59 protein-coding genes, 1 pseudogene and 1 riboswitch are annotated in these 54,593 nt (G+C 42.1%); of the genes and pseudogenes, 9 read left to right on the top strand and 51 right to left on the bottom strand.

The features are described 5' to 3' along the window. The 26 genes from E0485_RS21820 to E0485_RS25240 all read right to left on the bottom strand — a co-directional run. On the bottom strand, positions 1-221 hold a 221-nt coding region (locus tag E0485_RS21820), incomplete at its 3' end, for a hypothetical protein (protein WP_132418916.1). Continuing rightward, complete coding sequence (locus E0485_RS21815) at positions 221-1,654, bottom strand: tail fiber protein (RefSeq protein ID WP_132420191.1); 1,434 nt, start codon at positions 1,652-1,654, stop codon at positions 221-223. The genes E0485_RS21815 and E0485_RS21820, both read right to left, overlap by 1 nt. 2 nt (positions 1,655-1,656) lie before the next feature. Continuing rightward, the gene (locus E0485_RS21810) at positions 1,657-2,217 is read right to left on the bottom strand and encodes a phage tail protein I (protein ID WP_132420190.1); all 561 of its coding nucleotides are present in this window, start codon (positions 2,215-2,217) and stop codon (positions 1,657-1,659) included. Position 2,218: 1 nt separating this feature from the next. Next, on the bottom strand, positions 2,219-3,334 hold the full coding sequence (locus E0485_RS21805) for a baseplate assembly protein (RefSeq protein ID WP_132420189.1): 1,116 nt from the start codon (positions 3,332-3,334) through the stop codon (positions 2,219-2,221). Beyond that, positions 3,331-3,636: a hypothetical protein gene (locus E0485_RS21800; protein WP_132420188.1), complete on the bottom strand. Its 306-nt coding sequence runs from the start codon at positions 3,634-3,636 to the stop codon at positions 3,331-3,333. Before E0485_RS21800 ends, E0485_RS21805 begins: the two co-directional genes overlap by 4 nt. 14 nt (positions 3,637-3,650) lie before the next feature. Then, complete coding sequence (locus E0485_RS21795) at positions 3,651-4,229, bottom strand: phage tail protein (RefSeq protein WP_132420187.1); 579 nt, start codon at positions 4,227-4,229, stop codon at positions 3,651-3,653. A gap of 12 nt (positions 4,230-4,241) precedes the next feature. Continuing rightward, positions 4,242-4,436, bottom strand: a complete 195-nt coding sequence (locus E0485_RS21790) for a hypothetical protein (protein ID WP_132420186.1) — start codon at positions 4,434-4,436, stop codon at positions 4,242-4,244. Next, positions 4,436-5,365, bottom strand: coding sequence for a phage late control D family protein (locus E0485_RS21785; RefSeq protein ID WP_132420185.1), 930 nt, complete (start codon positions 5,363-5,365; stop codon positions 4,436-4,438). The genes E0485_RS21790 and E0485_RS21785 overlap by 1 nt, the downstream gene beginning before the upstream one ends. Positions 5,366-5,368: 3 nt before the next feature. Then, on the bottom strand, positions 5,369-5,581 hold the full coding sequence (locus E0485_RS21780; RefSeq protein WP_132420184.1) for a tail protein X: 213 nt from the start codon (positions 5,579-5,581) through the stop codon (positions 5,369-5,371). Further along, positions 5,574-7,271: a phage tail tape measure protein gene (locus E0485_RS21775; protein WP_132420183.1), complete on the bottom strand. Its 1,698-nt coding sequence runs from the start codon at positions 7,269-7,271 to the stop codon at positions 5,574-5,576. Before E0485_RS21775 ends, E0485_RS21780 begins: the two co-directional genes overlap by 8 nt. Before the next feature lie 159 nt (positions 7,272-7,430). Further along, positions 7,431-7,736, bottom strand: coding sequence for a hypothetical protein (locus tag E0485_RS21770; RefSeq protein ID WP_132420182.1), 306 nt, complete (start codon positions 7,734-7,736; stop codon positions 7,431-7,433). Positions 7,737-7,777: 41 nt separating this feature from the next. Continuing rightward, positions 7,778-8,308 (bottom strand): phage major tail tube protein, encoded by a 531-nt coding sequence (locus tag E0485_RS21765; protein ID WP_132420181.1) that lies wholly within the window; start codon positions 8,306-8,308, stop codon positions 7,778-7,780. After that, positions 8,308-9,747 carry a phage tail sheath protein gene (locus tag E0485_RS21760; RefSeq protein ID WP_207911036.1) on the bottom strand — a complete coding sequence of 480 codons (1,440 nt, stop codon included), beginning with the start codon at positions 9,745-9,747 and terminating at the stop codon, positions 8,308-8,310. The genes E0485_RS21765 and E0485_RS21760 overlap by 1 nt, the downstream gene beginning before the upstream one ends. Before the next feature lie 16 nt (positions 9,748-9,763). Beyond that, positions 9,764-10,312 (bottom strand): hypothetical protein, encoded by a 549-nt coding sequence (locus E0485_RS21755; RefSeq protein WP_132420180.1) that lies wholly within the window; start codon positions 10,310-10,312, stop codon positions 9,764-9,766. After that, positions 10,309-10,869: a phage tail protein gene (locus tag E0485_RS21750; RefSeq protein ID WP_132420179.1), complete on the bottom strand. Its 561-nt coding sequence runs from the start codon at positions 10,867-10,869 to the stop codon at positions 10,309-10,311. Before E0485_RS21750 ends, E0485_RS21755 begins: the two co-directional genes overlap by 4 nt. Position 10,870: 1 nt before the next feature. Next, positions 10,871-11,188: a hypothetical protein gene (locus E0485_RS21745; protein WP_132420178.1), complete on the bottom strand. Its 318-nt coding sequence runs from the start codon at positions 11,186-11,188 to the stop codon at positions 10,871-10,873. Next, positions 11,185-11,460, bottom strand: a complete 276-nt coding sequence (locus tag E0485_RS21740) for a hypothetical protein (protein ID WP_132420177.1) — start codon at positions 11,458-11,460, stop codon at positions 11,185-11,187. The genes E0485_RS21745 and E0485_RS21740 overlap by 4 nt, the downstream gene beginning before the upstream one ends. Position 11,461: 1 nt before the next feature. Beyond that, entirely contained in the window at positions 11,462-12,505 is a 1,044-nt protein-coding gene (locus E0485_RS21735; protein ID WP_132420176.1) for a major capsid protein, read from the bottom strand. Between the two features lie 17 nt (positions 12,506-12,522). Next, entirely contained in the window at positions 12,523-12,888 is a 366-nt protein-coding gene (locus E0485_RS21730; protein ID WP_132420175.1) for a head decoration protein, read from the bottom strand. A 1-nt stretch (position 12,889) separates the two neighbouring features. Further along, a complete protein-coding gene (locus tag E0485_RS21725) occupies positions 12,890-14,008 on the bottom strand; it encodes a head maturation protease, ClpP-related (protein ID WP_165921261.1) in 1,119 nt (372 codons plus the stop codon). Further along, entirely contained in the window at positions 13,980-15,539 is a 1,560-nt protein-coding gene (locus tag E0485_RS21720) for a phage portal protein (protein ID WP_207911035.1), read from the bottom strand. The genes E0485_RS21725 and E0485_RS21720 overlap by 29 nt, the downstream gene beginning before the upstream one ends. Positions 15,540-15,553: 14 nt before the next feature. Continuing rightward, positions 15,554-15,778, bottom strand: a complete 225-nt coding sequence (locus E0485_RS21715; RefSeq protein WP_132420172.1) for a DUF6148 family protein — start codon at positions 15,776-15,778, stop codon at positions 15,554-15,556. A 19-nt stretch (positions 15,779-15,797) separates the two neighbouring features. Beyond that, entirely contained in the window at positions 15,798-17,612 is a 1,815-nt protein-coding gene (locus E0485_RS21710; RefSeq protein ID WP_132420171.1) for a phage terminase large subunit family protein, read from the bottom strand. After that, positions 17,599-18,132 (bottom strand): hypothetical protein, encoded by a 534-nt coding sequence (locus E0485_RS21705; protein WP_132420170.1) that lies wholly within the window; start codon positions 18,130-18,132, stop codon positions 17,599-17,601. The genes E0485_RS21710 and E0485_RS21705 overlap by 14 nt, the downstream gene beginning before the upstream one ends. Before the next feature lie 318 nt (positions 18,133-18,450). Next, positions 18,451-18,741, bottom strand: a complete 291-nt coding sequence (locus tag E0485_RS21700) for a hypothetical protein (protein WP_132420169.1) — start codon at positions 18,739-18,741, stop codon at positions 18,451-18,453. A 619-nt stretch (positions 18,742-19,360) separates the two neighbouring features. Continuing rightward, positions 19,361-19,537, bottom strand: a complete 177-nt coding sequence (locus E0485_RS25240; protein ID WP_165921260.1) for a hypothetical protein — start codon at positions 19,535-19,537, stop codon at positions 19,361-19,363. A gap of 471 nt (positions 19,538-20,008) precedes the next feature. Here E0485_RS25240 and E0485_RS21695 point away from each other — a divergent pair, with 471 nt between their 5' ends. Further along, positions 20,009-21,619 carry a recombinase family protein gene (locus tag E0485_RS21695; RefSeq protein WP_132420168.1) on the top strand — a complete coding sequence of 537 codons (1,611 nt, stop codon included), beginning with the start codon at positions 20,009-20,011 and terminating at the stop codon, positions 21,617-21,619. Positions 21,620-21,625: 6 nt separating this feature from the next. On the opposite strand, the pseudogene E0485_RS21690 reads toward E0485_RS21695, so the two are convergent. Then, positions 21,626-22,498, bottom strand: a pseudogene (locus E0485_RS21690) (protein prkA); the annotation flags it as partial. Between the two features lie 331 nt (positions 22,499-22,829). Between E0485_RS21690 and E0485_RS21685 the strand changes: the two are divergent. Next, positions 22,830-23,585 carry a DUF2161 family putative PD-(D/E)XK-type phosphodiesterase gene (locus tag E0485_RS21685; protein WP_132420167.1) on the top strand — a complete coding sequence of 252 codons (756 nt, stop codon included), beginning with the start codon at positions 22,830-22,832 and terminating at the stop codon, positions 23,583-23,585. A gap of 7 nt (positions 23,586-23,592) precedes the next feature. Here E0485_RS21685 and E0485_RS25235 read toward each other — a convergent pair whose 3' ends face one another. Further along, entirely contained in the window at positions 23,593-23,751 is a 159-nt protein-coding gene (locus tag E0485_RS25235) for a hypothetical protein (RefSeq protein ID WP_165921259.1), read from the bottom strand. Between the two features lie 245 nt (positions 23,752-23,996). Here E0485_RS25235 and E0485_RS21680 point away from each other — a divergent pair, with 245 nt between their 5' ends. Further along, on the top strand, positions 23,997-24,437 hold the full coding sequence (locus tag E0485_RS21680; RefSeq protein WP_132420166.1) for a hypothetical protein: 441 nt from the start codon (positions 23,997-23,999) through the stop codon (positions 24,435-24,437). Continuing rightward, positions 24,437-25,498, top strand: a complete 1,062-nt coding sequence (locus tag E0485_RS21675; RefSeq protein WP_132420165.1) for a phosphodiester glycosidase family protein — start codon at positions 24,437-24,439, stop codon at positions 25,496-25,498. Before E0485_RS21680 ends, E0485_RS21675 begins: the two co-directional genes overlap by 1 nt. Positions 25,499-25,866: 368 nt before the next feature. Here E0485_RS21675 and E0485_RS21670 read toward each other — a convergent pair whose 3' ends face one another. The 13 genes from E0485_RS21670 to E0485_RS21615 form a co-directional block, all read right to left on the bottom strand. Continuing rightward, on the bottom strand, positions 25,867-26,121 hold the full coding sequence (locus E0485_RS21670) for an AbrB/MazE/SpoVT family DNA-binding domain-containing protein (RefSeq protein ID WP_132420193.1): 255 nt from the start codon (positions 26,119-26,121) through the stop codon (positions 25,867-25,869). Positions 26,122-26,368: 247 nt separating this feature from the next. Continuing rightward, positions 26,369-26,833, bottom strand: a complete 465-nt coding sequence (gene trmL, locus E0485_RS21665) for a tRNA (uridine(34)/cytosine(34)/5-carboxymethylaminomethyluridine(34)-2'-O)-methyltransferase TrmL (RefSeq protein WP_132420164.1) — start codon at positions 26,831-26,833, stop codon at positions 26,369-26,371. A 314-nt stretch (positions 26,834-27,147) separates the two neighbouring features. Further along, a complete protein-coding gene (gene serC / locus E0485_RS21660) occupies positions 27,148-28,239 on the bottom strand; it encodes a 3-phosphoserine/phosphohydroxythreonine transaminase (protein WP_132420163.1) in 1,092 nt (363 codons plus the stop codon). Positions 28,240-28,324: 85 nt separating this feature from the next. Continuing rightward, positions 28,325-29,368 carry a 3-deoxy-7-phosphoheptulonate synthase gene (gene aroF, locus E0485_RS21655; protein WP_132420162.1) on the bottom strand — a complete coding sequence of 348 codons (1,044 nt, stop codon included), beginning with the start codon at positions 29,366-29,368 and terminating at the stop codon, positions 28,325-28,327. Between the two features lie 186 nt (positions 29,369-29,554). Beyond that, the gene (locus E0485_RS21650; RefSeq protein WP_132420161.1) at positions 29,555-30,499 is read right to left on the bottom strand and encodes a 4-hydroxy-3-methylbut-2-enyl diphosphate reductase; all 945 of its coding nucleotides are present in this window, start codon (positions 30,497-30,499) and stop codon (positions 29,555-29,557) included. Positions 30,500-30,621: 122 nt separating this feature from the next. Then, the gene (locus tag E0485_RS21645; RefSeq protein WP_132420160.1) at positions 30,622-32,190 is read right to left on the bottom strand and encodes a sensor histidine kinase; all 1,569 of its coding nucleotides are present in this window, start codon (positions 32,188-32,190) and stop codon (positions 30,622-30,624) included. Positions 32,191-32,192: 2 nt separating this feature from the next. Further along, on the bottom strand, positions 32,193-32,882 hold the full coding sequence (locus tag E0485_RS21640) for a response regulator transcription factor (RefSeq protein ID WP_132420159.1): 690 nt from the start codon (positions 32,880-32,882) through the stop codon (positions 32,193-32,195). Between the two features lie 163 nt (positions 32,883-33,045). Next, on the bottom strand, positions 33,046-34,629 hold the full coding sequence (locus E0485_RS21635; RefSeq protein ID WP_132420158.1) for a S1C family serine protease: 1,584 nt from the start codon (positions 34,627-34,629) through the stop codon (positions 33,046-33,048). Positions 34,630-34,827: 198 nt separating this feature from the next. Further along, positions 34,828-34,971 (bottom strand): hypothetical protein, encoded by a 144-nt coding sequence (locus E0485_RS25230; RefSeq protein WP_165921258.1) that lies wholly within the window; start codon positions 34,969-34,971, stop codon positions 34,828-34,830. Positions 34,972-35,004: 33 nt separating this feature from the next. Further along, positions 35,005-35,724 (bottom strand): 3D domain-containing protein, encoded by a 720-nt coding sequence (locus E0485_RS25820; protein WP_328591331.1) that lies wholly within the window; start codon positions 35,722-35,724, stop codon positions 35,005-35,007. Positions 35,725-35,833: 109 nt separating this feature from the next. Then, a complete protein-coding gene (gene ytxC / locus E0485_RS21625; RefSeq protein ID WP_132420157.1) occupies positions 35,834-36,745 on the bottom strand; it encodes a putative sporulation protein YtxC in 912 nt (303 codons plus the stop codon). Between the two features lie 119 nt (positions 36,746-36,864). After that, positions 36,865-38,601 (bottom strand): sensor histidine kinase, encoded by a 1,737-nt coding sequence (locus E0485_RS21620; protein WP_132420156.1) that lies wholly within the window; start codon positions 38,599-38,601, stop codon positions 36,865-36,867. Continuing rightward, positions 38,598-39,308 carry a response regulator transcription factor gene (locus tag E0485_RS21615; protein WP_132420155.1) on the bottom strand — a complete coding sequence of 237 codons (711 nt, stop codon included), beginning with the start codon at positions 39,306-39,308 and terminating at the stop codon, positions 38,598-38,600. The genes E0485_RS21620 and E0485_RS21615 overlap by 4 nt, the downstream gene beginning before the upstream one ends. Positions 39,309-39,470: 162 nt before the next feature. On the opposite strand from E0485_RS21615, the gene E0485_RS21610 reads away from it, so the two are divergent. Then, positions 39,471-40,424, top strand: coding sequence for a M23 family metallopeptidase (locus tag E0485_RS21610; protein ID WP_165921257.1), 954 nt, complete (start codon positions 39,471-39,473; stop codon positions 40,422-40,424). 4 nt (positions 40,425-40,428) lie between these two features. On the opposite strand, the gene E0485_RS21605 is transcribed toward E0485_RS21610, so the two are convergent. Further along, positions 40,429-40,875, bottom strand: a complete 447-nt coding sequence (locus E0485_RS21605) for a DUF2663 family protein (protein ID WP_132420153.1) — start codon at positions 40,873-40,875, stop codon at positions 40,429-40,431. Between the two features lie 241 nt (positions 40,876-41,116). Here E0485_RS21605 and E0485_RS21600 point away from each other — a divergent pair, with 241 nt between their 5' ends. Beyond that, a complete protein-coding gene (locus E0485_RS21600; protein ID WP_132420152.1) occupies positions 41,117-41,413 on the top strand; it encodes a hypothetical protein in 297 nt (98 codons plus the stop codon). 118 nt (positions 41,414-41,531) lie between these two features. Here E0485_RS21600 and mqnC read toward each other — a convergent pair whose 3' ends face one another. The 4 genes from mqnC to metA all read right to left on the bottom strand — a co-directional run bounded on the left by mqnC (position 41,532) and on the right by metA (position 46,463). Further along, on the bottom strand, positions 41,532-42,677 hold the full coding sequence (mqnC, locus tag E0485_RS21595) for a cyclic dehypoxanthinyl futalosine synthase (RefSeq protein ID WP_132420151.1): 1,146 nt from the start codon (positions 42,675-42,677) through the stop codon (positions 41,532-41,534). Between the two features lie 484 nt (positions 42,678-43,161). Continuing rightward, entirely contained in the window at positions 43,162-44,337 is a 1,176-nt protein-coding gene (locus E0485_RS21590; protein WP_132420150.1) for a trans-sulfuration enzyme family protein, read from the bottom strand. After that, on the bottom strand, positions 44,337-45,506 hold the full coding sequence (locus E0485_RS21585) for a PLP-dependent transferase (protein ID WP_132420149.1): 1,170 nt from the start codon (positions 45,504-45,506) through the stop codon (positions 44,337-44,339). The genes E0485_RS21590 and E0485_RS21585 overlap by 1 nt, the downstream gene beginning before the upstream one ends. Before the next feature lie 6 nt (positions 45,507-45,512). Then, positions 45,513-46,463, bottom strand: coding sequence for a homoserine O-acetyltransferase MetA (gene metA / locus E0485_RS21580; RefSeq protein WP_132420148.1), 951 nt, complete (start codon positions 46,461-46,463; stop codon positions 45,513-45,515). Between the two features lie 100 nt (positions 46,464-46,563). Further along, positions 46,564-46,694: riboswitch (SAM riboswitch) on the bottom strand. A gap of 429 nt (positions 46,695-47,123) precedes the next feature. On the opposite strand from metA, the gene corA reads away from it, so the two are divergent. After that, on the top strand, positions 47,124-48,062 hold the full coding sequence (gene corA / locus E0485_RS21575) for a magnesium/cobalt transporter CorA (protein ID WP_132420147.1): 939 nt from the start codon (positions 47,124-47,126) through the stop codon (positions 48,060-48,062). Positions 48,063-48,218: 156 nt separating this feature from the next. Here the strand turns inward: corA and E0485_RS21570 are convergent, their stop codons facing one another. Continuing rightward, complete coding sequence (locus tag E0485_RS21570; RefSeq protein ID WP_165921256.1) at positions 48,219-49,259, bottom strand: HRDC domain-containing protein; 1,041 nt, start codon at positions 49,257-49,259, stop codon at positions 48,219-48,221. Between the two features lie 154 nt (positions 49,260-49,413). Between E0485_RS21570 and E0485_RS21565 the strand changes: the two genes are divergently transcribed. Next, positions 49,414-50,613, top strand: coding sequence for an MFS transporter (locus tag E0485_RS21565; RefSeq protein WP_165921255.1), 1,200 nt, complete (start codon positions 49,414-49,416; stop codon positions 50,611-50,613). Positions 50,614-50,678: 65 nt separating this feature from the next. Here the strand turns inward: E0485_RS21565 and tnpB are convergent, their stop codons facing one another. Next, complete coding sequence (gene tnpB / locus E0485_RS21560; RefSeq protein WP_132420144.1) at positions 50,679-51,800, bottom strand: IS200/IS605 family element RNA-guided endonuclease TnpB; 1,122 nt, start codon at positions 51,798-51,800, stop codon at positions 50,679-50,681. A 285-nt stretch (positions 51,801-52,085) separates the two neighbouring features. On the opposite strand from tnpB, the gene E0485_RS21555 reads away from it, so the two are divergent. Then, positions 52,086-52,379 (top strand): DUF3055 domain-containing protein, encoded by a 294-nt coding sequence (locus E0485_RS21555; protein ID WP_132420143.1) that lies wholly within the window; start codon positions 52,086-52,088, stop codon positions 52,377-52,379. A gap of 94 nt (positions 52,380-52,473) precedes the next feature. On the opposite strand, the gene E0485_RS21550 is transcribed toward E0485_RS21555, so the two are convergent. The 3 genes from E0485_RS21550 to E0485_RS21540 form a co-directional block, all read right to left on the bottom strand. After that, positions 52,474-53,010 carry a hypothetical protein gene (locus E0485_RS21550; RefSeq protein ID WP_132420142.1) on the bottom strand — a complete coding sequence of 179 codons (537 nt, stop codon included), beginning with the start codon at positions 53,008-53,010 and terminating at the stop codon, positions 52,474-52,476. 522 nt (positions 53,011-53,532) lie between these two features. Further along, positions 53,533-53,979, bottom strand: a complete 447-nt coding sequence (locus tag E0485_RS21545) for a GNAT family N-acetyltransferase (protein WP_132417142.1) — start codon at positions 53,977-53,979, stop codon at positions 53,533-53,535. A 275-nt stretch (positions 53,980-54,254) separates the two neighbouring features. Further along, a partial coding sequence (locus E0485_RS21540) for an IS1595 family transposase (RefSeq protein ID WP_132417143.1) occupies positions 54,255-54,593 on the bottom strand: 339 nt, incomplete at its 5' end.

The raw sequence follows: 54,593 nt of genomic DNA, 5'->3' as shown, positions 1-54,593 counted from the left end.
TATTCTAGTTCGCTATTCACTCTTGCGGTAATTGTAGTAATCATCTCATCCTCATCAACAAGAAAAGGAATTTCTTCTTTCTTAAATCTAAATAGTTTCTCATTACCATCAACACTAGCGTTGATTGTTCTTCCATTGTAGTGTTCTCCGACTGCTCGTGTTGGTTGCCCGACTTGTGGGTTTTTAAACTGGATTGTGCTCTTCCGAATAATAATTTCCATTAGACTGATTCCTCCATATTTGTTATTTCTTCTACTTCCATAATCTCGTCTACTTCAAACACATAAGTTTCACCACGCCAGCTCTCGCCGATCTCTCGCTCTACACCTTTGACGTGCCAATCTTGTACATTATCATCGTTACGAGTACCAATGACGAGGGCTTTGTACTTTCCTGCTTTTTCGCATGTTACTTTAAGTGTATCACCTTCAACAACCCCATAAGCTCTGCCAAAATGCAAATGACCATTTACCCACACGTCTACATTGGTGTTTAAGTGCTCAAAGTAATCTGGCAAATGTATCTCTACAGTTTGGCTATCTTTTGTTGCTTCAAGAGTATAGCGATAAAGTGTGTCGCCAGGCGTTGGGCTCTCAACAGCTCCATGTCGTATGACGTGCGTATTTTTCTTTACTGGATGAGGATGCGGTATTTCAAAATTTTTAGTACCTTGGACGGAAAATGATCCAGGAACTAACCAAGTATCTGTATTTCCATTACCAGAGCCCAAAATTCCCTGCGAATTATTCAATGCAGTTGCGTTACTTCCAAGTGCTACCGAGCCTGCTCCTTCTGCTGATGACAAAGGCCCAATTGCTATACCAAATGCTTTTGTGGTTTTTGCGTTACCACCTAGTGCAATTGACGCCAAGTATGCATTTGACTCTTGACCTATTGCGACAGCACCACTGTCTGAGCTTGATTTTTTCCCCATCGCAACTACGTCACTTACTAATTTATCATTAACTTGTTTAACTGCATTAGCGGTAGCAGCTAGCGTCTCACTTGTACTCGTTACACTGCTTGATAACTGCACATGTCCCTTTTTAGTCAAAGACGCATCTTCCGCCAAATGTTCAGCAAAATCACTTTGTTTTGCAGCTCCTATTTGTTCAGGCGTTACCTTAATATCAAGCTGAGAAATTTTCAAATCAGTGTAAGCTTTAGAATTAATAACTGCAGCTGATACATCATCCTGCGTTGCCCATACTAATGAGTTGTTGATTGTCGCCGACACATTCATCGTGTTTCCGATAAGCGTGATTATATCAATGCTTTTCTCCACGATATCAGGTCCACCAGTCGGCGGTATGTATTCCGCGCCTGTACCAGCGTTCCCGTAACAATAAAGGATTTCCCCGACATCAGGATCCTGAGCAAACACACCGATTTCGCGAAAATAAAAGCCGACAGTGATATCTTGATTCGATAGCACAGTTCCGACGATAGCTTTTCCTCCTGGTTGTGTCTTCAATTTTGCAATAGCTAATGACTTTTTCTCGCTAATTAGTGTGTTTAAATCCGGTATTTGTTGGCTACCCAGATTTCCGTCACCAATACCAATACGGTTAAAATGCAGCTCAACTCCAAGTTGCGCTTTCGCTTGTAGCGCTCTACCTTTTTTCGTTAAGATAAGTCCTCCGAATGCTCCCAATGTTACACCACCTGTTCTACCTTTAATTTGTCGCCCATATGGAGCGCAAAACCAAAGCGCATGTCCATATTTTCTGACGATTCGATGATTACTGTCTCTAACCTTGATCTCAGGTTCTTGACGGAATTTACAGCTCTGGCCAATAAAGCAGCCTTATCGTTCGTCGCCTCTGGATTATTAGTAATGACGCGAAAATAACTTGGTTTCCCTCCATATTCAAACCATTCCTCTACACGTCCATCACCAAAATAGATCTCGACTACACGCTGAACAGCTGCAGGTGTTCCTCGAATGCGGCTTAGCAGCAATGCATCGTTAATCGCTTGACGTTTGACATCGATATCACTTTCAGCCTCGTACCAATCCACGTTAAATTGCCAAGCAAGAATATCTAGTACTTCCTCTGGCTGTTCCTCAATTCGGCTATAAATCTCTGCTAATTTCACTTGGCAGGCGATTTCGCGAAATTGCGTATTTAATCCAGCCGAAAATCCTTGAACAGTCTCGTCACCCTTCATAAACTTTGTTTGCAGCTGAAGCAAGTCAACAGTATCTAGCTGCATCTTAAATCAGCCCCCCGTAGACAATGTTTTTCTTGCCTAGAAATGCGGCTTCATTCTTCCTTATCTCCGCATATGAGGGCAAGGTTGTAACCACACGGAACGCACCAGCTGCGTACATCATCGAACGGAGCATGTCAGGATTAATTGCTCTGCCAAGCTTTGCACGCTGCCAAGACTCATACTGATCAACCGCACCACTAGTGTTTTCTATTGCAGCCCGTATTGATGCTACTTCCGTTGATCGTTCTTTACTGATGTAATAGGTCAAGTTGATATCATAATTAACTTCAACTGCCGAGAAAGCCTGAACATGGTCAGTTAACGGTCGACGATCCTTTGGACTAACCGAATCATTCACTTTATCCAAAACATGTTGTGTGGGCAACTGGCCGTTTTTCATCAAGACGTAAATGTTTACCACACAATCAGACGGTGAAGTCACGGAAATATCCCCGATATTAACGTCTGCCGATTTAGCCCAATACACATAAGCATCCTCTGGACCAGCAACACTAAACGAAGCAGGAGCCAGACGTTGACGTTCGCGATAGGAATCATCGTCCTCTCTGCCTGATCCTCCTGAACTGGTATCAATGTTTGCAGCACTCGCTACGAATGGGATCGGGTCAACGATGATATTGATTTGACCAGCAACAAATCCGTTATATTGCTCGCCACCTTGTATCGATTCAGCAATTATGTCTCCTTTTGTTTCACCAGGCATGATGTTGAGGTCATTTTTAGTCGCAAAGTACATAACGCCATCCGGCGTAACTCGCGTACCTCTAGGAATAGTAACCGTGTTAAGTTGAATAGCCGATAGCATGAATCGTACTGTCGTTTTTGCTGATTGAGCCTGAAGTCTCTGGACACCAACACGTACTCCAAGTGCATCTAGTACATCTCCCGATGCAAACGGCAATAAGTTTTGATTACCTGTGTAGTTGATGTCGTTCAGCATCCCGATAATTACAGGCATGAGCTGCAAAAGAAAAACCCGACGTGGATCGCCGGGGTAAAGAACTTGCCCTGTTGTTTGCTCAAAGCCAGATATTAATTTTTGTTGAATACGCTGCGCATCCGTATCCACGAACTGAATAGGCTTGAATTCGCTCATATATCAATCACCACCTTGAATATCATATCTCCATCCTCCGACAGTCCAAGGAAAGAAACATCTTTTATCGTTGCCCTTGGCTCCCTCTCATCGATAACCGAATAGATTTGGGTCGTAGCAAGTGTTATTGCTTCAGGTTGAGGTAAATCTATAAAGTCAGGTGCTACTCCGAGTGTACGATCATAAGCAACCTCGTACTTAAACGTGTTGATTAACGTAAATACGTTCTGCACGATCTCAGTAACTCCTTTTGCCCCCCAATCAATAGTAAGGGCTTCAGAGGTGTTAATCGTTATCTGCATTTAATTCACCTCATTTACATATCACGTGCTATAGCAACTTTTTGAGTTGCTTCGTAATAGTTTGGGTTGTCTCTCTTGTTATCAGCTTTATTCGGTGGAGTAAAGATGTCTGCTGGCACAATGCTGTAACTCTGAAAACCAGCAGCACTAGACCCACCAGCACCACCAGAAGCCCCCTGAGAAGCTGATGCTTTTCCTTCACGAACATATTCCTCGAACTCAAGTTTAAGCGTGGCTGCGAGCATATTCCCTTTGCCATCAACTACTGTATCGCTTACACTAGTACTCTTTAGCAGCCACTTGTTTTTTCCAAGCGGCTTTGTTCCGAGTACGAATATATCAGGTACCATGTTGTCCCTAATCGCTTCCCACTGCTCGATCTCATTGCGGACATTAACACCGAAGTCAGCACGAAGTTGTACATCTATGCTCATGGATGTAAGACCAATTCCTTTGATGTAAGTGCTTGGCTTGTCCTTTAATTTTTCTTGAGCTTCTAAGCTAATGTCTCCACTCCATGTTAGGCCATCGAATGTATTCTTTTGATTAGAGCTAACTTGAAACACTTTATTCTTAAACGATGCAATCGGCATGATCAGCCCTCCTTAAAAGACTCCAAGAATGAGTCCATCAGCCATATTCTCGGAGAAAAACGAAACTGCAACGATATCATTTACACTTACCGTTACGTGCTTCGCGCAAGGTATCTCAGGCGTAACTGCATTATCAAGATCACGAAAAGTAACTCGTGCAGTACGATTATCCAAGTTAACGGAACTTATTTCCCCTTTGCGTATCATCAGTAACCCTCCAATGGCTTGCGAAGCATTATTTCCGTCCGATTATTAATAAAATCGTGAGTCAGGCGATCGATGAAATGTTTTCCATCGAACAAGCCGACATCAACCACTGAAACTGGTATGCCGGCTGCATAATTTGTATTAAGGTTAATAGGAAGTACACCAGTTACCATCCGCTTATTGAAACTTCGCAAGATTCCCTTAGCCCAGCGGTTTGCTTCTGCCTGATTGCTGGCATAAAGATTTCGTTTATGAGTAGGTCCACTAATGTTTGTATCCTTGAACTCACCTTCAAGATATCCTGATCTCGTTTTGCTGCGAACAACACATTTTTCGAAAATATCAGTGGATTTATCAACAAATTTAAACTCGCCGTTAATATCTCTCAGATGAATAACAGATAAATTAGGATCTACTGGCTTTTTTTCTTCCTCTGGCTCACCATAAATAACAAGTGATTGGTTATTTATCTTTAGTGCATAGCCTTCAAGCATGCAGCGGAATGAAAGAAACGAGAAATCTGATTCTTCAACTTGATCAACACGCTCGTATAGGTGATTTGTAACGTTATAAGTCTGAACAATAAACCCATACCTTGCTGCTATTTGTGTCACAATTTCGAGAAAGCGGACGTGTTCCCACGCTTGTGTTCTTGCTGACTTACACGGTTGTGGGATGGATAACGCCATGATTCCGAATTTTCCAGCGTTCTGTGATATTTGATCAACAAACATTACACCTGTATCAAACCCATTTTCTTTAATCTGTAACTTGTCATTCTTAGCTGGCTTCCACTTTGACCATAGACCTTCAGTGTCTGAAAATGTAAGAGATAAGCTGTCTGGTCGCTCACCTGAGTTGTCTGTTGTCTTAGCAGAAATGGGATGTATAGATGGCGTGATATCAACACCGTTATAAATGATGTTCATATGTCATGACCTCTTCCATGGTGGTAATGATGTTGGTGTTTCTTTCTCAATGATAGGGATTAACAACTTTTCCCCACCCTGAAAAATAAGCACATTTCGGTACTGTAAATTCATTTGAATGATGGTCGATGCGTGAGTCTCTTCGTTGTAGAAGTCGAGAGCTATACTGTCAAATGTATCACCAGCGAGTGTTGTGTAATTGTATCCTTTATGCATAGCTCTCCCTCCTTCTCGATTCCCACCAATCATCGCAACGGTCAAAGAAATCATCCGCAGCTTCCTTCAATTTTTGCATTGAGCTACTATCCCCACTGCTTATAACAGGAGCGAATACAAATTGTGGACTACCTCCGCCACCACCACCAACACCAAGAATTTGAGCCGTCTTATTAAGTAGCGACAGGCTTCGCGGTGTACGTTTTAACGGAATAGCCGCCTCTGGACCTGCTTCACCAAATATTGAAGGCTGATTAGCAAATCCACCTCGTGCAAACGTTGGAAGTTCTGAAATATTGAATCCAAATTCCTTACCGCCTATACCAGGTACCCAATCAGGAATCTTTACATGGATTTTGTTGGCTGCGCGGATAATGAAATTTATGCCCTTAATGAGAAAATTGAGGAATCCTTTGAATCCAGATACCACACCATCCCATATACCACTAAACCATGAGCCAACGTTATTAAAGAAAGGCATAACATAGTCCTGCCAAATGCCAATCATAAACGAGGAAACCTTGTCCCAGTTTTTCCACAGCAAATATATAGCCCCAACTACAACACCAATGGCTGCAGCTATTCCGATAACAATCCACGTCATTGGGTTTGCTAGCACGGCGGCATTAAGCCCCCATTGAGCAATTGCAGCGGCTACTGTTCCAGCTCTTATACCTGCCATTATTCCTTGATAGACCGTCATACCGACTGTAATGGCCTTCCACGCTACCATTGCAGCAACAATGCCAATTACCAATGGTTCAATGGTCGACCAGTTATCTTGGATAAATTTAAAAAGCTTGGTTCCAGCTCCGAATACACTTCCGATAACAGGACCTAGCGAAAAGATACGGTCAACTAGACCTGAGACTAAATTTTGAATGTAGGGCAAGTTGGCATTAATGAACTCAGCGAATTTCTGAACATATGGGAGAACCTTTAGCATTATCGAGTCTCCCGCAGCGTTAAGACCTCTTTTTAATATATCTAAGCTGTCTTTAACCTTGACCGATGTCTTTATCAGATCATCGTCCATTATCAATCCGTACTTTTCGGCATTGGCTGATAGTTCTTGTAGTCCATCAACTCCAGCATCAAAAAGAGGGATCATTTCATTGGCACCCTTGCCAAAAATCTTCATAGCAAGAGCATTTCGTTCGGTTTCATTCTTCACCTGCGCGAGCGCTGCTACAGTTTCGCTAAATACTTCTCCCTGCGATCTCAGCTGCCCGTCCGCTCCTTTAACGTTAATCCGCAATAGTTTGAAGGCTTGAGCAGCAGCTGCACCTTCCATGTCAGCACTCTTCATATTTTTGGTCATAATTGAGATAGAAGAACCAACAGCATCGAAATTAACACCAACCTGGCTAGACATAAATTCCAACTTCTGCAATTGTTCATATGTCAGACCAGTGCGGACCGACATCTTATCGATCTTGTCTGAAAACTCGATCGTATTCGAAGCAGCCTTTACTATTGCCGCACCAGCTATTGCTACCCCTGCACCAACTACGATACTTGCCTTTTTAACTAAGTTCATCGCACTGCTAGCCATCTTCCCGAGTGAGCTCATCGACCCTCCGGTTTTATTAGCCATTGATCCAGCATTCATCATTGCTTTCTGCAGGCTTGGATCTACTTTACCAGCAAGTACGATCAGTGCTTCGAGCTCTTTATTTTTTGCTGCCATAGTTTCGCTCAGCCTCCTTTCTCTGCCTCTCGGCTTCGTCGGCGAGTGATTCGTAAAACTCAAACAGCTCGATCATTGGCATCTCAAGGCACTCTGATCGAGCTGCAAATTTGTTATATACCAATTGCGTTATGCATTCTCGGAGGTATTCATCAGTGACTATTCCTCCGAAGTTAGAAAGAAAAAATCGCGAACAAGCGCCTCTGCCTTTATTGAGTCTTTGGCATTCATACGAAGCACGTCTTCTGTATCAATCGATGTGTTTTCCTTTTTCACGGCTGCAGCGAATAAATAAAGATGATAGTCGGAATCGAATTCCTGCATCATAACCACATTCGCGGACTTTTTGAACTCCTTTGTAGCCTCCACTTTATCCCGGGCTGTCATATCCTCGAAGTTATAGGTTAGCTTATCTACTTTCTCACCGTTGATATCAATCGGTTTGCTTAATTTCAACTCTGGCATTTACGTTTTCCCCTCTCAAATAAAGAATAAGAACAGCCCCATTATTGCAGGGCTGTTCTGAGTGCATCCATGTAGTCAACACCGTTGACCACGTATTTGTAATTAAATTTATCAATCAATAGAACTTCTTTACCGTCAACAATCTTGCGTAGGTAGTAAACCTCGAATTCACTGCTGCCGTCAGCTCCTGAATTAACTTCAAGCTTACCCATGTCATACTTCTTTGAAACGGCAGTGATAAACACCTTGTTCTGCTGAAGTCCGACTTTGACATCATTCGAATTGAATACGTCAACGACCCAGGCAATCTCAAATTTGATCTCCCCAGGACGTGAAAGCATCGAATACTGCGGATTGTCAGCTCTGTTATTGACTGTGAGTGTCATGCTGCCGAGTTGACCGAACGTAGGCATATCAATCTCGCCCATGATGCCAGCGCCTTTGATCGTGTCCGTGAGCTTTTCAATGCTCGGAAGCTGAAGGTCGGAAGAATCGTCAATGATCTGCAGAACTCCTTTTTCATCCGTAGCTTTGAGCCTGTACTGGACCGTTTTATTCGTAATTTTTGGCATCAGTTACCACCTCCAAACAGCGTATTAATGCCCTTTGTGGTGTACTGCAGACGGAATGACAACGATTTTCCGACAGGTGCTGTTGTGGTCTGAACATCAAAAACGAAATCACCCTCAACGATGCTGCTTGTCGGGTTGCTTGTTTCATTGAAGTCTATTTGCCCGTACAGCAGTTTTCCGTCAGCAATAAGGCTATTTAGCCATGTACTCGCATCGTTAAGAATCGTATCCTTTTTACTACGATTAAGTGGACCGTCAACGTCTGCCATAAACCGATCTTGGAACGTGTTTGTCATGTACATCATCATGCGGATTCCTGCATCAAACACGTTTTTAGGGTCGATCTCAGCACCGTAGGTGTAATTTGCATTATGAGGACCCCATAGAACCCAAATTCCACTTCGATAGTTGAATGTTGTGATACCATTCTTATTCAATTCATTTGCCTGGACTTCATCAAAAATAGCATTAGTTCCATTTTCCAGAACTGGAGAAGTGATGTCCACTTGCTTGTTAGACGGCGACACATACGGGACGTTGCCGTTTGTATAGTCGGTTTGCTGCATGCGAACGACCATGATTGTCGAAGCCCAGAAAACGCGACCAGCAGCATTAGCTTTAGGCCACCCGACCTTTACACCGATGTCTGTATAGCCGTTAGCTGTCTTCCAAGCAACAGCTTTAGTAATGGTATCGGAAGTAGACTCTGACGGAATGTCAGCCGCCACTAGTGCATCCCAGTGACCGTTTATCTTTTGGGAAGCTGTTACCAGTGCTTCTTTTACTTCCTTGATGTGAGACCATCCAGGTGCAGCGAGAATAGTTGGAATTTGCTTATGTGTGACATAGACCAAATCGACAACGGAGATACCTTTGCGCTCACCAGATGTGTTTCCACCGATGATATCAGAGCTCTTCACTTTTTTAATATCTACCTTGTCGAACGAAACATCAGTAGGATTAGCAAGAGCTTTCCCTGTAACATCAGTTAACTTAATTCGGCCATCAGCAGTATATTCCACCGTGTAGTCAGTATCACGTTCCTTTCCAGTGATAGCGACCGTGGAAATAATGGCAGGCTCATCGATATAACCAATTCCGTTCGTGATAGCGATAGAGGCAGTTCCTGCTGTTTTATGTTTGGATGGATCTAATACGTTAATGAGTACGATCGGACCAATTGGCTGAATACGGTTTTTGAAATGCGCATAGACCGCTTCGCACAGTGTAAAGCTATCCCAATCGTCTGAATATCCAATCTTAGCTTTCGCTTCATTGAAACTATTAACGAGAATAGGAACATTAATAGCTACAGATGGATCCTCCAACTGATGAATAGGAGCTGTCCCGATGTAAACAGGTAATGTTGCGACTCCCGCAGGGGACAGTGTGTCTGTAGTTGGCATTTGTTCGCCATAAACCCCATGTTTATAAGGCAATTATTTTCACCCTTTCTTAGTCCTGAATTAGATCTGTACTCGAAATAAACGGGAGAATCGCCGCCGTTGCTCGGAAAGTAAGATAACCAACCCAATATGGCATTGGCTGCTGTTGATACATTCCCCAGCTGAATGGCTTTTGCGCTGTCGTCTTGCCATCTTCGACTAGATATCTACTCGATAGCTGTTGACGACAAATGAAGATGAAGTTGAGTAAGTCCCGGTATCCTTTGAAATCTGGAAGAACACCACCGTCCTTAGGGTAGTGACCGGGATTATAAACGATGAATGATATGCGAATGTTAATGCCCGCATCATTACCGTCATCCTCTCCATCATCCATACCAATCACCATCGCCGGGATCGCTTTTTTCACTCCATCCGGCAACTGCAACGGCACGTCCTCCAACTGATTCGGTGGTGGTAGCCAGCCGATGAAAACGTTCGGATGCATGAGCTGATAATCCGTAATGTCATCGTCATTCGGAACCATGAGCTTGATCTTCGGGCTTACATGCTGACAGCAAAAGGATTCAATAGCTTCCAGAATCGAATTATCAATCATTTTGCTTTCACCTTCTTCAAGCGATATGAGATTTCATGCTCAATGCGCTCAGCAAGTTTATTGTTCGCCTCGGCTTTTATTTGTTCTGAAACATGAAGCGAATCGATCATCTGCGGGATAGAAATAGAGCGAAGCACATCAACGGGATTTCGAGCTTTCCCTTGGCGCTTCATCACTTGCGTATGCCCATTCAGTATCTGAACAAACGCTTTCGGATCCGTTTTAACTTGTTTGAATCCAGACGACTTCTTGACCTTCACCCGTACACCATTTTTCCCAGAATTTATTTTGAAATGTGAGAATGTAAGGCGACGACCAGTAGACTTGATATGTGCGGAAAGATTACTCATCTTTGCCCTTTGCTTAGTGAGCGATGACTTAACATCGCCTGCTTTAACGTTGTATTCTGCCGTAACCAAACGACTGACCTTTGTACCAACATAATCAAGTGTACGGTTAACAGCCGAGAGCGCGGCAGCAGGCATCTGCTTCTGAAATCCCTTTAGCCCCTTCACAACCTTTTTCAACTGAGAAGAATCAACAGTAATTTGAGACACATCATTCACCCCGATTCTGATTCAAGACGATCTCAAATACTCCTGCAGATTCCTTAATATCATCGATGTACATAAGCTTCCCGTTGAAGATTTGAGTACCTCCAACCTTAGGTTTTTGCGAAAATGAAGAAACAGGGATGAAATATAAAATCATCCCCGTTGTGATTCCGCCAAATTCGTTCTCTGATCGTTTTTGCAGACGATCATCATCAATCTGGACAATTATAGGCTGGCCGTCAATCATGATCTCGTCGGAAAACTCACCTAAATTAAAAAAGACATCCTTGATGTCCTGAGCGGCGAAATCTTTGAAATTCATTTTTGCTTCCTCGTGGCTTTCTGGTCTATTGGTTCCAGAGTCGCCTCCGATTCTGTAGTATCCTTATCGAGGTGATCATCAACATCGGTATCGATATATTCATCTGCAACATGATCGTCCTCAACATTATTGTCATAAGGATCTGAAACGCGAACCGCCACACCACGATCGATGAGGCGGTTCTCTTCTGCTTCACTTAGCACATCGATGATGTCACCTGCTTGAACGATATCACCATTAACTTCAATGTTCCACTCACTGATTATCGCCATATTAGATCACCTTCGCTATATACCAGCTGTCAATGTCCGTAGGCATCGGCAGCGGGCGAGAATTGATTTGCATAAAGCGTTGTGCAGGGTTTGTTTCTATCCATGTATACGGCACGCGGGAAGCTTCCACCGTGTAGAAACTCTTTGACGTCTCATCGATCAACGTAACTGCACCATAAGCAAACGTGAAGTTTGCATTTGTTGAAGCGAGCGCAATTGTGCCAGATGGAACCATAGGTTTCTCGACCGGATTGTCGGGGTCCGTCTCGTCATCGAGATACCACTCGTCATAGCTATACACGTCGAGTCCAAGTTCGGCAATTCGGCAGATGAAAGTTACACCGTTCGGCAAGTCCTTCGGAGCAAGATTACCAAAGTTTGCATTGAAAATGTTGAACATGGCTTGTAGCTTAGGATGATTCAGGAATACTGGTGTTACGTCGGAAGCCATAACCACGGCATTCGGTGTCATGCCAGACTTCTGAATGACTGCTAAGCGCCATGTTCTCAAATCGGAGATAGGATCACTATCAGGCTTATTCCATGCCCTCGATGTTAATACAGCTTTGTTCGTGAAATCAAAGTCGAGTGTATCTTTCACTCCTTCGCCAATCATGTCAACCTTGCCGTTGAATAGCATCTGTGCTGCCATCCATTCTTCCCGACGGGTAGTCATTTCGTCAAGCTCTTGAAGATCACGAGCCATAAGACGCAAAGCACGATCTTCAGGAGAGGTTTGGATGTAAGAATGGTCGCCAAACGCCCGAATTTTTAGATCATCTTGTGTGATAATCTTGACAGGTTTGAGTGTAGGCGGTGTATAGGTACGTGTTTTGAATCCATCACGATTTACTGCCTTACCTGGAAGTCGAGATGAAACAAATGGGGCCATTTTGCGACGGGATTTAAAGAAATCCACATCGACTTGCTCCGTTGGATATGTGATAGTGTTCGGGAAAAATGTTTCTTTCAAGAATGTTCTTACTGGTAGCATGTTTTCGATTGCTGCCAGCATTGTGCGCGGATCATACATGTAGATTGACATTGTTCAGTTCGCCCCCTTTAGGATTTGTTCGATTTGAGGAAGATTCCGATTTTGCGAAGCTCTTTTTTGTGCTTCGCAGCGGTATCGGTACCGCCGAAAATAAGTGCAGCTTGATTGAATTCTCCAGTCAGATAAACAGGTGCAACTACGTTACCAGTCGTTGCATTAATATCATCAGCCAAAATTGCATATGCAGCTTCTGAACCATCTGATTTTGAGGAATCAACAGGTACAGCCAAGTCAGAAGTTGTGATAACTCCCAGCACCATACCGCGTACATAAGAGGCGCCAGCTTTAAGCGTAAGCACATCGGTCACGACATCGGCAACGCCTCCAGCAAACAGCTTGTCATATCCAACCGATTGTTCTGAATACTTGTTCATCCTATCTCACACCTCCGCGAATATGTTTTTTATTTGCCATTTCAGCGATTCGTTTACCAAGTGCCTTTGCTTCGGTTTCTTCATCGTCTTCGTCCTTAGGGTCGTTGTCTTCCGAATCTTCCGGATCGACGTCTTCCATATTGGACTCGTCTGAATCATCCTGCATTTTCTGAGCCATTGTTTTGCGGCGAGTGTTCTCCACATTTAAAATAGCTACTGCCGTTTGCTCTGCGCTGGCACCAGTTTCGTATTTAGCTTTAGCGATCGTCGCGGCATGGCCAGGAATGGATAATTCATCGAGCGCCTTCATTCGCGACCTTTCTTGATTAACGCCGTCTTTTACTGCTGCAGCGTAAATTTCTGGGTGTTGTGCTTTCAGTTCTTCCAAATTCATGATCTTTTGTCCTCCTTGATTTTTGTTTTGCGGTTTCGGCGGTTCAATTCTTGGTGCAACAGGCAGTCTAGCAGCTGGCTTTTGCTCCGTTGGAAGATCAGGTGGATTGATAAACTTTGACCAATCCATTGTCACGCCGTTAAAGATCGCTGTTTTGTTGTCTCTTAGACACGCCGCGACCTTTACTTCCTGTGCTACTTCATGTGCAAATCCTGCATCAACTGTCTCCTGTGCTGTCATCCATGTTTCAGCATCAAGAAGAGCTATCACTTCCTCATTAGATAACCCAGTTTTACTCACGTATATATTAACTAGTGAGCTTCTGACGGTATCGAGGAAATCAGCTACGCCACGCAAATCGTTTGAATCGCCCATTGCGAATGTCCATGGATTGTGAACCATCATCATTGATCCTTCTTGCATGATGATCCTATCTCCGGCCATCGCAATGATGGAAGCGATTGAAGCAGCCAAGCCATCTACGTATACATTAACCTTTGCGCTATGTGTTTTTAGAAGGTTGTAAATTGTTACACCCGCAAACACGTCACCGCCAGCACTATTAATGCGAACATTGATTGTTCCTACATCTCCAAGCGCCTTTAGATCATCGGCGAATTGCTTCGGAGTAACCTCGTCTCCCCACCAAGAAGTGTCACTAATTACTCCATATAGGAGCATTTCTGCAGTTGAATCATTAGTCTTGTTGAGGATCCAGAACGACATATTTTGTTTCACCTCCTCCCGTTGGTAATCCATCGAGTAACCCGCCTTCACGGCGCATTTTCTCTTCTCGGATACGTTGCTGCACATTCATTTCGAAATCTCCTCCAGTAATTTCGGCTGTCTCACGCGAACGAGTACTAAACCCTTCCTCGACACGCATTTTTGCGGCTTGTGCCTCTTTCAATGGATCAAGTTGACCAGATGATGGTCCAATCCATTCAGCTCGCGTATATGCCTTGCGAATGAGTGGATCATCAAAAAAGCCAGGGGCGTAAATCCTACCCTTGGCTACTGCTTCCGCAAACCATTCCTCGTATACCGGTTGACAAAAGTCTGCAGCAAACCATATGCGACGCATACGGAACATCTTCCACGCTTCCAGAAGGGCGGCGCGGCTTGCTGAGTATGAGGATGTAAAGCTTTTAACAAGCAACTCGTATGGGATTTCTAGTGCCGCCCCGACTTGCCGCAAAATTGCCGTCACGAACCCGTCAAAAGCAGTATTTGGCCTTCCCGGATTTGCTGTGGAAATATCTTCCCCCGGTGCTAATCCAACAATGGCGCCATTACCCATCTGCAAGTTGTTGTCGAGTCCAGGTAAAGTTTCTTCTTGAGATAATCCAGATCCGACAGGATTTTCAGGACTATCCGACTTAACAAATACAGTGAACATTCCGCTGACAACAGCCGCCATGAGCTCAGCTTCCGTGTATCGTCCAAGCTGCTTGAGTGCTTCGATAACCGGAGCAAGGATTGGGACACCGCGACGCTGTTCTGGACGTTCCGCATCCATCAAATGAATAACGTTTTTCCTGCCTGTCTTATCGCCATATGCGAGTACGCGATTCCACTTTGGTGGAGGCAGCGGAGCACCTGGAGTATAAAATGACAATGGATGCCTATTAAGAAAGTGATACGCCACGACTTCGGCATCCTCATTCACCTCTACCCCTCCGCGAATGTTCTTCCCGTTGAGTATCGGAGGATTGCAGCAACGATCTGCTTCAAGCAACCGCACGCGTAAATCGTATACGGATTGCTTACGCTTTTTCATAGGTAACAGCGCAAAGCAATCACCTGACATAAGCTGTGAGAGGAAAGCGAGCTGCTGTAGTTCGTAAAAATTATGCTGCCGGCAAGCATCACTATCAGTTGAATCCGCCCAAAGCGCAAACTCTCTTTCGATGGTTCGCTTTAATTGCTTTTCTTCTTCTTCGGATAATCCTAGATACTCATAATCAACGATTGGAAATAGTTTCAAGCCTGTCCCTACGACGTTCGTTCTGGATGTTTTTAACGCACCTGTTGCAAGAGTAGCGCCGCCCATATACAAGTCACGTGACCTCTGTCTAAGTACGTCAGCATTGTCAACAATATCCTCGTCTGGACCGCCGCCTCGGAAATTCCATCCAGCTAGCGATTTCTTTGTACCACTTGCCCCATGATTGGAATAACCGGAATTGAATATCTCTAGTTTCTTTTGTGCAACTTGTCTCTTTAAGGCCCAACTAGGAGATATCGATGAAATCATTCGATCGATCAGCTTCATACGTCACGCGGGACAACACGAACGACTCGCATTCCACTTCGGCCATTTTCCAATCGATCAACTTCTCTTCGCCAGAATAGAATTTGTTTCTGGATCTCAGATAGGTTAGCGCGAGTAATGTTTCGAGATCCAATTTGATAAGATTGACCTGTTGATACAGCTAAATTAGCTTCCATCCATGCGTCTAAGTGTTTCCTTGCTGTTTCTAAGTCCCATGCCATATCCCTGTTCACCTCCTTTCTAAATTCCGTTGCTAATCACTCGACGACGTGGCTGCTGTCTTGTAACGTCACGGCTATTGGTCGAGAGCTTTTCAAAGTCAGGATTAATTATTTCGAGTGCTGCTGTATTGTAAACCCGTAAGTCCAGCGGTTCATTTCGCTGTCTGACCTTTACCCATACCTGATACCGGACACCCATCCTAAAGCGTGTGACCAGCTTCTCAGCCGTCAGACCTTGGAAATACTGCTCGTTGTATCCGCGGTCAGTCGGGAAGTGACAGTAACCTGGTCCAACTTCTGTAATTCGTAAGCGAGACACCACGTTTGCTTTTCCCTCATCGACTCCAAGTCTAAACAAAACGGCCTTTTCCCGTGGTGTACGAGAATGGCCGTTAAGAAATGGAACATATTGACCTGGATCAGCGCCTTGTCCCTTAATCGCATATATTTTTCGTGCTTCACGTGCTGCACAGAAGCGATATACATCAGTCGTAAAGTGACCGCCAGAGTCCATGCATGTGCAAGCAATGCCGAACCTTTTACCGTCCTTGTTCGTCCATATCCGTGAGAGGAAAGAATCAAGATCATTCCAGACTTGCGGCTGCTTGAGATCGCCATAGAGTACTTGATATTGGATTCCCCAAGATTCTTTCCCAATACCCCATCCCAGCACTTCGACCTCAAATCGGTCATCCTGTACGTCAACCGCTGCCGTTAATATGAGTACTCCATCAGGGACATCAGTACCGTTATAAATCTCACCGCGGTTAATGAGATCGTCCTCTTCTAGTTGGTCGCCTTGTTCCTCCCATGTCTCGCCAAGAGAAGTATTGGTCCACACTTTCAGTTTTTCTGGTCCACCACGCACAGCTTCTTGGTGATCCTCAACAATCTCTTCCCACCGCTTCCACGGGCTAGCCATCTCGTTAAGGTGGAAACCACGCACCTTTCGGTTGTCTTTTTCGGCAACCCACTCACCAATACCTGATTTCCACTCCTGCTCACTATGCAAGGAACCACAAGCATGACAGGCATGCTCTACCCTTTTACAGGTCTTTGTCTCCTTATCGTAATCAAAGTCAATTTGAGCCCACTTGAGTCGCTGAAGCTCGCCACAGCTTGGACATGGTAGGTTCCAATGTTCCATGCTACTGTTTTCGAATGCTTCTTCTATCCGAGATACGCCTTTGATCGTTGGAGTACTAACCATGATCCGCTTCCGGTTAAAGAAGGTTGTAGACCGTTTTGTTACAAGTGAAACGGGGTCTCCCTCTGTCCCAGCCGACACCGGATAACGGTCAACCTCGTCCAATAGCACAATACGAATAGGACGACTGGCGAGGGACGCAGGTGAGTTTGCTCCTGCCATTGTTATATGTCCACCAGGGAAAGTCTTGTGAAGCAGGGTGTTTCCACTGTCGCGGCTCTTTGTCTCCTTAATCTTGCTTTTAAGTACAGGAGAGTCACGTAGCATCGGGGCTAACCGATCTTTGGAAAATGCTTGCGCGAGGTCGAGCGTAGGTTGCACAAGCATAACTGGAGCAGGATCCTGATGCACATAATATCCGATGGTATTGAGAATGATCTCCGTCTTCCCCACCTGTGCAGAGGACATAACGACAACTGTTTCGCATTCGTCATCATTTACGGCATCCATGATATCCCTCTGATATGGAGCCCTGTCCGTTCTCCATTGTCCTGGTTCTGCTGATGCTTCGGATGATAAGCGTCTATTTTGGTCTGCCCATTCAGACACCTTAAGGTCAGGAGGAGGGGCAAGCATCTTGGCAATTCGACGGAATAGATCAATCGTCTTTGTTTCAGCTTTCCTCATCGCCACCATCCCTTTGACGTTCTTCACGGAACGTTTCCGGGTTATAATCGGACAGTTCTGTCAGAGCTTCATGCAGGGCAGAAGTTAACATCCCCTTAACGACATTCACTTCACCGTTTCCAGCAATCTGAGGTGCCAGTTTTGTGGGGATCGCGAGTATCTTTTGACGAAACGCTGCAAGCATATCATTCATAACCGCCTGAACATCCTCTGCCCGGTGCAGTTCCCCGCGCATTTCTTCAAGCTCAAGTGCTGCCTTTTCCTTTTTGATACGCTCATGTTCTGTCTTTTCATCGATAAAGCGCGGCTTGTTATCTTCTTCTTTACCGCCAGAAGCATGCTCGATATACGCTTGAACTGCGTCGCCGAGAATATATTTACCTCTGCCAACCTGTTTCAAAACTCCGTCACTCGTTATTTGACGAATCCAGCGAGTAGATTTGCCGACGATGGCAGCAAGCTCGCCTGTCTGAATTTCTAACTCGTGCAGTGGATTAACTTCCGTTTTTTTCTTTGCCATCGTCTCACCTCTACTTCCGCTTTGATTATTCAAATTTGCTCACTAAAATTTATAGACTTAATTCGAAGTAAAAAATAAAAACCGCTATATTTGCAGACATGGCAAACGGAAGCGGAAGTAATTTTTTAAAAATAAATCTAGAGCTATTTCGGGCTCGCAAGCACCCGCACTAAAACTTTTGTCTGGGAGGACCCGTTGAAAGCCTAGAAGACATCACCACAGCGTTTTATATACTTAAGACGACCAATCTATCATTCGAATAGAACAAACGTTCTGTAAGCCTGTTAAGAGCTTGTATGAACGGACAGTGAATTGTTATCAACAATGACTCCGAATTACTTTCCTCATCGGGCTCCTATCTAATACCTGACTAACCAATAGGCGCTCTAGCTTTCTCTGGTGTTTCTTACGCTGTCGTTTCTTCTTAGGGTTGGCATATAGCAAAGGACTGATCTTCGACCAATCAATTCGCTCTGCAATCATCTTGAATACATTGATCACAGCTTCAGCGAGATTAACAATCTGTTCCCTTACTTTAGCCAACATGTTGCTTATAGCATCGATCTGTTCTCTAGTGAGCTGCATTCCATTTGAACAAACGCAAATCATCTTGCTCTACGCTCCTTTCGATTACGTGATATCAGTGCCGATCTGTTCTTGGTTATCTTAATGAGCCATGTGATAAGCTTCATCAGTAGATCCCAGTAATAGTGCAGTTATGATACAGTTCCCTGTTAATCTTCTTGAATCCATGTTTTATACCGAAGGTCTGCTTATGAAAGTATGCGATATTCATGAGTGGTATCTTGTATCCATACCCATAATAGATATGAAATACTCGATGAATTCCGGATATGTACTGAATAAACTGAACAATTGCCTTACCTGATTTCTTAGTTGGTTTCATATTCATCAATCCTTTCTAAAATAAAATAAGCCACTCAGTTTAAGAGTGACTTTGAATCTATTTTTATAACATCATGTAGAACAGAATGTTCGACATAGATAGTATATATATTTATATATATATTTCTTTTTTCTTTCTTGGGGGGTCAAATGACCACCACTAGTGGGGGCTAAATGACCACCCCTAGCAAAATTAATATGAGTGTCTAGAGGGGGCTATTTGACCACCAGTAGAGGGTACATTTTAACCACCACTAGGAATAATAAAAAGCTACTCGATTGAGTGACTAGAAAAGAAAAAGCACCACTTGGGTGCTTTCGCTTACTTAGATGCCTGCTCTTTTACAGTCTTCTTTTCAGCTTTTTTTCGTTCTTCATTCTGCTTTCTAGTTTGATCCATGATTATCATCTGTTGTTTAGTAAATGTATCATGGTATCCTGATTTATTCCAAACCGTATTGATCACCTCCTCATGCCATACTTCGACATGATGAAGCATTTACCTCTTATTTCTGAGATTCAGTCTCTACGTTCACCTTACCATCTTTTATGTATATCATCTTCACTTGTTCATCCGTAGCTCCATTGCTTTGAAGAATCAACTTTGCTACCTCATCCCAATTAGCAATATATAACAATGAAATCACCTCATTTTAATTTATAAAAAAAAGTAGCCACTCCATTTGAAGTGGCCGAGTAAGGGGTTATGAGAAAAAAAGTTTATCCGTAAAAGGTGCTACCTAATTTCCGTTGCCATCGGTCAGTTACGGACGGGCTACAGCTGGTATTTCATAACCTGCTGACAATACCATCATACATTGGATTAAATGTTAAACGAGAAATAAACAATAAAAAATTAACAAATAAAAAATATTGAAATAATTCTACACTATTGTAATTTGTTCAGTTCCTTTGGTATGTGCTATTATAAATGAAAAAAACCAAAAGAAATAACCAAAGGAGAATGGGCATGCATCTTGATGCTAAACGACTAATTGAGCTTGGTGTTGAAGCAATAATCAACTATTTGCGCCGATCCCGTGCTGACGAAGAATATGAAAAGAAAACTGGGGAAGATACGCTTAAGAATCAAGCTGACTTAATGGATAGAGTTTTAAGCGGCTATGGTATTCCTTATGATCAAGTCAGTGAGATAGGTAGCGGTGACAAGATTAGCACACGCCCTGTTTTTCAAAAAGTAATAGAAGATTTGCGTTCAAGAAAATATCAAGCTATTGCTGTCAAGGAAATATCTCGTATGGGTCGTGGTTCTTATACTGATATGGGGATTATTTATGATCTGATCATTGACTTGAATATTTTCATTATCACTCCATACCGCGTATATGACCCTTCAAATCCTGCTGATTTACGTCAAATTCGTTTTGAACTATTCATGTCTCGGGAAGAATTTGAGACTACACGTGAGCGATTAATGGGCGGAAGAATTACAGCAGCACTTGCCGGGAAATGGGTTTCAGGAGCTGCTCCATATTGCTTCATTTATGATTCAAGCACTGGTTTTCTAGACTTGCATGAAAAAGAATCAGCGGATATGAAACAAATTTACTTGTATTATGTGTATGGTGTGCCTGACTTTAAAAATCAAGGAGAATTACGTGACGTATCTTATCGTGCGCTTGCTACTTTTCTTAAACGACATACAAATATCCTCACCCCAGAGGGAAGTAATGAATGGCATCCTATGATGTTAAGACGCCTAATCACTCATGAGCGAAATATTGGTATTCATCGATTCCAGCCTAAAGGACAGGATCCTATTATTATTTATAGCCCTAAAGTTGTAGATGAAGATTTATTCTCGAAAGCAATGGAGAAAGATCAAGCTAGCAGACACAAACCACGAACAAAACTTGACTTTTCACCTTGCGAATTGGCAGGACTCGTGATCTGTTCGACGTGTGGCCGCCGTATGATTAGACAATTCAGTGTGCAGCATTATCAACGTACAGATGGATCTGAATCAATATATGAAAAGGAATTCTTGTGGTGTAAGGAACCAGGATGTACATTCCTTAAATATCGTTCCGTCGAGTCACAGCTTTTAAAAGTATTAGAAGTATTGGAGACGCTTGATGCTGACAAGCTTAGAACATACATTGAAAATAGCGCGAACAACGATGACAAAGAAATATTAGAACGTAATCGTATTGAGATGATGGATAGTCTTGTTACCCGTCGTAGCAATCTTAAAAAACGGATGGATTTTATTTATGAAAAATATGAAGATCGTACGTATGATGACGAAACATTTCAATCAAGAAAATCAGCTATAGAAAAAGAACTTAATGAAGTGGACGAGCTAGAAAAATTATATACAGGTGTAAAAGTAGATAAAAAGAGAGAGATAAATATTCAACAGGTACAAAAGAATATATCTACTGTGCTGAAGGCTTATCACTCAAGTGACAATAAAACAAGTAAGAATAATATTTTAAGAGCAGTGTTTGATCACGCGATTGTTGAAGTGATTGAAAAAGGTAAGGGAAGAAGAGAAGCGAAGTTTATTTTAAAACCTAAGTTACGAGCTGATATTTTGGGGGGCAAATCTTTGGTATAATCATGGCACAACGTATTCATCCGCTGAAATAAGCGCGAACCTGCCTGCTTTAAAATTCCCCTCCTGCGTCAGTGACAGCAAGTTCCATAGAAATTTCTCATCACACTTGAGCATTTCTTGGAATTCCATTATGCCCCGATTTGCCTTATTCAGCTCACCATCAAATCGATACGCGCGTGGATCAGATTCTGACCCAAATTCTGTAATCGTGGAGAAATCTATCGATCCCGTTAAATCCGCAATATCCTGCGATTTGGGATCAGACGGTGAGAACGTACCAATCCCTATGCGGGACTCTTCCGAAATCAGTACCCTTTCAACCTCTACAAGCCTAATCTCATCGTGGTATTCATTGCGAAGACGCATCTGGCAGGATGGACAGAGCGTACCTTCGATTCGTATTCCTAATTCTTGTTCGATTTCAGCCCGAAGTTCCTGTGGAATAAGATGGAATGGATCTTCGTGCATCGGACAGCCTTTAATCGCATAGACAGCGCCTCGGTCCGTTCTGGAGAATGCTTCTAATCCACGCTTAAGCATCGTGACAATCGTCGATTTCCCTCCGCTCACTGGACCCATCAATAGTAGAATCCGTTTGCGAACATCGAGGCGGCGCGCAGCCGAATGAAAATACTCTTCGATAAGCTTCTCAACCGAGCGGTCCAGACCAAATATCTCTTGATCAAAAAATTTATATCGCCGCTGCCCATTCTCCTCATATTCGCCATGTGATGCGATCATCTCATATACACGCGAATGAGCTGACATGGTCAAATGAGGATTCTGACGAACAAGCTCGATGTACTCTGCGAATGTACCTGTCCATGCCAGCTTTTCTTTCTCATCACGATATTCAGCAATTCGTTTAAAAATATCCATGGGGAAACCTCCTACAAGCATTTGCCATTAGCTTTCCGAATGAAAGCTATCTTCTTCGGAAGGTGTACTACATACCTATGCGCGTAGAGGGCTATAGTTTCGCGAATTTTTGCGTATTCCAGAATTTAAAACCTTAGTGTCATAAATTCTAAGGAATACCTTTAGAAACGCAACTGCCTTTAAGGACGATGAAACCGTTTCTTCCTGTCAAGTTTTATTATGACCGATTAAGGCAAGTCTGTTATGTTATAATGCTAGAAGCATAACATGCATCGGATTTCGTGCTTATTAAGGAAGTCAAACTGCGGATCACGTTAAAGGAGCAGCATCCATGGCGATACAATCGGAAACTGAACTATATGAACCTGTGAAGAAATACTGGATTTCACGTGGATATGAGGTGCGCGGCGAGGTCAAGCATTGCGACCTCGTAGCCGTACAAGGGAACGAGCTTGTGGTCGTGGAGCTCAAGCGCAGTTTTACAATCCCCCTGCTTGTTCAGGGCATCGATCGGCAGCGGCTTACAGATCGCGTCTATGTCGCGATCGAATTGCCCAATAAAGGCAGAGCACCTCACCGCCTGAGCTGGGGTGAGGTGCGCCGCCTGTGTGAGCTGCTCGGACTGGGGCTTATGACAGTCCGATTCTATAAGACGAGACGGGAACCGCTCGTCGAGGTGGTCTGTCACCCGCCGCGGCGCGAAGACGTGGCGGGTGACGCAGCGCGCACCCCTGCGAAGCGGGTGCGCGTGAGCAAGAAGGCCGCCGAACGGCTGGCGGCCGAGTTTGAGAGCCGCCACGGTGACTTCAACGTGGGCGGCTCTCCAGGCGGTAAGCGGCAGGTCACCGCTTACCGTGAGCGCGCGCTGCTGTGCGCCGCGGCGCTGGCGCAGCATGGGCCCCTCAGCCTGCGTGAGCTGAGGGAGCGCACGGGCTGCGCTGGCGCAGCAGCGATTATGCAGCGCAATGCCTATGGCTGGTTCGCTCGACACCAGCGTGGTGTTTACGCCCTCTTGCCGGAGGGCGAAGCAGCTCTAACGACGACGTTCGCAGACGTCGTCTCGGTCATCGCCTGTGATTTACGCTAATCTAACTTTATTCGCTAATATTTTCGGTCTCTTGCAGGTCAGCAGCAAGTAGGGCAAGCTCCTCTTCGTCCTGTTCACTCATAGCTTTCGCTCTGCTTTCTGCTTCTGTTTCTGCATTTGTAATGGATGTATTCAGCCTTTCATTCTCCTGCTGTTTACTCATCATCTCATCCCTTTCCACCTTATTCAAACTCACATGTCGCTTATAAGCCTATATGAGACTCCTATAATGTAACCATTACCCAACATTTTCATGACGAATCCACCTGACCATGTTCACTTTTTCTACATTTTTCACGGGAATCTAGTTCCAAAGTCATTTTGTTTTCATATTTTGACTTAGTGTATACTAGTGCAAGGGACTACCAATTGCAGCTTCGCTGTCGAAATATTTGACGAGGTGACGAAACGATGATAAATACTCCCATAGGTTCTGTGCAAGTTGATCACATAACAGGCAAGTCCAAATCTATGAGTAAAGGGAAGAAGAAGAGTACATATCGCGTTTTTTTCACAATCTGGGTTATCCTCATTCTAAGTGGGATAGCTGCAGCCATCTTCTATACGCAATTGCTTAAGAATCAGATCGTTACAGACATTTCTCGTCAGAACGAGCTGCAGCTTAAACAAATACAAGCAAATTATCAAGAGCAGGTAGCTACACTTCAAACGGATGTACAAGCCAAAATAAGCCAGCTTGAAGCCAAGGTGAACTCACTGAGCGAATTGCTTGCATTTACAAGTGACAATAACGCGCCTCAAACGGATAAACCCAATCAATTATATACACAGCTAACAGAACTTCGAACACAGCTTGAAGAACTGAAGGCTAAGCTGGATGTGCTGAAATAATGAATAAAGTTCAGGCTTTAAATCGGTTAATGCTGTTATGTATAGCTCCATTCATCGGTATGCTCATTTGGCTCATGTATGTCAATTTACAAATAGAGGTACCTGCAATGAATACCTCTGTGGATAATACGCCAATTAAGCTCGATACGGCTGAATTAGAAAAAAAGCTGGACGATATTACGGTCAAAGTGACGAATAGCAAATCACTTCTTGACGATTACAAGCCGATATACGAAGCGAGCGCGCTCGAATCAAGGAACATGCTTCAGATTGCTGCAGCTAGTGCAGCATTGCCAGAGTCCATTATCGATGGCCGAATTACTTCAAAGCTTGGACGTACGGTTAGACATGAGGCATCTGAGAATCTGGATTTAAAGCTATTTGTCCTGAATGAGGGCAAGTATACAGGCTATGCTATGAAGGTTAGACTCAAATCAGATCAAGCGATGCGGGTCGTGTTAAGCAAGGATCAGGTCGGGGAATTAGAGACGACGCAGCAAGCCGTAAACAGATTACAAGCGGTTGTTGGCGTGAACGCTGGCGGCTATATCGAGAATAAAACTAGCAAGCACCCTGTAGGGACGATTGTAACTGATAAACAGTTTCATACGAATTTGATGCCAGCCATGAGTAATCCTATTTTTATTGGCTTAAATTCGAAGCTTCAATTAGTGGGCAGCGCTTATCAGAATCAAACCGATATCGAGAAGCTTGAACCCCTATTCGGTGTGACGGCAGGTCCAATCCTGATACAGAACAAGCAGAAAGTAACGATCTCAAGTGAATTAGGGCCAACAACGAAGCGCTCAGCGCGAACTGTTATTGCCAGCTTTGAAGATCAACAATTGCTATTTCTTGTGATCGATGGCGATGAAAAGGACCCGAATGCAGGTGCAACATTAGCTGAATTGCAGGATAAATTAGTTAGTCTTGGTGTGAAGAACGCGTATAACCTTGATGGAGCTGGAGCCTCAACCTTAATATGGAATGATGAAATGATGAATCTTCCCGCTGAAGGCAAAGCCAAGCCAGCTGCCTCACACTTCCTTTTCTTCAAGTAAAAATGTCACAGTTTATTCGGAATCTTTCATTTTCTTTTGGTTATGGTTTGGGTATAATTAATCTATCTTTATACCATGTTGTGAGGTGTATGACAATGTCAGCAGCTTTCTGGATTGGACTTACCGTATTAATTATATTCGTTACTGCAATTCTGACTTCATCTTATAACGACGATAAGACAGCTGGATTGTAAATCGCGAGCACGAGCAGGCTATGATCTCCTACCCGAGATTCATAGCCTGTTTTTGTTATATATGCCAAAAGAACCGGCTTCTCTGATCCTTATTGGATAGGGGAGCCGGTTCTAAAGGGAATCCGCTAAGATTCAATTATACAAAACATGGTACCGCCATCCATCGAGGAACTTCTAAGCTCGTTCTCTAAGTGAATTCATTTGGGTCAAGCATACTGAGCAAATATGACGATCCTTAAATTCACTTACGCCGTTCATAGCTCCACAGAAAACACATTTGGGACGATATCTTTCCAAAATAATGTGGTCACCTTGTACCAAAATTTCTACTGGATCGCCTTCATTCATTTGATACCGCTTGCGTAAAGATTTAGGCAGGACAATTCTTCCTAATTGATCCACCTTCCGTACTACACCAGCTGGTTTCATCATGACCATTCACCTCAATTACAAAAATATGTCGATTAATGTCAAAAGTAGAAGCATTCTCTCTCTGAATGAAAGAGTGCGAATTTTTCTTCAGCTTTTTCTAATCACAATCTTAGTTCGCCATATTTCTGAAAATTCCTCCTTAATACTGAATATTCAATAAAACTTTATATGATAAATTTTGAAATAAGGAGTTTTCTTGAGCAAAAATAAGGACTAAATGACTAAATTTAGTTAAATATACGATTTAATCCAGTCCCGGGAAGTCAATCTGTCTTAGTGCTTCATAGACGATAATTGCGGCTGAATTCGACAAATTTAACGATCTTACCGCATCTGACATGGGCAGCCTAATTAATGTATCGGGATAAGCCTCTAGTATGGATTTAGGCAATCCCTTCGTTTCTTTACCAAATACAAAAAAGTCTCCATCTCGATATTCAAAATCCGAATGCCTTTTGGACGCTTTGGTTGTTGCCATGAAGAAACGGTTTCCTGCGTATTTCTCCACTACTTCATCGAAAGAATTATGATATTCAAGCTTGACTGAGTGCCAGTAATCTAATCCAGCACGCTTAAGCGTCTTGTCATCCGTATTGAAGCCAAGTGGATGCACGAGATGCAAATGAGCTCCTGTCGCTGCACAGGTTCTTGCAATATTACCCGTGTTCGCCGGAATTTCTGGTTCTACTAAAACAATATGAAATGCCATGATGCTTATTCACCTCTATATGTATCGTATTACACAATGACATTGAAATCAATAAAGAGCTTATTCACATAAATTGCCGCTTTATCGGAAATTAATTAACGTTCGCTATCAGCCAGTGCCGCTTAACCATACTACTGACCACGATGCGGCAACTTTGGGTGCTTTTTCGGTAATAAATTTCCCTTATTCGGAAATTATTTGCCGTTCGCAATCAGCACTGATTATTGTTTTCAGCCGTTTTCTTATCATACATTCCATTAAAAAAATCCCTACTGACCAATAGAAGGTTAGTAGGGATTTGATGAAGTAACGGACTAGCTGTTCTTCTGCTGGAAGTCACGCATGAAGTTAGCAAGTGCTTCACAAGCTTCCATTGGTACTGCATTATACGCAGAAGCACGTAAGCCGCCAACACTGCGATGACCTTTAAGTCCTACAAAGCCTGCCGCTTCTGCTTGTTTAATGAAGGATTTCTCAAGCTCTTCTGATGCTAAACGGAAGGTTAGGTTCATCAAAGAGCGACTTGCTGGAGCTGCGCATCCAATGTAGAATCCTTTGGACTCATCGATTGCATCATAGATCAGCTTCGCTTTGGCGCGGTTGGTTTGCTCCATTGCCTCTACGCCACCATTCTCCTTAATCCACTTGAGAACGAGATTAACCATGTAGACAGAGTATACTGGCGGTGTATTGTATAATGAATTATTTGTACTATGAATCTCATAACGAAGCATAGTTGGGATATTTTTCGGTAAATCTTGCAATAAATCTTCACGAATAATCGCAATCGTAACACCTGAAGGACCTAGGTTCTTCTGTGCTCCTGCATAGATCATTGCGAATTTTGAGACATCTACTGGTCTGCATAAAATATCAGAAGACATATCGGCGATTAATGGAACATTGCCTGTGTTCGGATATTCCTGGAATTGAGTACCACCAATGGTTTCATTCGAGGTAATATGTAGATAAGCTGAATCCGGGTGGATTTCAATTTCATTAAGCTCTGGAATTTGCATGAAATCATGTGCTTCAGAAGTAGCTGCAATATGCACCTCATGTCCTAATAGCTTCGCTTCCTTATACGCTTTCTCCGCCCAAGCACCTGTATGCACATAACTTCCTACTCGTCCTGGTTTCAAGAAATTCATAGGGATCATCGCGAATTGTGAAGATGCTCCACCTTGCAAGAATAAGATTTGATAGCCATCAGGTATGCCCATGAGTTCTTTCAACAGCTCTTGCGTTTCTGTATTTAACGCTTCGTACTCTTTGCTGCGATGGGAAATTTCCATAATAGACATGCCAATTCCCTTATATTCTACCAATTCCTGCTGTGCACGTTCGAGTACAGCTAGAGGCAATGCTGCTGGTCCTGCATTGAAATTATAAGCCCGTTTATCCATGTCTCTCAACTCCCAATATATATGTGTAATATTCCTATGATAGCAAGATTACGTCTAAGCTTCAATAGAGATCTGAAATATGACACTATACAGACAAAGCTTCTTTGGGTGTATCGAATTTCTTTCCGCATAATGGCGACAATTGTTCAAGATCATGCATCAATTTAGCAAATTGATCTGGAAATAACGATTGTACGCCATCGCCTGTCATGGAGTTATCTGGATCTGTATGCATTTCGATAATCAGCCCATTGGCGCCAGCAGCAACAGAAGCTTTAGCCATCGGTTCTACTAGCTCTCTTCGACCAGTTCCATGGCTTGGGTCTGAAATCACAGGTAAATGACTTAATGATTGGAGCACTGGAATTGCAGCAAGATCTAAGGTATTGCGTGTATAAGTCTCAAATGTACGAATCCCACGCTCACATAGCATAACATTCGGGTTGCCGCCTGCTAAGATGTACTCAGCCGCATTGAGGAATTCGTCATAAGTCGCACTAAAGCCGCGTTTCAGCAAGACAGGGGTCTGGATAGTACCAAGCTTACGCAACAGGTCAAAATTCTGCATATTGCGCGTACCCACTTGAAGAATATCTGCATACTCAGCGCATACATCCACATATTCAGGTGTCATGACTTCCGTAATGGTCAGGATGTTATGCTTCTTGCCTGCTTCAGCCATCATTTGCAAGCCTTCTACCCCTACGCCTTGGAAGCTGTATGGACCAGTTCGAGGCTTAAATGCTCCTCCGCGCAGAACTTGAGCCCCTGCCGCTTTAACGAGTCTGGCAATGTCATCGATCTGTTCAGCTGATTCAACAGCACAGGGACCACCCATCACGACAAGCTGGTCGCCGCCGATTTCAACACCTTTAATCGAGATAACCGTATTGGCGGGTTGGAATTCACGTGAGGCGAGCTTATATGATTTTGAAATTTTGATTACTTCGATAACGTCTTTCATTTGGCGCAGTTGTTCTGCCAGTTTAGGATCAGCTTTGCCTATGATGCCTATTACAATCCGATCCTCACCCTTAACAACATGAGTAGCTACTTCGTGCTTCTCAATATATCCCACAAGTTCTTGCAAACGTTCTTCTCGAATATTTGTTGATGTTACGACTATCATTTGTCCATCTCTCCGATCGATTCTATTATATTTATTTTACTCACTTTCACGCTTTTATGCTTTGTGGCTTTTAAGTGTTAAAGTAAATATACGCCCATTATCGTATTTCGTCAAGAATGTCACCAATAGTGGTAAAAAAACTGGAATCCTTCACAGATATTGAATGAGAGGATTCCAGTTAAGTTATTATTTCTGCTTACCTGCTGGGATAAGCTTCTTCATGTTGATGGAGCGGACGTATTGCCATGTATTGTGATTATTGGGATCAAAATTCTCTAAATATGTGATCACTTCTTTGGTGATTGGCGTTGGTGTAGAGGCTCCTGATGTCACACCAACTTTGCGAACATGAAGCAGCCATTCTGGATTAATCTCTGTCACATCCGCTACACGATATGCTTTAACGCCTGCAATCTCTTCAGAGACCTGCGCTAGACGATTTGAGTTATTGCTCTTCGGATCCCCTACTACAATGATGAGATCCGCCTCCTTGGCTTGCTCTGCCACAGCTTCTTGACGAACCTGCGTCGCTTGGCAAATTTCATTATGAATTTGTGCCTGTGGAAAACGCTCTAAGAGCTTGTTCATCGTATGTTTAATATCCCATTGACTCATCGTCGTCTGATTCGTAATGAGAATGCGCTCTGCTTTCAATTGCAGTGCTTCTACCTCTTCCTCTTTCTCGATCAAATGAACATGGTCAGGTGCTACGCCTACAGCGCCTTCTGGCTCAGGATGACCCTTCTTGCCGATATAGATAACTTCATAGCCATTAGAAATTTTATCGCGAATTAAATCATGTGTTTTCGTCACATCTGGGCACGTAGCATCTACTACTGTGAGTCCTTTCTCAAGTGCGCGCACACGAACCTCAGGCGAAACCCCATGCGCTGTAAAAATAACCGTACCTTTATCCACCTGTTCCAGAATTTCAAGCCGATTTGGACCATCTAATGTAATAATGCCCTCTTCATTCTCAAAGAACTCCGTCACATGCGCGTTATGAACGATCATACCTAATATATAAATAGGCCGTGGTAGATTTAGATTACGTGCGGTTTGCATGGCAATCGCCATTGCATCTACTACGCCATAGCAATAACCTCTTGGAGAGATTTTGATGACTTCCATTAGAGCCACTCCTTATTCACTTTTATACGCTTTCAGCGTATGCTCCCTTCATTATAGCTCAACTAGATAATCGTAGCTAGCCATGTAGAAACGATTTCGCCGTGCTTAAAGGGAGTGCGTTTCTATATTTCCGTGATCGCATGCTGATTCCTATCCAGATAAGGTAGCCAAATGATGAATTTGCTCCCTTCATCCTTGCGTGTAATTACTTCCACTGAACCGCCGTGCTCATCAATTATCCATTTGGCAATAGAGAGACCTAATCCAATTCCGCCAGTCACACCTCTAGAAATATCAGCACGATAGAATCGGTCGAATATGTTAGGAACTTCGCTTTTATCCATGCCAATCCCCGTATCCGATATTCGAATTCCAATTTGACCATCACCCTCAAGCGCGTCAAGCTCCACAGAACCACTTGGTGTATATTTAAAAGCATTTTCAATAAAAATCATCAGCATTTGCTGCAAGTAATTATCGTTGCCGAGCACATACTTTGCTTTATCCAGAGCCTGCAAATCGCCAACCTGCCATGTCGCATTACGCGGCAGGAATTGTACTTTGCGAGCGACTTCTTCCACCAAAGGCTTCAGCTCAATTGGTTTCAGCTCCATACGGAAGCCCGCATCTGCACGCGCTAATGCAAGCAGATCATTGACGAGCTGACTCATTCGCTTTGCTTCTCCTGCAATGTCCTGCATAGCTTCAAGCGACATTTCAAGCTGCTCGGATGCTGGCATGCTTATCTGAGTTGAATCACTGCCATTGCCTGTTGATTCTTGTCCCTGTTCAATCGTACGCTGCGACTGCTGGAGCGTCTGACGCCACATTTTTTCCAACAAATCGACGTTGCCTCTAATTGTCGTTAGAGGAGTCCGCAGTTCATGCGAAGCATCGGATACAAATCGTCTTTGCGCCGCATAGGCTTCTTCAAGCTCCGAGTACACGATCTGAATTCGTGCAAGCATGCTATTAATCGTTTCCGTCAGCCTTCCAACTTCGTCAGGCGGGCCATAGTATTCGATTCGTTTTCCCAAATCCGAGCTTTTACCGATCTGTTCAGCCGATTCAATAATATCCTCAATCGGTTTAAGCGCTTTTCTTGATAATAACCAACCGAATGTGGCAGCAAGCATTATTGAAATGATTGCAAGAAAGAATAAGACATACGTGAGCAGTTGGAAGAAATGCTTGTAGAGGCCAATAGACTGAGCCCCCTGCAATAAGCCGACTATTTTGGTATTGCCAGCGGAATCCTTAATCGGAATTGGAATATTATAAGTCAATAGAACATCATTATAGAAGGGGACCTCCTCATAAAATCCCGTCTTCTGCGGCTCAGGATTTTTCATCACCTCATCCGGTATTTGAGGGATAGGCAAATACAAATCAGCTTCTGTCAGCTGGGCTGAGCGGCTTGCAGTTCCATTCGTAAAATTGTATACCTGAAAGAGCATACTCGAGTATCGATCCCGATTATAAAGTTGTAACTTCACATTTAAGCCCTTCATCGTTAACTGTACATTGGCATCGATCCGTCTAGACACACTTTCAGTCTGAACATAGAGCTCTTTCTTGATCCCTTGATAAATATAAATATCCAGAAAGAAATAAAGTCCCACACCGAAAATCAGCAGTGTAATCGCCAAAATATTCGAATACCACAAGGTTAAGCGTAGGCGAATCGACATAATTACGACTCCCCTCTAAGCACATAGCCCGCTCCGCGAACCGTTTGAATAATGCGTTTATACCCATGCTCCTCCATCTTCTGTCTTAGAAGAGCGATATAAACCTCAAGAACGTTCGACTCCCCGCTAAAATCAAATCCCCATATTTTCTCCATAATCGTGTCCTTCGATAATACCCGATTCGGATTCTGCATAAGAAAATGCAGCAGGTCAAATTCTTTGGTCGTTAACTCAATCATATGATCTCCACGCTTAACTTCACGCGATTCAACATTCAAGCTTATATCCTCATAGTTTAGAATCGTATCCAATTTAGCAGAGACATCAATTCGTCTCCTTAGCGAAACACGAACTCTAGCTAACAACTCTTCTAATGCAAATGGCTTCACCAAATAATCGTCTGCACCCATATCAAGCCCACGTACACGATCGCTAATCTCATCTTTGGCAGTGAGCATAATTATCGGCACTTGGCTGCCGCTTTCTCGGATTCGTCTACATACCTCAAGACCGTCAATTTGCGGCATCATCACATCCAGAATGATAAGATCTGGATCTTGCGTCAGCATGGCCTTAAGTCCTTCAGCACCGTTGGCTGCAGTCGTTACAGAGTAGCCCTCGAAAGCTAAAGCTCTCTTTAACATCGAAGTAATTTTATTATCATCATCAATGACTATAATTGTCTCCCGCATGCTCTCACCTCTTCAAACTTATTGTACTAGAAATCCCCCATCAGAGGAAATCGAGCTTGCATAACCCAAAAGAAGCAAAGCATTTCGGGAAATCCCTCCCTAATGCCTTGCTTCCCAAGTTCTAACCTTTTCCTATATTCCGCTACGAGGCGTATCTCTATATTTATTTAGTTGCTTGTTCTGAATCGTTCTTGTCTCCGATCGTAACGGCTAGTGTAACCTTCTCACCGTCACGGATAATTCCGAATTGTATCTTGTCACCGACTTTATGACTTTTAACAGCTGTTTGTAAATCAGTCGGATTTTTAATGCTCTGGCCGTCAATATCCACTACGACATCGTATGGACGAATGCCAGCTTTAAAAGCAGGACTCTTACGTTCAACTGATCCAATAAGTGCGCCATCTGTACTGTCCAATTTCAATTCATTAGCCCAATCCTTGTCAATTTCACCCAAAGTTACACCAATGTATGGAATCGGAATTTGGACATTGTTCTTCAAGCTATCAATAACTTCATTGACAGTAGAAGTTGGGATCGCAAATCCAATGCCCTGTGCTTGCGAGCTAACCGCTGTGTTGATACCAATTACTTCACCATGCGTATTAAGCAATGGTCCTCCAGAGTTACCTGGATTAATCGATGCGTCTGTTTGGAATAGGTTCTCGTATTTGCGAGTACCCTTCTGATCTTGAATCGAAATCGGACGTCCCTTGGCACTTAACACACCGACTGTTACCGTATGATCGAATCCATATGGGTTACCGATAGCGACTACCCAATCACCAACTTTTGCATCATTGGCATTACCAAGTGGCAATGTTGCAAATGGATCTGTACCTTCAATCTTTAAGCATGCTAAGTCCAGTTCATAAGAAGTTCCTAGCACCTTAGCAACAAATGGATTCTTATAACCCTCAACCGTAACTAACACTTGATCTGCTCCGTCAATTACGTGTTGGTTCGTCAGAATATATCCAGAGTCTTCAAAAATAAATCCTGTTCCCATTCCCTGTTTCTGATATCCCGGGTTGCTGCTGTCTTCTTCTGGCTGCTGTTGCGAATTGTCAGGAGTCTGATCGCCCAAGAATTGTCTGAACCATTCATTATATGATGGATTAGTGCTGTTTCCTTGTGACTGTTTGGTCTTCACCATATTCTCGATTAATACAACCGCTTTGGATGATTTATCGACGATGCCTGAAATGTCAGGTCTAGATGTGTCTAATGAGGATTGCTTCACATTAGAATTATTTGAACCTGTTGTATTTTGACTTGAAGATCCGTAAGTGGCTGCTACTGTACCTTTCGTAAACCAGTTATTATAATCAGCAGCCCACATCATGCCGCCTACTAGAAGTACGCCAGCCGCAAAAGCAGAAAAATAACCCATGATCGAACGTTTCTTCGGAGGTGTCCATGAATTTCCAGAACCTGATGTCAATGTATATGAGGACGTATTCCCTCTTCCATCACTATAACCAAATGTGCGCTCAGGTTTAGGTGATGGTGCAGCATCTTGTTCGTTATTACTGCTATGTGTTTGAGAGGATAAAGGTGTTACATCGATCGGTTGATCTTTACTGCCTGTTTCTCCCTGCGAGTTGCGATACGGTCCATATGCATAATAGGTAGATTCATCTGAATTGGATGATGAAGTACCTTGATTATTCTCATCTGTCCCTTGTTCTTGTGGTTTGTTATCTTTGAAAAAATCATCGAAATCATTGCGATTATTCTCAGTCATTATTATCCCCTCCATTTTCAAAAACTCTATCTGTTAATAATGTAATCAAGCTATGTATATATCATGGGCTATCAACCTTAAATCCACATTAAAATGATGTGAATCAAAGTTAAATTGTACAAAAATTTAGTTCCAATCATAAGTTAAAGAGGGGTTGCCCCCTCTTCTATTTGGTAGGCTAATCTCATTGCTGTCTGCCTACTTGCTGCTATTTTGGTTTTGCTGCCTCTGTGCTTTGCTCATGTTCATCGCGGATGATGCTGTGGAACTCTCAGATGCAAATTCAGTATCAGCAGCAGCATTTCGATTACGATTCGGATTTTGACTCTTATTCTTCGCCATATAGGATCACCTCCCGTATGACTATCTTCTGCATTACATCGGGTTCCCATTCACCCTGCGAGCTGGTTGCTTGTTGCCATTTGCCACTGGAAACAGTTCGATTTCGGACTCGTTCCAAATCGTTTTATCCAATTTACCCTCACCCTTTTTGACGAGGAAAATATTCAGCTTCTTCTTGCCCCATTCACGATATACCTGATCCTTCGTCTCAAAGTACAGATCGATCTTTTTCCCTTTAATTGCACTGCCGGTATCGGCTACGATGCCATATCCATATCCTGGTATATACAGCACAGATCCGATAGGAAATACTTTAGGATCAGCTGCAATTGTAGAGAAAGATTTCTCATCACGAACAACCTTGACACCTGAATACGTTATCCCATAATCAGGATGACTTTTCGTTTTACCCGTCGATTCTTTACCTGCGTAATAACCAGTAGCGACGACTTCAACAGGCACATATTTCTGCAAATCATGATTTAAATCTGGTTTATACTTATAACTTACCCGAACAGACTCTGGTTCTGGTTCTAATGCAGGTTCAGGTTGTATTTGGGTTACTAATTTTGGTTCATTATTCATTGGATTTTGTGGTGCTTGAATGGTTGAGATCTGCGATGTCCTGTCCGATTGCTTGATTTGATCATTTGAATCAGCAGCTTGATTATTGCCACCGCTTAGCATCACAATGAAATGAATAAACACCCACGCACTAACCCATTTGGTTTGGCTTAATAATTGTTTTAGCATATGGTTATATCTCCCCCTACTTAGGGAGTGTGTCCATATTACGTATAAATTAAACAACCCTAACAGCCAAATAGCTATTAGGGATACTTATGAATAGGAACCATATGGTTTAATAACGTAAAATCTCTCCGAAAAATCGATGACACACAGGACAATGGGAACAAACTTCCGTACGATCTTCAAAAATTTGCATAATCGTCTTGATAATAGGTAATTCTGGCTCTTTGGTATGGATATAAATGTTTGCTGGAGATACGGTAATTAACGTTGATACAATCATATCCTCAAAATTCATATCCTTCTCCAGGAAGTCTGTCGTAAGGGACGACTCAAATCGATTTATATCAACTGGCTGCATTTTATCATTTAGAATTGTAAACTCATGACCACCCTTATGCAGCAGGTGAACAACCGAAATTTTGGCTTCCTGAATATAGACAAAATATTTGAGTAAAGCGATAAATTCCTTGTACTGCCGCTCCATCATGAATTCGTCTATTGCATATTCGACAATTTCCCGCATTTCTTCCATATAATCATCTAGACGAAAACGAGTAAAACCTTTTAAATTCAGTACTCGGTTCTCCATGATGTATTGATGTAGATGTGTACTCATTTTTAGCACACGACGAACTTTGGATTGTTCCAAATCATGAGGAGAATCGCTCGAACCATTCAAGAACTGCGTACAATATTGCTTGATCTGTGTCAATTCTTCCACATCGCGATAATGGAACTCCTTCGTAATAATATCCTCCAGAATACCAGACGTTTCTTCATGGATGATATGCTGTGCAAGTGCAATTGACACAGCGTCAATAATTTGAACCTCTAGCTCTTTACTGTCATCACCAAGCAAATTAGCGTGAATCGTAATTTGCTCATAATGATCGAACGATTGGCAATGAATCGTTTCCAGTATAGAACCGTTATGTAAATTTCCTAGCTCTGTTGTAATCCGTTCATACAACTTTGAGACATAAGACTTCGATGGTTTAACAATGATCGATAGCAGCTTCACATGCTCACTTCCTTTCTATTGCCGTAATCGTCAATACTGCTCTGCTTTAAGCTAAGTATATGGCTCAGCTTCGGCATATATACGACGAACAATTTGGCAGAAGGAGGGCGTATGAATTCTTAATTTGAAAAATAAAGCTTAAATTGTGTTCCTTGACCAGTCGCACTGCTCACCTTGATTGTACCGCCATGCTTAAGCACAAGCTGCTTAGTAATAGCCATCCCTAGACCAGTTCCATTCGTTGTGCCTTCCGTATTCGTCCCTCTATAATAACGGTCAAAAAGTTGATTCATCGTTATCTGATCCATGCCTTCTCCATTATCCTGAAACAGAATTCCGAATCCTTCAGAATCCAGGTAGATCGTAACTTGTACCTTTGTTCCACTAGGATTATGAATAAACGCATTTGCTAACAAATTCATAATAATCCGTCTGAATCCGTTCTGATCTATTGGATAATCGATGGGTTCATTTGCTTGTTCAAGTGTTATTTCAGCTGTTTCATATTGTGGATCGTTCATAAACTGTACGATGCAAGTTTGAACAAACTGATTGATCTCCATTTGGTCAAAAACTAAAAAATGAGCATCATTTTGCAACCGATAGGTCATGCTTAAATCAGAGATTAGCAAGTCCATATAATCCGCTTTTTCTTGTATAATGGCAGCAAATTCATGAACTTCCCTATTACTCCATTGATAATGATCTGCCTTAAGCATATGTGCATAGCCCAGAATCGAGGAAAGGGGGGTCTTCATGTCATGTGTGACACCTGTAATCCATTCATTTCTAGTCGTTTCTAGCTGCAAACGAATCTCATCATTACGTTGTAGACCTTCTGTCAACTGCTGCAATGATCCTAGAATATCGGAATACATCTGATATTTTCGTCTAATTCTACCTGTGATTGTTCGACTCTTAGGTCGCCCCATAACATCCCGCGGCTCTTCATATTTACCTTGCGCCAAATTATGAAGCCAATTCATCATATGAAGAATAGGTGTACCAAAACGTTTTCCATACCATAGGGATAAGAAAAGAAAAATAATCACAATTGTAGTGACAATACAAATAAACCCGATAAGCAAAATAACAAGCTCTGGTGAAGAATCTGAATAAGGAATGGTCAAGGGCACATGTAACAACCAGGTTTGCTTGGTAATTTCATCATATTCCAAAAATAATTGGCTGTTGTAGCGATCACTATACTGGGATCGAAGGACAAGCTCTTGAACCGTATACTGACTGAGGGCATTAGCTGCTTTAAATCGTGAAGCCACCTCTGTCCCTTTGCTGTCTAGCACTTGTATATAACCATGTACAGCCTGTAGCTGTTCGCTCAATTCGGCTGGCAGATTAATCTTGCCTTCATTTATTACTGCTGTTTGTTTCACATGATGAAGTAAAAGTAAACCCTTGTTTGTCTTAGGAACACCGTAAACTAACGTATACATCGTATTGTTCTTTGTTTGAATCCAAATATAAATATGATAAGGAAATTCCATTTGACCTTTATAATATGAGGTTAACTCACCTGCGATATAAGCATTGGGCACATCTTTCGGTGTATGATATGAGGTGATGACTTTACCCTCCTCATTAAGGACTTGCAACCAGCCAGCATGACGATCTACAATCTCAAGCAGCTGATTATCAAAAGTAATGTTGCCGTCCTTCATTTCAAGAGAATCAACAAGCTTCGATAGTCCCGCAGCGCCAAAATTTTGATTGACTTCAATCTCAGACATTTTATTTGCAATATAAAAGAAGGTCGCCACAATCAGAGCAATCATCAATAATCCTGCTAATAAGAGCTGCCAAACGAATTGCCCTGTCAAACGTTTCCTGATGCTCATCGATTGCCTCTTCCTGTGACAAGCTTATATCCAAGTCCTCTAACTGTAATTAAATACTCTGGCGCACTTGATGTCTTTTCGATCCGTTCACGGATTCGATGGACATGCACCATAACAGTATTATCATCAGAGATGCTGTGTTCCCCCCATACCTGCTCATATAGCTGAGTTTTAGTGAATAAGCGATTCGGATTCTGACAGAAGAATAACAGCAATCCGAAGACTTGGGATGGGCAGTCAACTAGTTCCCCCTCTACACGCAATTCTCCGGCATATTCATCAACTGTAAATCGTCCATAATCATAAATTTTAGGCGCATAAACAATCGGTTCAGAAGGCAGATAGCGCCGCAATTGTGCTTTAACTCTTGCGACAACCTCTAATGGGTTGAACGGCTTCGTTATATAATCATCACCACCAAGCGCAAATCCCGTTAGTTTATCTAAATCCGTCGTTCTTGCCGTTAGAAAAAGAATCGGTGCATTCGTCGTTTGCCTAATGAAAGGACATATATCAAATCCACTTTGCTTTGGTAACATCACATCCAGAATGATGAGATCGTACCTTTTACGTTTACAAGCTGTTACAGCTTCCTCCCCCGTAATCGCTGTATCAATCTGTTTAAACCCTTCTTTATGTAAAATAATTGATAACATTTGAAGAATCGCTTGTTCATCATCAACAAGCAGTATTTGTGCTTGATCCAAATTACCTTCCTCCCAATAAACATGATACTTACAAGAATACCATGCTTATTACGGATCGTTACGTCTATTGCAAAAAATTAAGGTAATGTTAAGACTCCGGTTATGCCTTAGTAAAATTGGTCCCCTATGATAAAAACGAGATATCAATCTAGGAGGAAAAAGATGAACATATTGAAGAGATTAAGCGCAGGAATCATTCCCATCGTCTGTTTAAGCTTACTTATTGGCTGCAGCAACTCACAAGGAGTGAATAAGTTGGAGATGAAACAATTAAATGAGGCTTTCTTGCAAGGAGATTTTGAGCGGATTTATAACCAGTTGTCGGAGGAATTTCGAAAAGAAATATCACTTACAGATTTACAATCTGCTGGAGCAGAATTTAATAAGGGAGTAACCGAATACGTATTCCAAACAAGCCTGCCAATAGTTACCAATCTCACGCAATATATTTGGCATGATCAGAGTCGCACTAAGAATCTGACCGCCCTTGCGGATGATGCAGGGACGATCGTCGGTTTAATTTTCGAGCCCATTACAACCTATCCAGAGACAGACCGAACCTATACAAAGAATACTTATCAAATGCCGATTCAGGATGAATGGCTTACTGGCTGGGGAGGGGCAAGCGAACCTCTCAACTATCATTATCCACATGAAAGCCAGCGCTATGCCTATGATCTCGTAATAAGCCACGATAATCTCACTTATCAAGGGGATAAAGAAGCCAATGAAAGCTATTATGCTTACGGTAAAGCAGTCGTTGCACCCGCTGATGGAACTGTGGTCGGTGTCGAGGTCAACATTCAGGATAATCATCCTGTTGGGACGATGAACGCGAAGAATCCTTTTGGAAACTACGTGATTATTGATCACGGCAATGAGGAATACAGCGTAATTGGACATATGCAATACCAATCCGCCTCCGTCAAAGTTGGGGATCAAGTTAAACAAGGAGATGTTATTGGATTATGCGGCAATTCAGGCAACTCCAGTGAAGCTCATATTCATTTTCAAGTACAGAATTCACCCGACATTGCGTCTGGCAACGCCAAATCGATCCGAATTCGATTGAATAACGATGTAGAACCGATTCGTGGACAATTCATAAAGCCATAAATAACTATTGCTTTGTTTTATAAACCATATTAATGCCGTATTCATCACTCATTTTCTTGGATATTCGATCCCGAATCTCTGAGCTCGTGTTATTCAACCAAGAAGTATACAGCTTATCAATAACTTCTGCTCGAAGACCTTCGTATTTCTTCTTGGTTGATTCTACTTTCTTGGATAAACTGTTGGAGTAAGCAACTAACGTTATGCTTATCAATAGAAGTGCAAGCAGCAGCTTCTCTCCTGAGAATGCCCCAATGATTCTGAGCACATCCCCCCCTGATGGAATAAGAGAAAGCTTCATGAATGCCAGACCAAATAGAGACATGCAAAATATACTTCCAGTCACGACAAATCGCAGTCTAAGCTTCAAATTATTGAGCTTGTTGTTACTCTTGATTAAAGTATCTAACATCCTCTGTGTATCTCTCGAAATCCCGAATTCGCTCCACATTTGTAGACACCACCTTTTGTTCACTAAAACCGTTTCTCTTGCATTCTATGCGGTTGTCCCATTAAGTAGAAACATTGACTAAATAAGCAGACAAAAAGAACCGAGAATAGATTAGAATGAAAATATCGATATTCGAGGTGGCCGATGATGTAAAAAGTGGGGAGGGATCAACATAAGTAGGCAAGTAAAATTAATACCACTGATGCTAATTATGTTGTTAATTACATCAGCATGTAACTCCTTGAGTTCTTTTAATACAACTATTGATAGCATTTCAAAGAATGAAATTGTTGTAAACTGCTCAGATGTAATAAACAAAGGAAAGAAACAAGCGAATAGTATAGGTTATTTATGTACTGTAGATATTAATAAATCAACTGTATTCAAAGATATCTCAGATAATCCTCTTACACTAGAAGATTTTTCGTCAGGAAACCTAATACGAATTGTTTTATCAACACCACAACCTATAAGTGAAAAAAATAGAAGGTTTGAGGTGGCTGAAATCATATTGATTAAAGATAAAGTAATTGAATAAAGAAGGTAATATCCCTATACACAAGCTATTATCAATGATATAAAAAACGCTTATCCCACACCATTCTGTACGAATGTGGGATAAGCGTTTTTACTTACTCATTAATTGAGTCTATAAGTTAATTCTGCAAAACGAAATCTTTATCTGCTTGTTCTGTATCCGAGTAAACGTGGAGCGTTTCATACTTCGTATTACGTAATGCTGGTACTTTACCCGCTTCACGAATCAAACGCAGGATTTCTGCAATATTCACCTTATGCGCTGTGCCTGCCGCGGAAACCACATTTTCCTCCATCATCGTTGAGCCAAAATCGTTACATCCATATTGTAGGGATAATTTGCCGACTTCCGGTCCCATAGTTACCCAAGAAGATTGGAAGTTCGGAATGTTATCCAGCATAATTCTTGAGATCGCTAAAGTTTTCAAATAAGATTCAGGCGTTTGACGTTGATTTTTAAGAGCTACGCCGAGCGCTGTATTATCCGGTTGGAATGTCCACGGAATAAAGGCAAGGAAGCCTTTGGAGTTCCAACCATTCAAAGCGACATCGTCTTGTGCATCACGAATACGAAGCAGATGCAAAGCACGCTCTTCCATCGTTTCACCTAAACCGATAACCATCGTACCTGTCGTATTCATCCCAATCTTATGAGCCGTTTGCATCACGTCCATCCAAGTCCGCCATGAGCCCTTAAGCTTCGAAATCCGTTGACGTGTGCGATCATCCAGAATCTCCGCGCCGCCGCCAGGCAGCGAGTCGAGACCTGCTGCATGAAGTTCACGCATAACCTCTTCAAGCGTTAGTCCGCCTGATACTTCCTGCATCTTTATAATTTCTGCTGGTGAGAAGGAATGCATCGTAATATTGAACCTACGTTTAATCTCGCGCAATAAATCCGTATAATAGGAGAACGGCAAATTAGGGTTAGTTCCACCTTGCATCAGAATTTCGGAGCCGCCCACATCGATTGTTTCTTGGATTTTCGTAAAAATCTCTTCATTAGATAGTACATATCCATCCTTGGCGCCTGGTGCCCGATAGAAAGCACAGAAGCGGCAATACGTATCACATATATTTGTGTAGTTAACATTTCTACCAATTACAAATGTCGTGATCGGCTCTGGATGATGCTTCAGCATAATCTGATTAGCCGCATGTCCCATCGCTTCAACCTGATCGGATTCAAACAATGTGATACATTCATCAATATCTATACGTCCGCCTGAAACAGCTTTATGCAATATGCGTTCAATCGGTTTCATAGATTAACACCTCATTTTTATCTATTTGATCGAGTTCATTCTATTCTGCTTCAAACATCGTAACATATTTGAAGACCCTCGTGCTATATGGAACAATTAATTCTTTCATTTCGCCTTACAAGAGTGTAAGTTTCATGTCATTTGAATCGATGGTTTGTCCGCCTCATTCCTACTATACTTAAATTAGAAGTTAAGCAAGACATTCTAAGGGAGGTAGATTCCAAATGAAAAAACGTACGAATCCTATCCTAGTAGCCGTCTCGATTATTCTGCTTGGCTCCCATTGTAAAGCTATAAAGCAAGAGAACGGCGTAAAGGTAGTTTAAACTTTCATCACATATTCTTATTCATATTCAAATTCATATCCATATCAGACATCTAGAATATAATCCAACAAATATACAGCAGATTCATCAAAAACCAGTATGCAAGCAATAAGCGCTATATGGCTTCTTGCTTGCATACTGGTTTAGAAGATCAGGCATTAAATTTGCTTTAATGCCTGATCGAGATCGGCGATGATGTCAGAGACATCTTCCAAGCCGACAGAGAAGCGCAGCAGGCCGTCGGTGATGCCACGGGCGCTGCGAACCTCGCGAGGCATAGCAGCGTGAGACATCATGGCGGGATACGACAGGATGCTCTCGACCGCGCCAAGCGAGACCGCTACAAGCGGAACGCGCACAGCGTTCAGCAGCTTCTTTGCTCGTTCGCCGGAACCGACGTCGAACGAGACAATAGCGCCATAGCCTTGCGATTGGCGCTCATGGATTTGGCGGCCGGGATGATCCGGCAGCCCTGGGTAATAGACCGCAGCGATGTCCGAGCGCTGCGATAACCAGTCCGCGAGTACGTGCGCGGACTGCTCATGCCCATCCATTCGCGCTTTGAGCGTCTTCATCCCTCTCATTAGCAGCCAGGAGTCCATCATCCCAAGCACATTACCCATTCCATTCTGGATAGCCTTCATTCGATTGCCTAGTTCTTCGTTTGCCATAACCGCAAGCCCCGCAAGCACGTCACTATGTCCGCTTAGGAACTTCGTTGCACTATGTAGAACGATGTCAACGCCATGTTCGATCGGACGCTGATAGTACGGAGTCATGAATGAATTATCGAGCATCGTAATGAGCCCCTGCTCCTTTGCCCATGCCGCAACCGCAGGTACATCCGTAATCCGAAGCGTTGGATTCGACGGTGTTTCCATAAATACTGCCTTCGTACTCGGCTGCAATGCTGACTCCACTTCATCCAAATTCGTCATATCAACGAACGTTGTGGCAATGCCCATCCGATTTAGAATCGTGGATAAGAAGCGATATGTTCCTCCATATACATCTTCGGTACAAATAACATGATCACCTGTAGACAGAATCATAAAGGCGGACGAGATAGCGGCCATCCCAGAAGCAAATGCTAAACCGCGTTTACCACCTTCAAGCAGCGCAATTTGCTCCTCTAAGGCCTCCCTCGTTGGATTACCTGAGCGTGTATAATCGAATGCTGGCGGATGATCAATATCAAAATGATGGAACGTCGATGCTTGATAGATTGGAACCGACGAAGCGCCTGTCACTTTATCGATTTCACCGCCAAAATGCAGAAGCTTTGTGCCGAAGCTATAATCCTGTTCACGATTGCTGTTTGAATTGTTACCCATTACACAGTACCTCCAGCAAGTTCACTCTGGGCCATGTCTAGCGCTCTCGAGAGATCCGCAATTAAATCATCAACATGTTCAATCCCTACTGAGAAACGAAGCAGCCTATCATCAACGCCGACACGCTCTCGAATTTCCACCGGAATATCTGCATGCGTCTGTACCGCAGGATACGTTAATAGAGACTCCACCCCACCTAAGCTCTCGGCAAAAGCAATCAACTCCAAATGACGTAACAATGGTTCTACTAACCTAGCATCCGAGACTTTAAACGAGAAGATGCCCGTATTGCCACGTGATTGCTTCTTCTGTATCTCATATCCTGGATGTGATGCTAATGCAGGATAGTACACATCTGTAATGAGCGGATGCTCTAGCAACCAATTGGCAATGCACGTAGCATTATATTCATGGCGCTCCATCCGCAGAGCCAAGGTTTTCATACCACGCATGAGCAGCCAGGAATCCTGAGGCCCTAACACCGCGCCAATAGAGTTATATAAAAAGAATATTTTTTCAGATAACTCAGTGCCTTTGGTTACAATCAAACCTGCAAGGACATCATTATGGCCGCCTAAATATTTGGTTGCAGAATGCACGACGATATCCGCACCAAGCTCAAGCGGTCTTTGCAGGAAAGGGCTGAGAAGCGTATTGTCTACAATCGTCAATAGTTCCTTCTCTTTAGCCCACTGGCACACAGCAGCAATATCTGTCACCATCATGAGCGGATTCGTAGGTGTCTCGATCAATACTGCCTTCGTACTGCCTAAACGATAAACAGATTCAAGCTCCGATAAATCATTCGTATCGACATAAGTAGCTTGCACACCGAATCTGGACATCACTTTCTCTAGCAAACGGTAAGTACCCCCATACAGATCCACCGATACAATCAAATGATCACCCTGCGAGAATAAGGCAAACACGGTTTGCAAAGCAGCCATACCAGAGGACAAAGCAAAACCTCTATCACCAGATTCAAGCTCGGCAATTGCTTCTTCTAATACACTTCGTGTAGGATTCTTTGTGCGAGAATAATCAAATCCTGTACTTTGTCCAAGTTTAGGATGGCGGAAAGCAGTCGCCTGATAAATAGGGAAGGAAACTGCTCCGGTGACTGGCTCAGAAACTGAGCCGATTTGCGCTAATTTGCTCTCGATTTTCACTGCTACTCAACCCCGCTCGTCAGATGAATGAACTACTTTCTTTTTATTTACCGCTAATTCATAAGGTGTTTCTTGATATACATAATAGTTCAGCCAATTTGAAAATAATAAATTGGCATGTGCACGCCATGTGCTCATTGGAACTCGTGTAGGATCGTCATTCGGATAATAATTGTAAGGAATCGCAATTTCTAGACCTTTGTTTACATCACGATCATATTCCCATTTTAACGTATACGGATCATATTCAGAATGACCTGTCACGAAAATCTGTTTGCCATCTTTGGATGCTACTAGGTATACGCCAGCTTGCTCGGATTCAGAGAGAATATTGAGTTCCGCATGCTTCGTAATATCTTCGCGGCGAACTTCTGTATGACGTGATTGCGGGACGAAGAACATCTCATCAAATCCACGTACAAGCTTAGTGTGACTCTCAGTACAGGTATGCGGGAATACACCGAATATTTTCTCATCCAATAAGTATTTAGGAACTTCATAATGGTAATATAATCCAGCTTGTGCTGCCCAACATATATGCATCGTTGAAGTTACATTAGTCTTGCTCCACTCCATAATTTCTTGGAGCTCTTCCCAATAAGCAACTTCTTCAAAGTTCATTTGCTCTACTGGCGCACCCGTAATAATCAACCCGTCAAGCTGCTCATCTTTGACATCTTCAAATGTTTTATAGAATAAAGATAAATGCTCTTCCGAAGTATTCTTGGATGTATAAGATTTAGGATGCAGCAAAGTAAATTCAATTTGCAGCGGTGTATTGGACAAAAGTCTTAAAATTTGTGTCTCCGTTGTTTCCTTGGTAGGCATTAGATTAAGCAGCGCAATTCTTAAGGGGCGAATGTCTTGATGGAAAGCCCGAGATTCATCCATTACGAATACGTTCTCGGACTGTAATATTTCCTTGGCTGGCAAATGATCAGGTACTTTAACTGGCATCTTCATACACTCCTTTAATTTGGTTCATTTGTATCTTAAACATCATAAAGACCTTCCTCAATACTGAGAAAGGTCATGAATAACAACACTTATTCCGCCTCTCTCATCTCTCAAAAAACACTTCAAACAGTGCTTGTCGCAAGAATTAGCACCGTACGCTTTCCCTTATTAGGAAAAATGCCGGTTGCCGGGTATCATCGGGCTAGTCCCTCCACCTACTCTTGATAAGAAAGTTAATATGATTTGTAAATAATGTTACTGATTCTTTTCCAAAAGTCAAGTAAAATTAAAAGTTAGTGCTGACAAGAAGAAACGTTTCCCCGTCCTAAGTACGGAGGCGTTTCTGCGAGAAATATCCACGTAGGGTGTAAAACTTAAACATTTTTATATTTTTATTTTAGGTATAAATTCCCTTCATTTGCTCCTTGTACTGTGGAAAATGTAGGTATATACTATACAAGTATTCTGCACGAAATATTTATATGTTGGTTTATGAATAAAGGGGGAGAGTAAGCATGGACGGCGACCCGGGCAGTTGCATCGTGAGTCATAATTTCATATGTGCAAAAGTGCAGCGGATGTTGCCTAGATGGCTGGCTCAGCTTACCCCGAGCTTGTTATAAGGAATCCCTGCCTTTCGCTTAGAAGGGTGGATAGCTTATGAAAACACGCTTAGTTCAGAACGGCGTATTTACGCTTATCGATGATATCACCCTTGCATTAGTTCCACCAGATAATGGTTTCTATTGGATCGATGCGACGGTTGAAGATCTGGATATTTTGCAATCTTTATTTCATTTGCATGATTTGGCAGTTGAAGACTGCCTTAGTGAAGAAGAACAACGTCCGAAGCTTGAAATTTACGAAGGACATTACTTTATTGTGGTCAATTCCATTCGATTTGACGACGAAGAAATTTTTCTAAGAGCACTTAATATTTTTCTTGGCAAACATTATATCATTACGGTAACCAAGCAGAAGATAAACGAAATTCGTATGCTTAAGCCAGTGCTGTGGGAAGAAGAAGTCAACGCACCAGATAACTTCCTCTACCATCTCGTCGACCTTGTTGTCGATAATTACGTGACTGTCGGAGATCGTATCGAAGGCAAGATCGAGAAGCTGGAAGAAGATATTCTAATGCATACTAAGAAGGCCCACTTGAACGAAATCGTCGGTCTTCGAAGTGAGATTCTCTGGCTGAAGAAGGCACTTGTCCCTCAGCGAGATGTAATTGGCAATTTGAATAAACGGGATCTGAAGCTCATCTCGCCTACACTGCAAAAGTACTTTGGCGACATTCACGAGAATGCAGTCAAAATTGTAGATACGTTTGATACGCTTCGCGACTTGATGGGCAACTTACGAGAAGCTTATCAGTCAGCCGTTGCTAATCGCGCGAACGAAATCATGAGAATTTTTACAGCTTTGACAACGATTTTCATGCCATTAACTTTTATAACAGGTTTGTTCGGTATGAACTTTACGAATATCATTGGATTACTTGAAATTCCTCATGCGGATATATATGTCATCGGATTTATGGCTTTGTTAGGCTTTCTTATGTTCGTTTTATTTAAGAAAAAAGATTGGTTATAACGTTAACCAAAAAAACACAGCGGCAAGAGGATTCCTCTTGGGCAGCTGTGTTTTTGCGTGATATAGAATTTATAGCAATTGTCTAATAAATTTTAAGTATCAACCTAAGAAACGGCTTCGCCAACTATTAAAGACGGCGAAGCCGTTTCTTCTTGGTTAGCTGGCTTGTGACTGCATATCTGCTTCCTTCAACAGCATCGCCGTCTTGCTTCTGCGGAATTGAATCCTTAATAATCGCAACCATTGATATGTCCGATCAGAATCGCTGCTGCTTAGTTCACCCTGCTCAATGATTGCCTGGAAGATCGGCTTCAAATATCGATCCCCTTGCTTCTCATACAGCTCCCAGGCATACGTTTTCATCTCATCCTGAACCTGTTCCAGCTCAGCTTCAACAATCGGATTGACATTATAGCCTTCGTTATCCATTTCCTCTACGAGCAGAATGGCATCTCTTCGTGAAATCGATAATTCTTTCAGGATCGAATCAAGCGATGCTCCCTGCCATATTGCTTCAAGAAATCTCCGCTTGCGAGCCAATTTATCATGTTCAATCTTCCGTTTTCGCTCTCTCTGTTCCATGATCCACTTCTGCAGTATGATCGGATCTACAGCACGTTCAACCCATGTTAAGGGGAAGCTGGTTGCCCGATCAACTGTCATCGTAATCGCAAATATCTCATCACCAAATTGGGCTACCTTCTCATTCCCAAAGCCAGGTAATTGCTTTAACTCGTCCACATTTTGCGGCAGAAGCGCTGCAATCATTTCCAGCATACGGTTCGTTGCAATCAAGTAAGGCGCTTTAGCAAGCTTAGCTGCCTTGTCCCGTCGCCATTTGCGAAGGGCATCCATCACATCATTATTGAAATTTGATTCACTATAGCATTGGAGCAAGGCATTCCATCTTCCCTTCTCGCCTAGTCCTTGCCCAGCTTCTTCCCATGGAACCGTTATTAATGGTAAGAAGCCATCCGTCAGCTTCACGATTAAGTTCGCCCTTAATGAGGTAATGAGTTCATTCCAATGCTGACCTTCATACCAGTTCTCCTGCTCATCGTATCCCGTATCCTTTGTTTCACTCCACATGGCATGCCATATGCCCTTGCTTTCTCCAATGACTACTTGTGCTGAAATGACGCGATTCTCACCTACTTTTTTCTCGAGTGTGTTCATGAAAAGTAAGTTCAGGGTCATCTCCTCCTTCATAAATTAGGTTTCCGGAACAACGCAAAAAAGCACCTCTTCTACGCAATCGTAAGAGAGGTGCTTCCTCAGCATTTTTCGGTTATCCAAATAATACCATAGGACAATCGTGATCGCAATATATTAATTTGAGGAGGTGATATTCTTGAATTCTTCTGCATCGCCAAGAATTCATTTCGCAACCAGATCGTTAACTATACTTCTAGTTTGGTGTGCAATTGCTGTTCTTTGCAGTTTATATGCTGCCATTCCGCTTCTCCCATTAATCGGAGAAGAATTTAACACACCACTCACGACTACGGCTTGGACTGGCACTTCATTCTCAATTGGCTACATGATTGGTTGTTTATTTTTTGGCGCTTTATCTGACCGCTATGGAACGCGTTTAATTATTTTAATCGGCATGTTTCTATTAGCAATCATCTCTCCACTTGTTGGATTATCCACTAGCCTTCTGAGTATCATTCTTATGCGAGCTTTTCAAGGGATTATCGCAGCTTCTTATGCACCTGCTGCACTAGCTTATATCGCTGAGTCGTATCCCGAGCATAGCAAGATCACTACTCTCGGATATCTCTCTACAGGCATGTTGTCTGCTGGTGTTATTGGACAACTATTCAGTGGTGCCATAACGGCTACCTTACATTGGAGCTATGTCTTTTATAGCTTAGGTATTATTTATCTGATTAGCGCCATGCTGCTCACATGGACCTTCAGACAGAATCAAAGTATTCGCATAAGGCTTCATTCAAGCTCTACTTCCTATTCCTTACGACAGCAATATATGGCGGTAATTGGGAATCGCAAGCTTTATCCCGTTTTTCTCATCACAATCACGATTCTATTTGCATTTGTAGCCATGTATACCCTACTCGGCGTGCAATTAAATAGTTCGACATTTAACTTATCACAAGGCGATATTCTACTTGTTAGAGGATTTGGCATCGTTGGCATTTTATTATCACCATTAGCGGGCGAACTGGTTAAACGGATGCGATTTACAATGATTTTAAAGATGAATTTAGCGATTAGTTTATTTAGTGCAATTGCAATGGGTTATTCAACCGGGGTAACGATCGTCGTGTTCTTTAGCATCTGTTTTGTCGCAGGAATCGCTTTAACAACACCAATCCTTGTGGCACTTATCTCCAGATTAGCTGAAGCTGGTACAGCTACTCTAGCCATTAACTTGTATTCGTTAGTTCTATTCCTAGGTGCTGCCCTTGGGCCACTTGCTGCTGCCTATAGCATTGTATATGTTGGACTCCAGTTATCCTATGCTCTACTCGCATTACTGCTATCTCTATCTTTCATTACAACCTACTTCGTTCACAAAATCGACTAATTTGAACCTCTCATGACTGAAGTCACAAGATTCCTAAGTACGGAAACCTATCGGTTTCAAATTGATTAGGCTATCCCCGTAGTCCCTACGGTTAGTAGTCTTATAGCTTCGTTTTTAAGGTTTTGTCCTGCATTAATATCCCTGTCGTGATGTGCACCACAATTTGGACAGTCCCATTTACGAAGTTTTAGATTCTGAACGTCTTGATTTTGGTAGCCACAGCACGAACATAGCTGAGAACTTGCAAAGGTTTTGGATACAGTAACTACTTCTTTGCCATACCATTTTGCTTTGTACTCAAGCATGATTCTGAACTGTGACCACGATACTTCACTAATTGCTTTAGCCAGCTTGTGATTTTTCAACATATTGGATACTTGCAAATCTTCTATACCAATAATATCGTGGTTTTTGATGATTTCAGTAGAGATTTTCTGCAAGTAGTCTGTTCTTGCATTAGTTATTCTTTCATGGATTCTAGCGACCCTAACACGTTGTTTGTTCCAATTCCTACCACCTTTAATACGTTTGGAAAGGATACGCTGCGCATCCGCTAATTGTTCCTCAAGTTTGCGAAACCATTTGGGATTGGGGAATACCTTTCCTGTACTTAAAATTGCCAAGTCTTTTAATCCAAGGTCAACACCAACAGAAGAACCTGTTTTTTCTATTGGCTGCACTTCTGTTTCTACAAGAATGGACACAAAGTATTTTCCACTTGGATTACGTCTTACGGTAGTATTCATAATGCGACCATTCACTTCACGACTTTTAGCAAAACGAACAAGACCAAGTTTAGGCAATTTGATTTTGTTGCCTACAATGGCAATATTCCCGTTTGTTTGCTTGGTTGTATAGGATTGTACTTTGTTGTTTTTGGATTTGAAACGTGGTGCATCATTTTGCTTTTTGAAGAAACGGTCAAACGCATCAGCAAGATTCTTTAGCGATGATTGCAATGAAATACTGTCCACTTCTTTCAGCCATAGGAATTCCTTTTTCAATTGTGTTAGTTTAGCTGAACACGAAATATAGGTTAACCCTTTGCCTGTTTCCTTGTATTCATCACTCCATTGTGACAAAAAGCGATTGAATACGAAACGAGAACAGCCGATTGTTTTAGCAATTAAGATTTTCTGTTCCTTATTTGGATAGATACGAAACTTATATGCTTTGTTTACAATCACTATTCTCACCTCGCTTTTTGATTGGAATTGTTATCCATCCCAAATATAGGATAACATATGCAAAGATAGTTTTGATTACAAATTTTATGTATGTCGGACAATTAACGTGTCAATAGACACGTCTTGTCCGAAGCCGATTCATCTCACGATTGAAATCGCGAGTGTTCTCAGCTGATTTATAAATTCATAGTACAAGAAAGATTGCCCTTCAAAAACAGCTAGCTTATAATAAATCTAATTAATTCAATTAATTTAGGTTTCCACATGAGAGGAAGAGCAGAAGAGATGTCTAACTTTGACTTTTTGTATGATTATAGAGAAGAAACAACAACTAGGTTTGTTTGTATCTTAGGTAAATCCTTACGTAGATTCGATCTTGCGTTGATGTCGACGAACAGCTTTTTTGGCAAAAAAATTGTGATCGATCTGCAATCCGGGCGAAGCGCCATTATTGGCCCAGATGATTTGAAAGAAGAAGGCTATTTAGAGCATGTATTCAAAGTCACGGAAGAAGAAGCAGCTGAGCTAGCGAACTTCCTTGAAGATATTGTTGGGACGGTTAATTTTACGGACCTGTAATATATTGTCAATCAAAAAAATGACCTATTTTTCACTTAAGAGAAATAGGTCACTTATTTTCTGAGAAAACACAAATATTTCAGAAAACGATTCATTATTTATGTAGTTTAAATTCATCGATTAAATCGCTCACTTCATTTAATACATGATATTGTTCGTTTAAACTTTTTCCATTAATTCGATTTTGAAAATCAAGTTTAGTTACAACTTGAGAAATATAGGAAGTATATTTTTCTAATTCTTGAATCCATTTAACATTTAATCGATCCATTGCGTCATCAAATAATGATGTACCAACACTCATTGATTGCAAAGGAGCATTTATTTTATTTATATTTTTAGGAAATTCCACATATTTACTCATAGGATTATCACTTCTTGTTAATATTTCGATATGATATATGATTCCATATGCCGAAGTTAATGCTTTAACAAATTCTTCTTTATCATCCTGATTAGCTAATGCCCTTTCTAATTCATTTAAAGCTTCTTGTTGTCCCAAGGCATACTGAATAATAATTCCTTTTTTTATAGAATTATTTTCCTGATATTTAGAAAATAAATACCAGCCCATTAAAATATTTAAACCAATGGAAATAGTGATGATCATTTTCCATTTACGAAGTGGCATGCGTTCCCCTCCAAAAAATTTTCGCTTATATTCCTATCTATATAACGAAACCAAGCCTACTAATGTTGCAGATAATTCCAATAATTGGTTAATATACCAAATAAAAGAGCTACCACTCATAGAGTCGGATAGCTCTTTTTCGGTTCCTTTATTAAAAGGCTATGTTAAAGGAAAAGGTTGATTTACAACGTTAAGGAATCGGCTGCGTATGCAAGATTTTATTCAAAACGTGCGCTAGTTCAAATTTTTTTGAATATCGCTAAAACCTTGTTATATATAGCTTCAATCAATTGTGCATAAAAACCTGTATATAGATTAAATAAAGAAAAAACACTTAAAACATTGATATAACGATGTTTTAAGTGTTTTATTGTGTCCCCAAACTTTCATTTGGGAACGTTATTTAGGTTTGTTTTGTATACGCTATAAATCCTTATTTCACTAAAGCACCCCGTTAGTAAAACAAGAACGCTTATGAAACAATCGCGCCCTTTTATAGAAATAAGCTCCATTTTTATATACTCAGACACATTTTTCAGGTATGTACAACCGCATGAAAAGATAATCATTCTCTATGGTGTCTGATATTTCAAATCCTATGTTACTCCAAAATTTTTGTGCGGATATATGTTCTAGATGAACTGGTACGGAAATTCTACTTGCATTGTATTCTTTCTGCAAATATTCAATACAAAGCCTAGCTGCTGCTGTTCCATAGCCTCTTTTTTGAAAACGGTTATCTATCATAAAATTTATGATTTGGGGGTTATTATCGCCAATATACATTGAAACATAGCCTACCATCACATTATCGGCATAAATTGCAAAGGGGCGTGAATCATCATACGACACCCAGGCTTCAGCCAAAGACCACGCTACAGGGTCTACAAAGTCCACATTGCTTTCAGTTGTATGCAAGTTTAAACATTCTACATAATTGTCCTTATTAATTTTTCTTAACTCTACCATAGAAATATCACCTTCCAAATATAGTTATTCTAAAAAGTGGAATTAACAAATAAATCTTTATAGGCGCATTGCACCACTTTATTATTATAGCATTTGAACAGAGTAAGGTATTGTCCTTTTTCTATTAATTAAAATGTCCCCAAAGCGTCGTTTGGTAACATTATAAAATGCCATTGCCCCAGTATTTTTTAAATCCGTATATATTTGACAGGACTCCTTATTGTACTAAGGGATTGCATTATTAATTTCTTATAAAAAACGAATAATCTTGGCTCTTAGAATGCAAAGTTTCTCAGTCGCAACTTATCTGCCGTTTCCCAAGTTCCATAAACACTTGCCAAGATAAGCATTTGCTTTTTCTTGCTCAAATCGCTTTCCATTTTTCTATTGTCGAGGAATTGAAACCACACTAAATAAAGTTGTAAATATTTCGTAGAAACACCATTAAAACGACTTATCCATTTCTTTAAACGGGAATGGTAATTATTAATATTATTGAGGTGAAAGATGCCTTTCTTTATATATTCTTTATTACTTCCGTTTATGATAACGTGTTCCACATCGTTATTTGACGTATAAGACTTGTAAGAATTGTGAGCATCGGAAATAAGCAC

Origin of the sequence: Paenibacillus albiflavus, assembly GCF_004344915.1 — a bacterium.
Lineage (GTDB): Bacteria > Bacillota > Bacilli > Paenibacillales > NBRC-103111 > Paenibacillus_AM > Paenibacillus_AM albiflavus.
The sequence above is the reverse complement of the archived record's forward strand: the minus strand, read 5'-3'. Positions and strand labels throughout refer to the sequence as shown.

Coding starts and splice junctions, on each gene's coding strand:
- E0485_RS25240 (WP_165921260.1), bottom strand. CDS start 19,537: ATGCTTCATCATGTCGAAGTATGGCATGAGGAGGTGATCAATACGGTT.
- E0485_RS21765 (WP_132420181.1), bottom strand. CDS start 8,308: ATGCCAAAAATTACGAATAAAACGGTCCAGTACAGGCTCAAAGCTACG.
- E0485_RS21640 (WP_132420159.1), bottom strand. CDS start 32,882: ATGCGGGAGACAATTATAGTCATTGATGATGATAATAAAATTACTTCG.
- E0485_RS21805 (WP_132420189.1), bottom strand. CDS start 3,334: ATGAGCGAATTCAAGCCTATTCAGTTCGTGGATACGGATGCGCAGCGT.
- E0485_RS21610 (WP_165921257.1), top strand. CDS start 39,471: ATGAACATATTGAAGAGATTAAGCGCAGGAATCATTCCCATCGTCTGT.
- E0485_RS21775 (WP_132420183.1), bottom strand. CDS start 7,271: ATGGCAGCAAAAAATAAAGAGCTCGAAGCACTGATCGTACTTGCTGGT.
- E0485_RS21800 (WP_132420188.1), bottom strand. CDS start 3,636: ATGCAGATAACGATTAACACCTCTGAAGCCCTTACTATTGATTGGGGG.
- E0485_RS21705 (WP_132420170.1), bottom strand. CDS start 18,132: ATGGCAAAGAAAAAAACGGAAGTTAATCCACTGCACGAGTTAGAAATT.
- corA (WP_132420147.1), top strand. CDS start 47,124: ATGAAAACACGCTTAGTTCAGAACGGCGTATTTACGCTTATCGATGAT.
- E0485_RS21695 (WP_132420168.1), top strand. CDS start 20,009: ATGCATCTTGATGCTAAACGACTAATTGAGCTTGGTGTTGAAGCAATA.
- E0485_RS21620 (WP_132420156.1), bottom strand. CDS start 38,601: ATGAGCATCAGGAAACGTTTGACAGGGCAATTCGTTTGGCAGCTCTTA.
- E0485_RS21790 (WP_132420186.1), bottom strand. CDS start 4,436: ATGATACGCAAAGGGGAAATAAGTTCCGTTAACTTGGATAATCGTACT.
- serC (WP_132420163.1), bottom strand. CDS start 28,239: ATGGATAAACGGGCTTATAATTTCAATGCAGGACCAGCAGCATTGCCT.
- E0485_RS25230 (WP_165921258.1), bottom strand. CDS start 34,971: ATGGCGAAGAATAAGAGTCAAAATCCGAATCGTAATCGAAATGCTGCT.
- E0485_RS21740 (WP_132420177.1), bottom strand. CDS start 11,460: ATGGCGATAATCAGTGAGTGGAACATTGAAGTTAATGGTGATATCGTT.
- E0485_RS21590 (WP_132420150.1), bottom strand. CDS start 44,337: ATGGGTAACAATTCAAACAGCAATCGTGAACAGGATTATAGCTTCGGC.
- E0485_RS21735 (WP_132420176.1), bottom strand. CDS start 12,505: ATGTCAATCTACATGTATGATCCGCGCACAATGCTGGCAGCAATCGAA.
- metA (WP_132420148.1), bottom strand. CDS start 46,463: ATGCCAGTTAAAGTACCTGATCATTTGCCAGCCAAGGAAATATTACAG.
- mqnC (WP_132420151.1), bottom strand. CDS start 42,677: ATGAAACCGATTGAACGCATATTGCATAAAGCTGTTTCAGGCGGACGT.
- E0485_RS21725 (WP_165921261.1), bottom strand. CDS start 14,008: ATGTCGTTCTGGATCCTCAACAAGACTAATGATTCAACTGCAGAAATG.
- E0485_RS21755 (WP_132420180.1), bottom strand. CDS start 10,312: ATGATTGATAATTCGATTCTGGAAGCTATTGAATCCTTTTGCTGTCAG.
- E0485_RS21635 (WP_132420158.1), bottom strand. CDS start 34,629: ATGACTGAGAATAATCGCAATGATTTCGATGATTTTTTCAAAGATAAC.
- E0485_RS21550 (WP_132420142.1), bottom strand. CDS start 53,010: ATGCCACTTCGTAAATGGAAAATGATCATCACTATTTCCATTGGTTTA.
- trmL (WP_132420164.1), bottom strand. CDS start 26,833: ATGGCATTTCATATTGTTTTAGTAGAACCAGAAATTCCGGCGAACACG.
- E0485_RS21545 (WP_132417142.1), bottom strand. CDS start 53,979: ATGGTAGAGTTAAGAAAAATTAATAAGGACAATTATGTAGAATGTTTA.
- E0485_RS21570 (WP_165921256.1), bottom strand. CDS start 49,259: ATGACCCTGAACTTACTTTTCATGAACACACTCGAGAAAAAAGTAGGT.
- E0485_RS21785 (WP_132420185.1), bottom strand. CDS start 5,365: ATGAACATCATTTATAACGGTGTTGATATCACGCCATCTATACATCCC.
- E0485_RS21700 (WP_132420169.1), bottom strand. CDS start 18,741: ATGATTTGCGTTTGTTCAAATGGAATGCAGCTCACTAGAGAACAGATC.
- E0485_RS21605 (WP_132420153.1), bottom strand. CDS start 40,875: ATGTGGAGCGAATTCGGGATTTCGAGAGATACACAGAGGATGTTAGAT.
- E0485_RS21680 (WP_132420166.1), top strand. CDS start 23,997: ATGATAAATACTCCCATAGGTTCTGTGCAAGTTGATCACATAACAGGC.
- E0485_RS25235 (WP_165921259.1), bottom strand. CDS start 23,751: ATGATGAGTAAACAGCAGGAGAATGAAAGGCTGAATACATCCATTACA.
- E0485_RS21745 (WP_132420178.1), bottom strand. CDS start 11,188: ATGAATTTCAAAGATTTCGCCGCTCAGGACATCAAGGATGTCTTTTTT.
- E0485_RS21780 (WP_132420184.1), bottom strand. CDS start 5,581: ATGCATAAAGGATACAATTACACAACACTCGCTGGTGATACATTTGAC.
- E0485_RS25820 (WP_328591331.1), bottom strand. CDS start 35,724: ATGCTAAAACAATTATTAAGCCAAACCAAATGGGTTAGTGCGTGGGTG.
- E0485_RS21720 (WP_207911035.1), bottom strand. CDS start 15,539: ATGATTTCATCGATATCTCCTAGTTGGGCCTTAAAGAGACAAGTTGCA.
- E0485_RS21675 (WP_132420165.1), top strand. CDS start 24,437: ATGAATAAAGTTCAGGCTTTAAATCGGTTAATGCTGTTATGTATAGCT.
- E0485_RS21770 (WP_132420182.1), bottom strand. CDS start 7,736: ATGCCAGAGTTGAAATTAAGCAAACCGATTGATATCAACGGTGAGAAA.
- E0485_RS21685 (WP_132420167.1), top strand. CDS start 22,830: ATGGCGATACAATCGGAAACTGAACTATATGAACCTGTGAAGAAATAC.
- E0485_RS21555 (WP_132420143.1), top strand. CDS start 52,086: ATGTCTAACTTTGACTTTTTGTATGATTATAGAGAAGAAACAACAACT.
- E0485_RS21650 (WP_132420161.1), bottom strand. CDS start 30,499: ATGGAAGTCATCAAAATCTCTCCAAGAGGTTATTGCTATGGCGTAGTA.
- E0485_RS21810 (WP_132420190.1), bottom strand. CDS start 2,217: ATGCAGCTAGATACTGTTGACTTGCTTCAGCTGCAAACAAAGTTTATG.
- E0485_RS21795 (WP_132420187.1), bottom strand. CDS start 4,229: ATGCCGATTGCATCGTTTAAGAATAAAGTGTTTCAAGTTAGCTCTAAT.
- E0485_RS21670 (WP_132420193.1), bottom strand. CDS start 26,121: ATGAAACCAGCTGGTGTAGTACGGAAGGTGGATCAATTAGGAAGAATT.
- E0485_RS21730 (WP_132420175.1), bottom strand. CDS start 12,888: ATGAACAAGTATTCAGAACAATCGGTTGGATATGACAAGCTGTTTGCT.
- E0485_RS21710 (WP_132420171.1), bottom strand. CDS start 17,612: ATGAGGAAAGCTGAAACAAAGACGATTGATCTATTCCGTCGAATTGCC.
- E0485_RS21715 (WP_132420172.1), bottom strand. CDS start 15,778: ATGGCATGGGACTTAGAAACAGCAAGGAAACACTTAGACGCATGGATG.
- E0485_RS21645 (WP_132420160.1), bottom strand. CDS start 32,190: ATGTCGATTCGCCTACGCTTAACCTTGTGGTATTCGAATATTTTGGCG.
- aroF (WP_132420162.1), bottom strand. CDS start 29,368: ATGATAGTCGTAACATCAACAAATATTCGAGAAGAACGTTTGCAAGAA.